This is a genomic window from Corynebacterium sp. 74A (assembly GCF_008930665.1).
Taxonomy (GTDB): Bacteria; Actinomycetota; Actinomycetes; order Mycobacteriales; family Mycobacteriaceae; genus Corynebacterium; species Corynebacterium megadyptis.
Genome location: NZ_PQMG01000007.1, coordinates 55285 through 112955, shown reverse-complemented (window position 1 = coordinate 112955; position 57671 = coordinate 55285). Strand labels below are relative to the sequence as shown.

The window sequence follows — 57671 nt, the reverse complement described above, 5'->3', positions numbered from 1 at the left end:
GTGCTGGTCTTTGCTATCGGCTTCCTCTACGTGCCGCAGCTTTCCCGCGTGGTGCGCGCCAATGTGCTCGCTGAGTTCGGCGAGGACTATGTCTCCGCCGCCAAGGTGATGGGCTCTGGGGTACCGCATATCCTGTTCAAGCACGTGGCCCGCAATACCATCGCCCCCATCGCAGTGTTCGCCACCGTGCTCGTGGCCGATGCCATCGTCTTCGAGGCCTCGCTGTCCTTCATCAACGCCGGCGTGAATCCGCCCGAGCCCTCCTGGGGCAATATCCTGGCCGATGGCAAGCAGGTGCTGCTCAACGGCGCGTGGTGGCCCACCTTCTTCCCCGGCCTGATGATTCTGCTCACCGTGCTGGCACTCAATATCCTCTCTGAGGGGCTTACCGACGCCATGGCCTCCCCGCGGATCAAGCCCACCGCCGCTACGACGGACGAGGGCGAGACCGTGCAGAGCCGCGACACCTTGGGTGTGGTCTCCGCTGAAGAGGCCCGCGCCTCGCTGCAGACCTCGCTGGCTACCCTCCGCGAGGCCGAGTCCAAGGAAAACCGTCGCCTCGACTACACCTTGGGCAAGGAGCCGCTGATCGAGGTCAAGAACCTCTCCATCGCCTTCCCCGCCGCGCACGGCGATGTGAATATTGTGGATAACATCAGCTTCACCGTCGCTCCAGGCCAAACCATGGGTCTGGTGGGCGAGTCCGGCTGCGGTAAATCCATCGTGTCCATGGCGATCATGGGGCTGCTTCCGGATACCGCCCGCATCACCGGCGAGATCCTCTTCGATGGCAAGAACGTTCTGGAGCTCTCGCCCGAGGAGCACAATGCCCTACGTGGCCACGATATGGCCATGATCTACCAGGATGCACTCAGCTCGCTGAACCCCTCCATGCTGATTAAGTCTCAGCTGCATCAGCTGATTCGCCGCGGTGGCAAGCGCTCCGCGGAGGAATTGCTGGAGCTGGTGGGGCTCGATCCGGAGCGCACCCTCAAGTCCTATCCTCATGAGCTCTCGGGTGGTCAGCGCCAGCGAGTGCTGATCGCCATGGCCCTGACGCGCAACCCACGACTACTCATCGCGGATGAGCCCACCACGGCCCTGGACGTCACCGTTCAGCACCAAGTGGTGGACCTGCTCAATGAGCTGCGCGACAAGCTCGGCTTCTCCATGATCTTTGTCAGCCATGACCTCGCGCTGGTGGCCAAGCTGGCCCACAAGATCACCGTGATGTACGCCGGCCAGGTGGTGGAGCATGGCAATACCCGCGAACTGCTGGCCGATCCGCGACACGAGTACACCCGTGGCCTGCTCGGGGCCGTGCTGTCCATCGAATCCGGTGCTGACCGGCTCTATCAGGTGCCCGGTACCGTGCCCAGCCCGCGCGAGTTCGTGGAGGGTGATCGCTTTGCCCCTCGCTCCTCCTATCCGGAGATCGGCTTGAACGAAAAGCCCGTGCTGCGCCCAGTGGATGGTTCCCCCAGCCACTCCTACGCTGCCACCGACCAGCTACTGAATAGCTTGAAGGGAGCCTAGATCACGATGGCTAAGAAGAACGCTGCAGCTGCCACAGCGCCGCTGATTCAGCTCAAGGACATCAACGTTATTCACAAAACCCGCACGGGTAAGCTCTTCCGCCCCGATAAGGTGCACGCCAATAAGGACGTGAATCTGAGCATTCGCCGCGGCGAGGTCGTGGGAATCGTGGGCGAGTCTGGCTGTGGTAAATCCACTCTCGCCAGGGTGATGGTGGGGCTGCAAAAGCCCACCTCCGGGGAGGTGTTCTTCAGGGGGCAACCGATGAAGAACTCCGCCAAGATGCGCAAGGAGCTTGGCCGCTCAGTATCGGTGGTGTTCCAAGACCCAGCGACAGCCCTCAACCCGCGTATGAGCGTGCGCGATCAGCTGCTGGACCCGCTGCGTGTGCACAAGATTGGCTCCGAGAACGCCCGCCTCAAGCGAGTGAAGAAGCTATTGGATCTCGTGGGCCTGCCACAATCTGCTCTCGAGGTGCTGCCGCGCCAGATCTCCGGCGGACAGCGCCAGCGCGTGGCGATCGCCCGCGCCCTGGCCCTCGAACCCGATCTGATCATCGCCGATGAGCCTACCTCCGCGCTCGACGTCTCGGTGCGCGCTCAGGTGCTCAACCTGCTCACTGATCTACGCAATGAGCTGGGCCTTGGCCTGGTGTTTATCTCTCACGACATCAACACTGTCCGATATGTCTCGGACCGTATGTGCGTGATGTACAAGGGCGAGATCATTGAGGAGCAGCCCACCGACGATCTTTTCGCCTCCCCGAAGCAGGACTACACACGGACTCTGCTCGCCGCAACCCCTTCGCTACTGTAATTTTGTAGCGTCTAGAAAGGTAATAATGACTGCTATGTCGCGAATTTCCCACGGCATTATTCCGCCGCTGTTGACTCCGCTGAGTGCAACGGGCGACATTGATATTCCGGCGCTGAAAAAGCTGATCGATCGGCTCATCGAGGCGGGCGTAGACGCCATCTTCGCTCTCGGTTCCTCCGGTGAGGTGGCTTTTCTTAACGACGCCGACCGCACTCAGGTGCTCCGCACGACCGTTGAATACGTTGCCGGTCGAGTCCCCGTGTATGCCGGCTGTATTGATACCCAAACGAATCGCGTGATCGAGCACGTGCGCCAAGCCGAGTCCTGCGGCGTGGACGCCGTGGTGGTCACCGCCCCCTTCTATGCCATCACCGGCCCAGAGGAGATCACCCAGCACTTCCGTTTAGTGGCGCAGTCCACCGAGCTGCCGGTGATCGCCTATGACATCCCCGTGTGCGTGCACACCAAGCTCGCCCCGGAGCTGCTCGTGGCCCTCGGAAAGGAAGGCGTGCTTGCGGGAGTGAAGGATTCCTCCGGCGACGATGTGTCCTTCCGCCGCCTCGTGCAGCTCAACGAGGCCGCCGGCCACCCGCTGGTGGTGCTTACCGGCCACGAGGCAGTGGTGGATGGTGCCTTCGCGGCGGGGGCCGATGGCTGCGTACCGGGGCTGGGAAACGTGGATCCCGCCGGCTATGTGCGGATGTGGCAGGCCTATCAGGCCGGCGATTTCCCCACGGTGATCGCCGAGCAGAACCGCTTGGCCGCGCTCTTCGAGATCGTATTCCAGCCGGTGGGCAAGGTGGGCCCCGCTGCAGGTGTGGGAGCATTTAAGACGGCCCTCGAGCTGATGGGCGTGTTTTCCTCCAACCTCATGTCCTCGCCCTTGCCACAGATCACGGATACCCCCTCGCGCGAGGCGATCCGCTCGATCGTGGAACGCGCCGGTCTGCTCTAGCAGCACACCGCTTATCGACGCACACCCTCCCGTTGCTCACGCTCGGGAGGGTGTGTGCAGGGTAGGCGGGGCCGACCTAGAATAATGAGCCATGTCCCAGCCAACCCGCACGTCATCCACCACCGGCCGGGTTCTCCGCCGGCTCCGCGTCCCCAGCAGTCTCTCGGGCCGCGTTAAACGCGCCATCACCCAGGGCACTCACCGCCTGAACGATTCGTGGCTGAGTATCGTTCAATCGGCGCTCGGCGCCGGCCTAGCATTCTTTATCGCGCTGCACATCACCCACCACAACGTTCCCTTCTTCGCCCCTATGGCGGCGGTGATCGTCACTGGTATCTCTGGGGTGGGACGTATGCGTCGTGCCATCGAGCTGATGGTGGGCGTGGTCATTGGCGTCGGTATCGGTGATCTTCTCATTGTGCAAGTGGGTTCGGGCCCCGTGCAGATCGCGGCCGCGGTAGTCATCACCCAAGCGGTGGCCCGCTTCATGGATAAATCACCGCTGGTCTCTAACCAGGCGGCGATTGGTGCGGTACTGGTGGCCACCCTTCTCCCACCGGGCGATGCCGGCGGCTTCGACCGCATGATTGACGCGGTGATCGGCGGGCTGGTCGCCATCCTTATGATGGCGTTGATCCCGGCCTCCCCGCTCAAAGCGGGCCGGAGGGAAATCGCCAAAGTGCTCGGTATCGCCTCCGATGTTCTGGCCGATGTGGCAGCCGCCCTGCGCAGCAATGATGCCCGCGCCATCGCGGAAGCGTTGGACGAGGTGCGAGGCACTCAGGGATATATCAACTCCATGATCGCCGCCGCCAAGGAAGGCAAGGCCTCGGTAGAGGTATCGCCCTTCCTCTGGGGCGACGCCTCGCGCCGCGTCAATACTCTGCTGAGCACCCTGGAGCAGGTAGATAACGCGGTGCGCACCACCCGCGTGCTGGCGCGCCGGGCCCAAGTGCTCATTGAAGATGGTGATACGGTCAGCGATGAGCAGCTTGCCCTCATTGATGAGCTCTCGGACATCACCCTGCAACTCTCCGAGCTTTTCGACCGCGGCGAGAAAAACGTTCGGTCCCAGCAAATCCCACAGGTGGTACGACGGCTCCGCCGCCTCGGTGCTCGCATGGGCCTCGCCGTGGCCGAGGGGCGCGTGCTCTCGGCTCACATGATGCTTGGGCAGTCCCGCTCGCTAGTGGTTGATTTGCTGCAAGTCTGCGGCCTGTCGCGTGATTCGGCACAGGCAGTACTCAAGCCCACCTCCGATACCCCGCATGTGCCGCCCGAGCTCTGGGAAGACTAGGGCACACGAGTACCCGCGAGCAGCTTCTACCTGGCGGCCACACTAGAGACGAATAATCTGCGCATCACGTAAATGCCGATAGAACGTAACAGCCTCCACCGGCTTCGGGCGGGCCACCCCATCAATACTCACCCGCAGCTGCGGCCCACCGGCCTGCACGGCGCGACCCGTGAGTAGAGAGGAAGCATCGCGTTCACCGGCAGTGCTGCGGCGGAACCACCAGCGCCCGCGTGCCGGAGCGAGGGAAGTACTCAGCCGCACCGCCGCGATCCCCGGCGCATCCACCATGGGAACCACGCGGGCACCAAAAAGCCCGCGCCGGGCGGGGGAGTGGTCCTCGTTATGGTGCAGGCGAGCATCATCGACGATGATCTCGCCCACGAGCTGCAGATCCTCGGGGTCGCTGATCGTCGCATGCCCAGCTATCACGCTGCCTTTATCGTCGCGGATGAGGCAGCTCGGCCGCGGCGAGCCATAGCGCGCCAGCCGCCAGGCGGCCGTCGGCTCGGTGGGAATCCCGAAATTTCGGGCGGCCACCGAGTCCGGATCCGTGGGCACAAAACCGATCTCAGCCCAGAGCGCGTCGATCTTCATCAACCGGCTGAGCACAGCTGACAGGGCGGCATCGCTGCCTACCACGATGATCCGCCACGGCTCCGCTGGCTGCTGCGGGGCAGGTTGGGGCTGGCCAAGGTGCTCCACATCGGGGCGCGCCTGGATCTCGGCCAGGCTCGGGGTGGGATCCTCAGGCAGAACATCCCGCGCCCGCGCGCCGAGAAACATCAGGTCACGCCGTTGCGGCAGCGCCGGAAGCTGCATGAGCTCGCCGGCGTCGAGGGGGCAGGAGTGAGCACCACAATTGAGCACAAGGGTGGACATGACTGCCATAGTATCTGGCTACACTGGGGGACTATGATTTTGGTGTGGTACCGCGATGACCTGCGCACAATCGATCACGCTCCGCTCGAATGGGCAAGAGAGCAGGACGAGGACATCTGCGCGGTGTACGTCTGGGAAACCCCGCCACCGGGGCTACGGCCACTGGGGGAGGCAAGCCGCTGGTGGCTGGCCTATTCGCTGCAGGCTCATCGCCGCCGCCTCGCCGATCTCGGCATCCCTCTCCATATTGTGTCTGGCGATCCCTCGCAGCGCATACCGCAACTCGCGGCGGAGTGCGGTGCACACACGGTTGTATGGCAGCGCCGCTACGTGCCGCAACTCGCGGAGCGCGATGCGGCCATACAATCCGATCTCTCCACTACCTATGGCGTGCGCAGCTTTCCCGGCTATCTTCTCTCTGAGCCGTGGGAGGTAAAGAATAATAAGGGCACAGCCTATGCGGTGTATTCCCCCTATGCCCGTAAAGCGGGCGAGATGCTCGATGAACAGTTCGGTGTAGATCAGGTGCAGCCGCCGACGCCGCAGGAACCGTCGTGGCAGCTCGATGAGGATATTCGCGCTCTCGGACTGGTCAGTGAGATCGACTGGGCGGCAGAGTTTCGGGAGCAGTGGCAGCCCGGCGAGGTGGGCGCGTGGGCGGCGCTGCGCCGCTTCGAGCAGCGCTGTGCATCCTACGGCGACTATGCAGAAAAGCGCGACTACCCGGCCGTGCCCGCCACGTCCAGGCTCTCACCCCACCTGCGGTTTGGTGAGATCAGTCCAGCGATTCTGTGGCGGAGCATTTCTGATTCCACGTTCCGTTCCGAACTCTTGTGGCGGGACTTTGCTTGGACCCGGCTGTGGGAGCATCCGGATCTCGCTACTACTAATGTGCGGCGACAATTCGATTCCTTCCCGTGGGCGTGGAACGGCAGCGCCACCGCCTTCCCGCTGACCCCGCCTCACGAGGAGTATGCGGACGAGCTCACTCAGTGGCAGCGCGGCACCACCGGCGTGCCCCTTGTAGACGCCGGCATGCGCGAGCTCTGGGCCACCGGCACAATGCATAATCGCGTGCGGATGGTGGTGGGATCGTGGCTTACAAAAAACTTGGGTATTCACTGGCGTCATGGCGAGGAGTGGTTCTGGAATAGCCTTGTCGACGCAGACTATGCCGCCAACCCCTTCAATTGGCAGTGGGTAGCAGGCTGCGGGGATGACGCTGCCCCGTACTTCCGTATTTTCAACCCCCTCACTCAGGAAAAGAAGTTCGATGCCGACCACCGCTATATCCAACGCTGGATTCCCGAATGGGGAACACCGCTGTATCCCGAGCCACATGTGGACGTGAAGGAGTCACGCGCCCGCGCCCTTGCCGCCTTCAAAGACACCACACACCGCTGAGATAGAGGTGATGTAGACTGATTCCGGCTCTTCAGAGGGCTAGGACACTCCATACCTCTCAATAGACATAAAGGGAAGTGACTCACCATGGCGGTTGTGGTCATCGTCGGCGCCCAATGGGGCGATGAAGGCAAGGGAAAAGCCACCGATATCCTCGGCGGACAAGTAGATTATGTGGTCAAGCCCAATGGCGGAAATAACGCTGGACACACCGTGGTGGTGGGCGGTGACAAGTACGAGCTCAAGTTGCTTCCGGCGGGCGTACTGTCAGAGAACGCCACCCCTGTGCTGGGTAACGGTGTGGTCATCAACCTTGAGGCGCTTTTCGACGAGATTGATGGCCTTGAGGCGCGCGGCGCCAATGCCTCACGGCTGCGCATCTCCGCGAACGCCCACGTCGTGGCTCCCTACCACCAGATCATTGACCGCGTGGGAGAGCGCTTCCTCGGTAAACGTGCCATTGGTACGACTGGCCGTGGCATTGGCCCCACCTATGCGGACAAGGTCTCCCGCGTGGGCGTGCGAGTACAGGACATCTTCGATGAGTCCATCCTGCGTCAGAAGGTGGAGTCGGCCCTCGACCAGAAGAATCAAATCCTGGTGAAGATGTACAACCGTAAAGCCGTGGATCCTGAAGAGGTTGTGCAGTACTTCCTCTCCTATGCCGAACGCTTGAAGCCCATGGTGATCGAGTCCGAATTGGAACTCAACCGTGCCATCGACGAAGGCAAGCATGTGCTCATGGAGGGCGGCCAAGCCACCATGCTGGACGTGGATCACGGCACCTACCCCTTCGTTACTTCATCGAACCCTTCAGCGGGCGGCGCCTGCGTAGGATCCGGAATTGGCCCCACCAAGGTCACGTCCTCTCTGGGCATCATCAAGGCCTACACCACGCGCGTGGGCGCCGGACCGTTCCCCACCGAGCTTTTTGATAAATGGGGCGAATTCCTACAGACCACAGGTGGAGAAGTGGGAGTAAATACTGGCCGGAAACGGCGCTGCGGTTGGTATGACTCCGTGGTGGCTCGCTACGCCTCCCGCGTGAATGGCTTCACTGATCTCTTCCTCACCAAACTCGATGTGCTTACGGGCATAGGAGAGATCCCCATTTGCGTTGCCTATGACGTAGACGGCACGCGCTTCGACGAGATGCCGATGACGCAATCTGACTTCCATCACGCCACGCCTATTTACGAGACCATGCCGGCGTGGGAGGAAGATATCACCGGCTGCCGTAGCTTTGAGGATCTCCCTCCCAAGGCTCAAGACTATGTGCACCGACTGGAGGAGCTGTCCGGCTGCCGTATTTCCTATATCGGTGTGGGCCCTGGGCGCGACCAAACCATCACGCGCCATCATGTGATAGAGCAAGCATAAAATTAGCCTAAGCAGCCTCCTCCCGTCCCCAAACGGGGGGAGGCTTTGTGCTGCCTAAAGTGGGACGGGGGAGTGGATCTTATATGCTCCGAAAGCTCCTATGGCTGAAAAGATGCAGGTGATAGTCCTATGTGTAGTGTTTTGTTAGCAGGCTCTTAAGAAACTTGTCAGCAACATGAAACGAAACCGCGCGCCTGCACGATCTACCCAGTAGATACGCCGTCGCTATACCTTAAAGAAAGATAAATTTTCTATCTTGTGGCTTCGTCTTGGGTGCTATAGCATGAGTGCCAACGCTGATTATTACAGCTACGAACTGCAGGAACTCTTAGTTCACCCAAGGATGTTTCATTCTTGGTGCTTTTTCGTGTTAATCCTCTAGCTTTCCGAGGTCAATAAATTGAATCCTTCACAACCCTCCAGGCAGCGGCTCATGAGCGCCATGGCGGTACTCATGGTGCTCATGCTTGTGGTCGGCGTAGTTACGTATGGTGCCGGTACTGCAGCTTATGCTGAGGATATTGAAGATACCTCCATAGCAACGGCCTCGGAGACCGAGAGTGACAACTCTGATTCGGCTCAAGAAACAAAGCCCAGTAGCTCACCTGCGCCCGCTCCTTCCGTGACTAAGGCACCCTCCACTACCTCCCAAGCTCCTCAAACTAAGCCCAAGGAGACGCGAGTAGAAGAGGGATCCACAAGCGACGAGGAAACTGTAGAGACCACGTCGAAAGAAACGGACGCCGTCGAGGATGAAGCTGACTCTGAGGATGAGCCCGTTGATATGCCACCCCTGAGGACCCTGAACCGCAAGCCGCGTGCGGCAGGTGATCCCTATCAGAAGCTGTGTGGCCAGAGAGTCGGCATTCTTGTCGATGTCTCCGGTTCGACACGCGACCATGTGAGCGAATATCAGGAGGCACTTAGAGCTGTGCGAGACAATCTCGCAGGTACCGGCACGGAAGTGGGTGTGCGTCCCTTCGCTACCAAATCACCCGCCATATCTGGAAGAGGGTTCGCGCCGCGGGAGCTGAATGACGCTGGTGTAGCCGAATTCAATTCGTTTATCGATAACCTCGGCAGTGAATGGCCCCTGCAAGAGGTTGACAGTGCCTCAAACTACGATCTAGCCCTTAAGAGTGCCCTCGGTACGGGCTATGACCAAATCATTCTCATTGGTGATGGGGCCATCGAAAGCGGTAGTGATGCTGGCAAACGGGCAGGAGTCTACAGCCATCGCGTCTATGACTCCTTTACCTATGCTGACCAGCTGCGCGCTCAGGGTACCCGCCTCGTGGCTCTGAAAATGGGTAACGCCGTCACCGACGGAAACGCCGTATACTGGTCTGAAAGCCCTTATAAACTAGACACCTACTTCCGAGATGCGGAAAATCCCCCGCCTGGCTTTGAACGTGGCACTCGTGGCGCGGTGAAAAGCAGAAAGAAGATCAGCTCGTAGCGGTCGAGTGGAGCAAGGTTCAAGGCCAAGTTGGGAGCCGAACTGGTTTTGGTGATGCCCATCGCGCACCTCTTTATGTCACGTGGGTATTTAAGAGTACGACCAAATATCTAGAGCGCTTGACTGACCGTGTGGTGGAGAGTGATTATCGCGAGTTGACTGAGGATCTAGACGAACTCACCTCCGGTTGTGTCGGAACCATCAACGTGCACAAGAAGATCGTTGATGCCAATGGCAAGGTTGATAATCAAGCCGATACCGGCGGTTTCACCTTCCGTGCGGACCGTGCCCTTGTTAACGACAGGGAACAGCACAACGTGCAGCAGTCTACCGGTAATGACGGTATGACCGAGTTCAAATACCCAGTCGCCAAAAACGGAACGGCCACCATCACGATCCAAGAGATCCTGGATGAGGGCTCTTCCTATAAGCTGCGCCCCCAAGATGTCTCCGGTAACAAGAAAGCTGTTGCTACCTGCAAAGTGATCAACGCCGGCGCCAACGTCCCCGTCAGCTATGGCAGTGGCTCTGGCCGCGTGGTGACGTCCGACGTGTCCAACAATAGCTTTAGCATTAGCGGGCTGAAGGAAAAGGATATCGTCGACTGCACAGTTCATAACACTCTCGGTGACCCTGAGCTGAGTATCGCTAAATCGGCAAGCGCCGAACCTCGAGTGATCACCGGTGACGGCCAAGAATTTAAAGCCGAATACCAAGTAGATGTGAAAAATGACGGCACCGCGGAGGGAACGCCCGACAGCATTCGGGAAGTCCCCGCCGCACCGCAGGGGCTTCGTATCCTTAAGGTAGAGGTGGATCATCCCGACAATGCGGATAACTCCTTGATCAAGAAGCCTATTGAACTCAATAAAGACGGAGCTGCGTGGGTTCTGCCGAAGAGCGCCATGAAGAACGTCCCCGCGAAGCAGACGCGCTCGGCCAAGGTCAATGTGACCTACCGTGTGGACAATGTCAATGACCTGAAGGGCAACTTAGAATGCCCAGCTGGTGGACTGACTAACCGAGTGGAGTTGGACCGCGACCATAACGCCGAAGCCTGCGTTGGTCTCTCCATTCCCAGCGTCGCGATAGGGAAGTTCCTCAACGGTGAAAATGCAGACACCCGCGAAGACGCAGCCACCACGACTGGCGGCGGCGACACAACTATTCGCTACGACATCCGCAATGACGGAACTGCTCCGCTGGAAAAGTTCACCATTGCTGATGCGCAATTGGACCCGGATACAACAACGCCCAACGGAAAAATTGTGCCTGAAGGGCTCGAATGTAATCGCGGCGCACAAGTAGAAAAACAAGAGAATACGGTCCGCATTGTGCCCAACCGGCCTTTGGCTCCGAACGATGTCCTCACCTGTACGTGGACATCCCAGTCACTCGCCGCAGAACCGGGGCAGTATCACGCTAACCGCGCGACAGTGATGGCTAGCTTTAATGTGCCGAAGGGCCAAATGGTAAATGGAGACCCAATTAGTTCGGTCACCGATACCAATGATGCGTGGATGTTCACCCTGCCGATCTTGACGGGAAACATGCCACTTACCGGTGGCAAAGGAGTATGGCTATTGCTTCTTGCAGGCGCAGCTCTCACTCTCGGTGGAAGCCTAGCTCTTCGCCGCACAACCTAGAACGCAGCTACTAATCGCAGTGGCAACACAATTAGCTTGATTAACTAAGGAGTGACAATGGGAATCGACCGCCCTCGGTGCAATAGCGAATGATAAGGGGCACCGCCTTGCCTGTATCCCTACATTCACCTCGTGGCCGTGGGGAACAGCTGGAACCATCCCGTCGGGATTCTTCGGCGGGGCCACCCATCGCCAAAATACTAGGTGTTTACAGCCGGTAGCGCCTAGTACTATCTCCAACTTTCGAAGGAATATTTATGAATAAGTTTGCACGCAGCGCCTTCGCTGTCGCAGCCTCCGGTGTGCTCGTTTTGGGCTCCGCTGGTATCGCCGCCGCACAAGAAGATCCTGCTGACGAGTGTAACGGCGTCATCTGTGACACCATGGAAGCCGCTGAGAACGAGGGCATGAAGCTCCACGTTCACAAGTACGAAAACTCCAACCCCGGCGATGCCGGTAACGGCACTAAGATCGACGACAGTTCCCTCGGCCAGCCGCTCGATGGCGCAACCTTCAAGGTAGAGAAGGTCACCGGCGTTGATCTGACCACCAACGAGGGCCAGAAGAAGGCCGAGAAGATCGCTAAGGGCACCGAAGAGGCCCCAGGTTTCTCCGACGCTGTCAGCAAGACCACTGCTGATGGTCAGGCTGTGTTCGAAATTGCAGAGATCGGCCTCTATCGCGTCACTGAGACCGCTGCACCGGCCGGCTACGAGGCCACCCAAGCCGAGCCCTTCTACGTGGCTATGCCGCTGACCGATCCGGATAACCGTCAGGGCTTCCTGCGCGAGGTACACGTCTACCCGAAGAACAAGAAGCAGGAAGACGTCGTCACCAAGTCCGTGACCGACGCCAACGCTATTAAGGAAGGCGGCATCATCACCTATGATGTCGCTGCCAAGGTTCCTTCCGGTTCCGAGTTCGCCAAGATCACCCTGACCGATAAGTATCCCTCCGCCCGTTTGGAGAATCCTGATGTTAAGCAGGTCTCCGTCGGTGCCGACACCGTACTTAATAAGGATGAGGATTACACTGTCGACACCAACACCCCTGGTGAGGTTGCGATCAACCTGACCAAGGCCGGCATCGCGAAGGTTGTTGCCAAGAAAGGTGACGAGCGCAAGGTGCAGGCACAGATTGACTTCACGGTCAAGGCTAACGGCGATAACGAGACCGCTCCGATCAAGAACAACGCCTCGATCACTACCTCTACCGGTGACGATGATCCGGGCACCGAGGTTGAGATTCCGGAGGAGGATCAGCCGGAGACCTACTTCGGTAACGTGAAGATCAACAAGACCAACACCGATGGTCAGGGTATTTCTGCAACCTTCGACCTCTACACCTGTGATTCCGCTGACGAAATCGTCGAAGAGAATAAGGTCAGCTCGGACATCGAGGTACAGGCTGCAGGCACCACTATCAAGGGCCTGCACGTGAACGACTACGTGAACGGCGAGGCTAAGGAAACCGACCCGACCGGCTACTGCCTCGTGGAGACCGCCGCCGGCGAAGGCTACGAGCTGCTCCCTGAGCCGGTGTACTTCACAGTCGAGAAGGGCCAAGACGAGACCATCGACCTCACCACCGTCAACATCGAGAACGTCGAGTCCAACGCTGGCTTCGACCTTCCGCTCACCGGTGGTCGCGGTGTGACCATGCTGCTGGTTCTCGGTGGCGTGCTGATCGTGGGTGGCGGCGCTTACGCCTTCTACTCCAACCGTCGCCAGAACGCTGCTTCCTAATAGGAGCTAGCCACAAGGGCTGACATCTCTTTCGGGGTCAGAGACTAAACAGACCCCACCTAAACCTAGAAATTCCTAATTTCATAGCCCTGTACCAATAACTAGTTAAGTATTAAGGAGGCGCCGTGACTACTACCGTGAATTCGGACGCGCCGAGGCCGACACAGGCACGTGCGGGGTCGCTCCGGCGCCGCCTCGTTCCTCTGATCATTATCCTTCTTGGGCTGGCAATCCTCAGCTACCCAGTGGTGGCCACGTATCTGGCGAACTCACAGCAGAGCTCAGCAGCACAGGCCTACTCTCGGTCGATTGTGGATAACACCACCCAAGAAGAACGGGACGACGCCATTCGTCGAGCACACGAGTGGAACGAGCAACACGCAAACGGCCCAGTGCTCGATCCGTGGCTCGCGCGAGTCGACAAGTCGAATTCTCAATACCAAGAGTATTTGAAGCAGCTCGACCTCGCCGATGTCATGGGGCGTATCGTCATCCCGAAGATTGAATCCGACCTCCCGATCTACCACGGAACCGATGAGGAAACACTCAATCGTGGTATCGGGCACCTCTATGGCAGTTCCCTCCCCGTAGGCGGAGAATCCACGCACACCGTACTCACCGGTCACACCGGCCTTTCCCACGCAACACTGTGGGATAACCTCACCGACGTGGAAAAGGGCGACGGTATTTATCTCAGCGTCTCCGGCCAGAAAATGAAGTATGTGGTGAGCGATATTAACGTCGTTCTTCCAGACGAAACCGATCTCCTCAAGCCAGAAATTGGCGCCGATAAGATCACCCTCATCACCTGCACACCCTACGGAGTGAACTCCCATAGGTTGCTGGTAACCGGTCAACGGGCACCGTTGGACGATGAAGAAGCCAGCCAAACATTGGACAAGACCTACACACCGTGGCAATGGTGGATGTCGCTGGTCGTGGCAATCATCGTGGCCGTGCTCATCGCAATGTTTGTGTGGATCATGAAACAGCGCCGGCGCGCCGCCGGACAAGGAGAGTAAGAGTATGCCCACCACTGCTCAACACCGCCTGCACAGTATCTGCGGCTGGATCATCGGAGCACTGCTTCTCGTAGTCATGTGCGCACCACAAGCGTGGGCCGCCGACACACCGCGACCCTCCTCTGTCGATCCCTACGCCCGTGGCGAACTCACCATCCACAAGGCGCTCGGCGATCCGCTCACCCAATTCGGCGATCCCACCAACCCCGATGCGGACCTCAGCAGGGAACCGATCCCAGGCCTGCAATTCCAAATCCAACGGGTCATGGATATAGACGAGGTGGATATAGACCTCACGACGAACGCCGGTTGGTACAAACTCAGAAAAAGCAACATTGCTGATTACTTCGAAGGCAGCGGGAGAGACGTAAGCTTGGGCCAAGCTTACACCGCAGTCACCGATGACAACGGTGCGGCACATTTCAGCGAACTGCCCATCGGCGCCTACCTCGTCCAGGAATTGCCGAGCGCTGCACAAAAGAATTCCCTCTCTTTGGTGAGCCCCTTTATCGTCACCATCCCGATGACGAATCCCGACAACCGCAGCGAATGGACCTATAGCGTCGAAGTTAACGCCAAGGACCAGCGCATCATGGCGAATAAGGATGTCTCCGCAACGTGTATCGAAGCTGGAGACACCATCACCTATGGCATTTCCTCCACCACTCCGGCTCCCGATCACAATGGTGTGATCCACCGCTTCGAGATCGCCGACCCGATCTCCCCAGAACTGGAGTTCATCAAGCTGAAGTCGAAGATAAGCATTCAGCAGCCCGGCCCGGATGGTAAGAACATCACCTTACATGCCGATGAAGACTTCTCGGTCGTGCTCACCGGCGGTGTGGTGGTCATGAAACTCCAGGACAAGGGTCTGGAGAAGCTCGCCAAGCTCCGCAGCGGCAATCCTGAAACCACTGTCTCATGGACCTTCGAAGCTACAGGCCCCGCCGAGGCCACGGGCCAGAAGATTCACAACCGCGGGCACGTCCTCGTCGAGGGATATCCGCAGTTCGATCCCCTCACCACTCCGGGTGTCCCCACGAACCGCGTCACCACCCAAGTCGGGAACTGCACGCCCACCACCTCGGATGTACAGACCCCAGTCACCGATCCTGAGATGCCCGGTGACACTGACGAGCCCACTACCCAGGCGACCGGTAAGCCTGGCACGGATTCCCCCGGTAGTAGCGGCGGCGGATCCTCCCAAAGCAGCGGCGGCAGCTCCGGCCCGCTCGCCAGCACGGGTGCTAGCGTGATCGGCCTCGTGATCGTTGGTGCACTCCTCGTGGCCATCGGTACCTGGCTCAGCACCCGCCGAGGACGCTCTGAATAAGAGCGAATAAACGGATACTCGCACCGCGGCCGCTTCCCCTCACAGGAAGCGGCCGCAGTCTTATGTTCAGCGTTCCTCCCGTAGCGGCGAGAGCCGAACCCCACCCGAGGGGCGGTGTTTAGGCATCATCGGTAATAGGGGTGACGGCCTTGGCGGCGCGGCGTGCATGAGTGCGCGCCTCCTCCACCGTTTCCGCGGTGGCCAGCGCCACCCCGAGGCGACGCCCAGGATAGCTATCCGCTTTACCAAAAAGACGAAGATCCACCTCCGGGATACTCATGGCCTCAGAAATGCCGGTATAGCGCACGGCATGGCCATCCTCAGCACCATTAATCACCGCGGCAGCACCAGGCGAGGTGAGCGTGACATCGACGAAAAAGCCCATCACGGCCCGAGCATGCAATTCGAACTCCGAGAAACGCTGCGTAGCCATGGTGACCATTCCGGTATCGTGCGGCCGCGGCGCAACCTCCGAGAAGTACACATCGTCGCCTTTAACAAAGAGCTCGACACCAAATACCCCGCGCCCCGACAGCGCATTGGTAATGCGGGCGGCGATAGAGCGCGCGAGATCACGGGTGGATTCCGACATCGGGGCCGGCTGCCAACTCTCGAGGAAATCACCGCTCGATTCGGCGTTATCGCTCGCGCGTCCAGCACTCATGCCGCCTAATTCTGCGACTTCTCCCAACCGGGTATGGCCAATGGGTTCACAGAACCACGTGGCCTCAGAATCCGAGTAGGGGTCCTTAGAGCGCACGGTGAGGATCGTCACCTCGTAGTCGAAATCCACGAATTCCTCGGCGATCACCTGCGCTGGGCCACCATCGATGGCATCCAGCGCGTTCGCCCACGCCTGCTCCACATCCGCCATGTCCCGCACCAGAGTCTGGCCGCGGGCGGCAGTGCCCTGATTGGGCTTCACCACACAGGGCAGTCCTACGTTGAGTACCGCCTGTTTCAACTCTTCAAGAGAAGTAGCAAAGGCGAAACGACAGGTAGGCACCCCCAGCTCATAGGCGGCGAGCTGTTTGAGTGTTTCCCGCGAATTCGTCATCTTCGTGGCGTGAGTAGACGGCACCACGGTCGAGAGACCCTCGGCCTCAATACGCTCGAGAGTGGTGGAATCCACCTGCTCGGTTTCGGGCACGAGATAATCGGGGCGCACCCTATTCACGAGCTCGTAGAGCGCCTCGCCATCGCGCACATCGAGCACATAGGCGGCGTGGGCCACTTGGTGGGCGGGGGCGTTTTCATAGCGGTCCACGGCGTGTACTTCTACCCCGAGCCTTTGGAAGGCGATGGCCACCTCCTTGCACAGTTCGCCGGCTCCGAGCAGCATCACTTTCGTGGCGGTATCGGAAAGGGCGGTACCGATCCAGTCCTGGGAATACACGCAGTGCCTCTTTTCCACACGGGTCGTAGGAATTAATGAGCTCTATTCTAGTGGGCGGTGAAGCAATAGGAAGAAGGCACCGACACATAACGTAGGCAGAAATTGGTCGGCGCGGTAGAGTTTAAACATGGCTTATCACGCAGATTCAGCGGATCTACCCGAGAAAGAAATCCTCACCTGGGACGGTTTCGGCCGCGCTTCCCGCGAGCTCGCCCAGACGGTTGTCAATGACGGTTTCACACCAGACATCATTGTGGCCGTCGCCCGCGGCGGCCTCGTGCCGGCTGGAGCGCTGTCCTATTCCATGGGCGTCAAGCTGTCTGACGCCATCAACGTGGAATTCTATACCGATGTGCACGAGACCTTGCCGGATCCGGTGCTGCTTGAGCCGCTGCTGGATATCGAGGCGATTAGCGATAAGAAGCTGCTCGTCGTCGACGATGTCGCCGATTCCGGCCGTACTCTTTCCTTGGTGCTCAAGCTTTTGGCCACCCACGGCGCCGATGTGCGCTCCGCGGTGCTCTACGCCAAGCCGACCAGCGAAGTAGATCCCACCTACGTGTGGAAACGCACAGCCGAGTGGATCGTGTTCCCCTGGTCCGCGGAACCGCCGGTGGAAGCCGAATAAACGGCCGCGTCACTCCTGTCCCGATTGCGCCCTGCACCCTTAACACTGCGGTGCGGGGCGCGCTGCGTTGCGCATAAGAAAACCCCGCATCCTCCAGTGGGGGATGGCGGGGCTTCGTGCGTGCCGAGTAGTCTCTGGCGCGTCTTAGCGGCGGCCTAGGCCGGCGAGGGACAACAGCTTCGCTACGGCGTATACCAGCGCGGCCGTCAATCCGATACAGCCGCCGGCGGAGAGCTGGAACATCACAGCTACCGCCAGACCACTCAAGCCCATGACTATGCCCATCACTGGCGCAAAGAGCAGCAAGGTACTGGGCCGGGTGGCGAATATGGCTACCGTGGCAGCGGGTGCGGCCAGCAAGGCGATGGACAAAATGGTGCCCACTGCCGGAATCAGCGCCACCAAGGTGAGCACGATGAGAGCGCTGATCAGCGCTTGGGTGAGGCTGCGTCGATGCGCCACTCCAAAACCGGCTGGGTCGAAAGCAAAGAACACCAGCCGCCGCCATCCTCCAGCGAGCACGAGGAGAACGCTGGCGAGCAGGATCAGCGCGAGAGTCACATCGGTGCGGGTCACGGTGAGCACGCTGCCCACGAGGAAGCTCTCCACCTTGATCGGTAGCGGCGCGAAGAGCTTATTGAGGAAATAACCCAAGGCGAAGCCGGTGGTGAGCACGATGCCCGCCGCAGATTGGGAGGTGCCCACCCGGGAGAGCGAAAACAGGGCACCAATGGGCCAGCACATCACCAGCGCGCCGATAAAGAGCGCGAGTGACAGCTGAGATTGGTTCAAGCCTAGGGCGGCACCGATAATCACGCCCACGACCGCGCCAGGAAAGGTGGCGTGGGTGATGGCCTCTGCAAAAAAGATTTGCTTATTCAATAGGGCAAGGCTGCCGACCAGACCAGCGAGCGCACCTACGAAAATGAGCTCCAGAATGGGAAGCGTGAGAATGTCGAGCATGAGTGGCTCACCTCCTTGTCACGGTGCGGCTGCGACGATCCTGCAGCAAACGAATGAGCAGAAACACAAAGTACATAGCCACCACAGACAGTGCCACGACTGCCTGAGGCGAGATCGGTCCTAGCGGAACCAGGCTCAATCCAATGATGCCGGAGACCACCGAGATGCCGATAGCGAGGGGAATCATGTGCTGGACGCGGCGCACCACCAGCCGCGCTGCGGCACCGGGAACGATGATGAAGCCGATCACCAGCAGCACGCCGATGGCGGCGGCGGAAGCCACCACCACAGCGGCGATGGCGACGTTGATCGTGAGGTCCACGATCCACAGATTCACCCCAGCGGCCTGGGCGCCATCGCGGTCAAAGGCGGTAAACACCTGGGTGGACCAGGTGGCAATCAGCAACGCGAGTGCCAGGGAGAATACCGCGAGCGCCGTGGTGAGGCGGTCATCGGTGATCTCGAGGAGGCGACCAAACATCAACGCCTCTAGCTGCCCAGAGCGATCTCCCTTGTAGAGGGAGATGATCACGCCGAGCGAAAAGAACCCAGTGAGCACAATGGCCACCCCAGATTCGCCGACGCGGGCGCGGGAGACAAGGGTGAGCACAATGGCCACCACCACCGCCACGGCCGAGGCGGTGGGCATGATCATATCGATTCCGCCGAACACCGCTCCGGCCACCACTCCGGGGAAGATGGCGTGCACGCTGGCCTCGGCATTGAACTCGAGGCTGCGCAGGTTCACAATAACGCCCAGCACGCCACTCACTACGCCGAGGGCGAGCAACAAAATGAGGGGCCGAAACATGAAAGGGGCCATGCCCACTTGGTGAGCTAGCTCAGTCCACATAGGCCGCAACCACCTCATTCACCGGTCCGAACTGCGGGGGATTCAACAGCGCCAGAACGTTATCGCACGCCCCCTCCGCCAGTTCATAGTCGTGGGTGGAGGCGATCAGGGCCGTGCCCGTGCTCTTGAGCTCGTTGAGTAGCGTCAATAGGATCTCGCGATTAGCCGTATCAAGGCCATTGAAGGGCTCATCGAGTAGCACCAGATCGGGTTGGGTCACGATGGCGCGTGCGAGAAGCACGCGCTGTTGCTGGCCTCCCGAGAGGCTGCCGAAGTGGGAGCCGGCGCGGTCGCCGAGGCCCACCTTCTCTAGGGCAGCGTGCACCCGGCGCTTATGCTTGCCCAGCGGCTGGAAAAAACGCAGCTGGGCGAGCACTCCCATGGCCACTACGTCGAAAGCAGTGACGGGGAAGGTGCGGTCAATATCAGCCGTCTGCGGCACATAGGAGATGCGGGGGGCCTGGACCTCCAGCTCGCCGGAGCACAGTCGGGCAGTGCCGATGATGCCGCGCAGTACCGTGGTTTTACCGCAGCCATTGGGGCCGATGAGGGCCAAGCCCTCGCCGGTGTTGACATGGGCGGTGACAGAATCGACAACGGTGGGGCCGCCATAGCTGAAGGAGGCGTCGCGGAGCGACACTATCATTGCAGCTGCTCCGGCAGATCGGCGACCTGGCCATCCCATGCAGTCACCAAGGTGTTCACGTTGTGCTTGATGGAGCCAATGTAGGTCTCGCCATCAGTGCCGGCCGGGCCGAGCGAATCGCCATAGAGGGCGTCATCGCCCACCACGGCCTTCACTCCGGCGGCCTTGGCGACGGCCTCGATGGACTTGGAGTTATTGGAGTTCTCCGCGAACAGCACGGTAGCGCCAGACTCCTTCACCGTCTCTGCGGCTTCGTTGATGTGGCTGGCGGTGGCGTCCTGCTGATCGGAGAAGTCGCTCAGTGCGGCGCCAATGAAGTCCACGCCGTACTCCTTAGAGAAGTAGCCGAAGGCATCGTGGCTGGTGAACAGCACTGGGTTATTCACGCTGCTGATGGACTCGCGGGTCCACTGATCCAGCAGCTCGAGCTTGGCGTTGTAGTCCTCCACCTTCTGGTGGATTTCGTCCTTCAGCTCAGTGTTGCCGCGCTCATCGGCTTCCTTTTCCAGAGCGTAGCCGATGTTTTCCACCTGAACCTTGGCGTTCTTCGGAGAGGTCCACACGTGTGGATCGTAGGTGAACTCTGCCACCTCGCCGGGCTCCGGGGCGAAGGGCCACGGGGCGACGTCCACTTGAGCGATGCCGCGGTCGATGTCATAGCGGCCGCTCTTAGACTTCTCCAGCTCCGACTTCTTATCGGTGGGTGCTTCATCCACATCGCTGGCCGTGAGCACGCCGGTGGTGACCAGCATGGTGCCAGAGAACTCACTGGAATCGATGGCCGAATCGAGGAAGTGCTCGAGATCAACACCGTTGACCATGACAAGATCAGCCTCGGAGGTCTTGACGAGCTGCTCGTGGGTCATCTCCAACTGATGCGCGGTGGCATTCGGTGCCAGCAGGCAGGTGAGATCCACCTGTGCAAGATCGAGCTGTTTCACATAGTCACAAATTTGGGTGGTGGAGGCCACCACCTTGATGTCGTCATCTGAAGATGCGGAGTCGGAACTGCAGGCGGCCAGGCCGCTGCCAAGCACGGCTGTGGAGGCCACAGCTGCGAGTACGCGCCTAGAGTAGATGTTCATTGTTGTCCCATCGAGTGGAAGAAATCAGTCAAATTCGCGCCGATGCCGCCCTGAGTGACAACAAGGCGGATCTATCATCGACCTTTAAAGTTTTGCATATTGATAGCCTAAGTTCAATGCACTGAATATCTAGCTGCCGGTGTGTTTGCTCACGTACACACAAACCCCCGTCCCTCCGGACGGAGGAACGGGGGAACGATGCGGTGCGCGTATTAGGACTCGAGCGGCTGCGGCTCGATCTTCCATACCTCTTCTGCGTAGTCGCGGATGGTGCGGTCAGAGGAGAAACGGCCGGAGGAGGTGATGTTGATCCATGCCTTCTCGGACCACGCCTGCTGATCGGCATAGTCTGCGGCTATGCGGTCGCGGGTGGCGCGGTAGTCGGCGAAATCGCCCAGCAGGTAATAGACGTCCGCCGGCTCCCAGTTGTTGGAGTTCAACAGCGACCAGTGGAGATCGTGGAACCAGCCGGAGCCGGAATCGTCCAGAGTACCGTCGACAAGCGCATCGAGCACCCGCTTCAGCCCGGGCACAGTTTCATACTCATGCCGCGGGTCATAGCTCTTGCGCAGCTCGGGAAGCTCCTCTTCCTTTGCGCCAAAGATATAGGCATTGTCATCGCCCACCGAGTCGAGGATCTCCACATTGGCGCCATCCAGGGTACCCAAGGTGAGCGCGCCGTTCATCATGAACTTCATATTGGAGGTACCCGAGGCCTCCTTACCGGCGGTGGAGATCTGCTCGGACACATCGGCGGCGGGAATGATCTTCTCAGCGGGGGAGACGTTGTAGTTCTCCACGAACACCACCTTGATGGTGTCATTCACCGCGGGATCATTGTTCACCATACGGCCCACCTCGTTGATGAGCTTGATGATGGCCTTGGCGCGCACATAGCCCGGGGCGGCCTTCGCACCGAAGATGAAGACGCGCTTCGGCACCTCCAGCTCCGGGTTGTCCTTGATGCGGAAGTACAGATCCAGCACATAGAAGATATTGAGCAGCTGGCGCTTGTACTCGTGGAGGCGCTTGATCTGCACATCGAAGATGGCGTCCGGGTCGATCTCCACGCCGCTGCGGTTGCGGATCCACTCCGCAAAGTCCACCTTGTTGGCGTGCTTGATCTCACTCAGGCGCTGGTAGATCTCCGGGGTGCCCTTCTCGCGATAGTCGGCGAGAACATCCAGCTGTCGCACCCACTCATCCGAGCCGGTGACCTCAGTGAGCAGCTGCGCCAAGCGCGGGTTGCACTGGTTGAGCCAGCGGCGCGGGGTGACACCATTGGTCTTATTGTTGAACTTCTCCGGCCAGATGTCGTGCCACTCGCCCAAGGTTTCGCGCTTGATGATCTCGGTGTGCAATGCGGCCACGCCGTTGATGGAGTAGGCGGCATAGCAGGCGATCCACGCCATGTGCACCGAGTTATTGGAGACCGGCGCCATGTAGTCGATGGTCTCCTGGGACAGGCCGCGCTCGGCCATGTCGATGCGGAAGCGGCGATCGATCTCGCGCACGATCTCCATGATGCGCGGGAAGAGACGATCGAAGATCGAGCACTCCCACGTCTCCAGGGCTTCGGCCAGCACCGTGTGGTTGGTGTAGGCGAAAGTCTCGGACACGATATCCCAGGCCTTCTCCCAGCCCATGCCGTGCACGTCCATGAGCAGGCGCATGAGCTCCGGGATGCCGAGCACCGGGTGGGTGTCATTGAGCTGCACCGAGTTGTACTTAGCGAAGGTGGAAAGATCGCCGTGTTGGGCCAGGTGGTTCTCCACAATCTCCTGCAGGGAGGCGGAGACAAAGAAGTACTGTTGGCGCACGCGCAGCACCTTGCCCTCGAAGGTGGTGTCGTTGGGGTAGAGCACGCGCGAGATGTCCATCACGGCTTCGCGGCCCACGATGGCGTCGGTGAAGCGCTGGGAGTTGAAGGCATCGTAGTCGAACTCCTGCATCGGCTCGGCCTTCCACAGCCGCAGGGTGCCCACATTGTCGGTGCCATAGCCGGTGATCGGCATGTCATAGGGCACGGCGCGAACCTGCATGTCGTTATAACTAATGATGCGCTGTTCGTGGATGCGGCGAATGATGAAGGGGTAGCGCTCCTCCATCCAGGAATCCGGGTGCTCGGTCTGGAAACCATTATCGAACTCCTGCTTGAACAGGCCATAGCGGTAGAGAATGCCATAGCCCACCACCGGCAGGTCTTGGGTGGCGCAGGAATCCAAGAAGCACGCGGCAAGACGCCCCAGGCCGCCATTGCCTAGTGCGGCGTCCGGCTCCTCTTCCAGCACCTCAGAGAGGTTCAAGCCATAGTTCTTGGCGGTGGCGGCGGCCTCATCGAACAACCCCAGGTTAAGCAGGTTATTCAGCAGGGCGCGGCCCATGAGGAACTCGGCAGACAGATAGTGCTGCCGGCGGCCCTTCTTATACAGCTCGGTGGTGGCCGCCCAGTTCTCAGCCAGGGCGTCCATTACCGTGGCGGACAGCCCCTGCCAGAACTCCATGGTGGTGGAGTCCGTGGGGGTGCGGCCAGATACCGAGCGGATATGCCCGCCGGCTGCCTCGTGGAATGTCTGCGTCATCTCTATAAACCTTCTCTCACACTATGGGTAAATCAACGCAGACCACCTTAGCTGAGAGCCAGCTACTTGTAGAGTTGTCGCGAGCCGCAGGCCCATGGATATTACCCAGCTCACAACCTGTGACGTCGTGGAGATACACAGCAGCGCCCGCCACCACCTACGCAAGGGGCGGCAACGGGCGCGATGTGAGCTGTGGCTGATGCCTAGATCTCGTATTCCGGGTGGGCATGGCGCACCATGTCATCCCACTCCACAATCTTCTTGCGTTCGCGGCCCTCGGCTTCACCGGCGGCGCGCTCGGCGGCATCCAGGTTATGCCAGCCCGCCCAGGTGGTATAGGGCACCTTGCGTTCCTCGAGCAGCTCAATAATGGCATTCTCGCCCGGGTGGGCGGGGGCCTCGAGGGTGCCGGCCTCATAGTCCTTAAGCAGCATAGCGGTGGTTTCCTTGGCATCGGACTTGGTATTGCCGATCAGTCCCACGGGGCCGCGCTTGATCCAGCCGGTGGTGTACAGCTTCGGCAGGGGCTCGCCGGTCTCGGAGTCCAGTACGTGGCCGCCATCGTTGGGGATCACCGCGCGCTGGGAGTCGAAGGGTACATCCTTCACCTCATCGGACCGATAGCCGATGGCGTGGTACACGGCCTGGGCCGGCCACACGGTGTACTCGCCGGTGCCGGTGACCCCACCATTGCCGTCGAGCTGCATGCGCTCGGTCTTCAGGCCGCTCACGTGCCCATCCTCGCCGAGGATTTCCACGGGGGACTCGAAGAAGTGGATGTAGAGCTTGTGCGGCGCATCTTGGGGATCACGGATGGCGTATTGCTCCAAGGTGGAGCACACGAGATCCTGCGACTTGGAGGTGCGGCGGGCCTCGATGGAGGCTTCGTCGTAGTCAATATCCTCCGGGTTCACCACAACCTCGATGGTGGGGGAGTGGTCCAGCTCCTTCAGTTCCAGCGGGGTGAACTTGGCCTGGGCGGGGCCGCGACGGCCAAAGATGTGCACCTCGCGGGCCTGGTTGGCCTTGAGGTTGTCATAGACATTGTCCGGAATCTCGGTTACGTGCAGCTCATCGCCGGTCTTTGCCAAGATGCGGGCGATATCGAGGGCCACGTTGCCCACGCCGATCACGGCCACCTGCTCGGCGTCGAGGTTCCAATTGCGCTCGAAGTCCGGGTTACCGTCATAAAAGCCCACGAACTCGCCGGCGCCATAGGCCTCGGGCAGGTCCGCGCCGGGCACCTCGAGGGCGCGGTCGCCGGTAGCGCCGGTGGAGAAGATGATGGCGTCATAGAAATCGCGGAGCTCATCGACGGTGACGGTGCTGCCCACCTCGATATTGCCGAGCAGGCGCAGCTGCGGCTTATCCAGCACGCGGTGCAGCGATTGGACGATGCCCTTAATGCGCGGATGATCCGGGGCCACGCCATAGCGGATCAGGCCGAAGGGGGCGGGCATCCGCTCGAAGAGGTCGATGGAGACCTCGTGACCGGACTTCATGAGTAGGTCAGAGGCGTAAATGCCGGCGGGGCCGGCGCCAACTACGGCGACGCGAATCGGGCGAGACATCGTATCCTTCACTTGTGCTGGTTGGGGGCGTTATCTGCGGCGTCGCCGGCGCAGAGAAAGGGGGCGGCGGCGACGCTAATCCGCATTTACCTTACGCTGGGCAAACACAAACTGCCAGTGGCCTGCGTCGTGGCGTGTCAGGCAAGCCTCACTCCGCCATGGTGTGTGTTTCGCCACAAATATAGTGTGGGTAGGTGCGTGCACTCGCCTGATATGTCCAGCGCGCACCGGTATTGTGTGTCCCAGTAAGGTTTAGCAGCCTAATCGATAGATGTACTACGTTGCCGCTAGACTTATGCGGTGAATCACATACAACGAATCACAAGCGATGTGCCAGAAGGAAAGGCTCGATTATGACCGCCGTACTGTTGAGTGCCCTTGGTGTCAATCTCGCCACCTATGATCCCACTCTTCTCGCCCAGCATCTCAACCTTAAGCCCCAATCGCTTATCGAGGGCGCCCCGCAGCTGTCCACCGTGCTCGGTAGCAGCTATCCCGAGGACGCCCTGTTGTGCGGCACCGGCGATCTCGATTTTGATGCCCGCGCTGCCGCCGGCCTCGGCCTGCCATTGCTCGTGCTCGCCGACGCCCCCGCCGCCACCATCGAGCTGGCCACCAAAAAAGCAGCCGACCATCACGCGCCCGCTGCCGCAGTGTTCGCGTCGGGCGAGGAGGCCTCTATTAATAAGGAGGAGTTAGTTGCTACGGAGCCGGTGATGAGCCCCGAGCTCTTCGAGCACTCCCTGCTGCAGCAGGCCCGCGCCATCGGTGCGCGGATCGTGCTGCCCGAGGGCGATGATGATCGCGTGTTGCAGGCCGCCGCGCAGCTGCTCGCCGCCGAGGTGTGCGAGCTGACCATTCTGGGCGATCCGGAGGATATTTCTTCCCGCGCCGCCGCGGCAGGGCTGGATCTCTCCCGCGCCGAGCTGGTGAATCCGCTCACCACCCCCCGCGCCGAGGACTATGCCGCCGAGTTTGCTCAGCTGCGCGCCAAGAAGGGCGTGACTATCGAGCAGGCCCGCGAGCAGATGAGGGACGTCTCCTATTTCGCCACCATGATGGTGCACTGCGGCGACGCCGATGGCATGGTCTCGGGCGCGGCTCACACCACCGCCGAGACGATTCGTCCCGCCCTGCAGATCATTAAAACCACCCCGGATGCCTCCGTGGTCTCCTCCGTGTTCTTCATGGTGCTGCCCGGCCGGATCTGGGCCGTGGGCGATTGCGCGGTGAACCTGAACCCCACCGCCGAGCAGCTGGGCGAGATCGCCGCGATTTCCGCGCGCACCGCCCGCCAATTCGGCCTCGACCCCAAGGTGGCCGTGCTGTCCTATTCCACCGGCTCCTCCGGTGCCGGCCCCGATGTGGATCGCGCCGTGGCTGCCGTGGAGGCCGCCCGGGGCATCGACCCAGAGTTATCCATCGACGGCCCGCTGCAGTTCGACGCCGCCATCACCGCCTCCGTCGCAGCCAAGAAGGCCCCGGAGTCCCCGGTGGCCGGCGCGGCGAATGTGTTGATCTTCCCCGATCTTGAGGCGGGCAATATCAGCTACAAGGCTATTCAGCGCACCGCTGGCGCCCTGGCCGTGGGCCCGGTGCTCCAGGGGCTGAACGCACCCGTCAATGATCTTTCCCGCGGCGCGACGGTGCCCGATATCGTCAATACCGTGGCCATTACCGCCATCCAGACCGGAGGACACCGCTAACTATGAGCTACTCTCTCGTTCTTAACTCTGGCTCCTCCTCCATCAAATTCCAGCTGGTGGATCCCGCCTCCCACGCCCAAGATGAGCCTTTTGCCTCTGGGCTGGTGGAGCAGATCGGGGAGGACTCCGGCCGCGTCACCCTCAAACACCTGGGGGACAAGCATGTGGTGGAGGCGCCGATTCCCGATCACTCGGTGGGGCTGAAGCTGGCCTTCGACCTCATGCGCGAGCATGGCTGCGGCATTGAGGATGTGGACATCTCCGCAGTGGGCCACCGCGTGGTGCACGGCGGGCTGGTGTTCTCCCAGCCGGTGATCCTCACCGATGAGGTCATCAGCATGGTCCGCGATCTCATCCCGCTCGCCCCGCTGCATAACCCGGCGAATATCGACGGCATCGAGGTGGCGCAGTCGCTGCTGCCGGACATCCCGCACGTGGGCGTGTTCGACACCGGTTTCTTCCATTCGCTGCCGCCCGCAGCCGCCCTCTACGCCATCAACAACGAGGTAGCTGGCGAGTATGGGGTGCGCCGCTATGGCTTCCATGGCACCAGTCACGAATATGTGTCGCAGCATGTGCCGGCGTTGCTCGATAAACCCGCCGATATGGTCAATCAGATCACCCTGCACCTGGGCAATGGTGCCTCCTGTGCGGCTATTCGCGGCGGGCTGGCCATCGACACCTCCATGGGGCTGACCCCGCTGGCCGGTCTGGTGATGGGTACCCGCTCGGGTGATATTGATCCCGGCATCGTCTTCCACTTGGCCCGCCAGGCGAATATGAGCATCGATGAGATCGATGAGCTGCTCAACCGCAAGTCCGGTGTGAAGGGCATCGCCGGGGTGAATGATTTCCGCGTGCTGCGCGAGCGCATCGAAGAAGGCGATGATGACGCCTGGCTGGCCTACAATATCTACATCCACCAGCTGCGCCGCTATATCGGCTCCTACATGGTGGCCTTGGGCCGCGTGGACGCCATTACCTTCACTGCCGGTGTGGGAGAAAACGACAAATTCGTCCGTGCCGATGCGCTAGAGAACCTCGAGTGGTTTGGCATCAAGATCGATCCCGAGCGCAATGAGCTGCCGAATGACGGCCCGCGTGAGATCTCTGCCGATGATTCTCAGGTGAAGGTTTTTGTGGTTCCCACTAACGAGGAACTCGCCATCGCCCGCTACGCAGATCAATTGGCGCAGAACAGCTAGCACCAAAAAGCACTGTGGCGGTACCGAAAGGGTACCGCCACAGTCGTGTATTTAGCTGTGTTCTTGGGTGTGTAGCTTGAATAGGCCATTGGCCCAGAACATGCAGGAGAGGGCGAGCATGATGCCCAGTACTCCCCCCATGTTGAAGAGGCCAGTGACCACGATAAACCACACGGAGCAGACCACCGCCAGCAGCGCAGAGAATCTCACTGTCAGGCACATTGCTCGGAGGAAGCGCGTGGTCGACCACCCAGTGATGGACAGATACAGGGAGTACACAATGAGTGCGGTGACGCTCAAGCCCGCGAGAAGAAAACACACGGAATAGGGCAGACCGCCGTTGTGGACCTTGCTGGCTGTATCCAGCTCTTCTTTTACCGTGATGGCCGCAGAAATACCAAGCAGGGCGCAGGCCAGGGCGAAAAAGGAACCTGAGATGAGTGGCCCTTCACGTAGCATCGGCTGAACGTTCTCCTTGTGGTTCTTGGAGGATAGCGAGTATCCCAAACGGTTGAGTATCCGAATCGCCCTGTGGCGCGTGGTTTCCGGAGGTTGCTTTCGGTAGTGAGCTAAGTCAAACATTACCTGTGGGGGATGCGAGAGAATCCGGCGTGGCCTGTTGGTTTTCCCCTCTATGGGGTGGTGCGGCTGTGCCTATCCACGGGCCGCCTCGTGGCCTCTACAGCCAAGTGGTGGGGCGCACTTTATTGGCCATGTCGATGAGCTCATAGCGATGCAGGGTGTGGTGGGCGCTGCGGGCCAGGCCACGGAGCCAGCGAGCAAGGCCGTAGCGCAGACCGGTTTGGGTGAAGGGGTCGTCGAAAAGCTCATTGGGCGAGCATGCCTCACTGAGGTCATTGCTACGCAGCCAGTAGAGCCCGGCGGCCGTGACTGCAGCCTGGAGCTGTAGGTAGCGGGGCTCGTTGGTGGGGATCTGTTCCAAGCGGCGGGCGGCGCGGCGGATGGCGGACTCGGTGGATTCCCCAGAAATGAGCATCATGATGGTGCTCAGCTGCGCCATACGCTGATGCCGTGAGGCCTGCGGTACCCGATCGAGCGCCGCCACCGCCAAGTTGGTCTGGCCCTCGGCATAGAGCTGCCGGGCCAGGCCGAAGGCCGAACTCACCGTAGTGGGGTTGGTGGCCCACACCAGTTGATAGAGCTGAATAGTGTGAAAGCGCAGCTTCGCCGGCACGCTCGTGACATAGTTCCAGTCATCGCTAATGGAGCTCATCTGCTCCGGTGTCACCTCCGCCGCATCGGGGCCGAGGAGCGCGGCCTTCAGCGCGGTGTCGCTGAGCAGGGCGACATGGTCGTGGGAGCTTTCCTGCAGCAGCATGTCATTGACCGCCGCCAGCGCCAGCTTCGGCGCCGGCTCCCCGGGCAGGATGTGCAGCACTTGGTTGAAATGCCGTTGCGCGGCCAAGAGATCCCCGGTGAGCATGGTGGTCACCCCAGAAAACCACTGGTGGCGCCAATCGTTGCCGAGTCGTTCTTCCAGCGACTCCAGCCAGGATTTCGCCTCGTCCCGGAAACCCAAGTCCAAAAGGGCGCGCACCACCCCGAGGGGGATCTCGGTGGAGTGTTCATACTCGCTAGACTGCATGGCTTGGTGGAGGGTCTCCAGGGTCTCTGTGGGCTCGGAATAGGAGCTACCCGAGAGCAGCGCCGCCCCAGGATCGGAACGATCAATCAGTGGCACCGGTAGCGCCGAGATCACCTCGTCCGGGGTGATGCGCACCGTGCGGTCCACGCCATCAATGAGCTGATCGGTTTGGAACACCAGATGCTTGGTGCCGAAGGTTGTACGCTGCGGGGAAAAGGCCGAATGGTGCGAGGGGTATTGGATGTCATCGCGAATGGCGAGGATTTCCCGCAGCACACCATAGAGCTGGATTTCCAGCTGGGAGATGTCCGTGAAGCGCTGGGCGGGATCCTCGTGGGTACAGCGCAGCAGCAGCCGGTAGAAGCTCAAGTAGCGGCGCAGCAGCGGTTCCGCGGTGGGGGAGGGGATCCCTGGCTCGTACACGCCCTCGCTCATCGGCAGGGGCAGTGTGAGCGCGGCCAGGGTGCGTCCGATGGTGTAGATGTCCGAGGCCACCGATGGCCCCTCGGTGGCGACCTCGGGGGCCTGAAAACCCTTGGTGCCATAGATATAGCCGAAGGCCCCGATGCCGGAGACCGCGCCGAGATCAATAAGCTTGACTTGGTCCTCGGCGACGATGATGTTATCCGGCTTGAGGTCGTTGTACACCACGCCGCGGGAGTGCAGATAGGCCAGCGCCGGCAGCACTTCGAGGATATAGCCGATGGCCACGTCGATATCGATGGTGCCGCCGGAGCGCTTCGCCCGGTCCCGCAGCGAGGGCCCGCCCACGAACTCCATCACAATGAAGCCGCCATCCACCCGCGGATCGTCGATGAAGTTGAAGATCTTCACAATCGCCGGGTGGGTGATATCCGCCAAGAATTCGCGCTCGGCCTCGGCCACCCCCTGCGAGGGGTGCGAGGTCTCCACCATCATGCCTTTGAGCACCACCCAGCGGCCCGAGACGTTGCTGTCCTCGGCGAGATACACCCAGCCCATGCCGCCGTGGGCGATCACGCCCAGCACGGTGTACTGGTTGGCCACCACATCGCCGGGGCTGAGCGCGGGCGGCTCGGTGCCGTTGGCGATGTCCTCGCTGGGGTCAATGAGGGCCCGTTCGGGATCGTGCAAGGGCACGAAGGGAAGTTGCACCATGCCCTCGGCCACCAGCCGGCCCACACGGGTATGGGTGCGCCGCTCGCGGAAGGTGGACAGCGCCTCGCGGCGGCTGCGCTCGGAGGGGTCGTCCTGCACTTTGGTGGGGGCGGTGGGCTGATTCGGCCCATCGCGCAGCGCCCCGAGGTCCGCGAGCAGCGCCTGAATGGAGCTATCGGAATCGAGCTCCTGCTCCTCCTCGCCATCGTCCGCGAAGGGGTCAAAGGGCACGGCCTCGGTGCCCATGACGGGATAGTCTTCATCGCTCATCAGCGTTCTCCCTCCTCATCCACATAGTGGGGCGTGGGCGGAGACACCGAGGTTTGGTAGGGGCCGAGGGTCTGCGCATACATGTCTTGCCACGTGCCATCGCTGATAATGCGCTCGATCGTGGAATTGACTTGCCGCACCAGCCCCGTGGTGTCGTGGCCTTTCTCGGCCGGCGGGATGCCCACCCCATAGCTTTCCTTATCAATGGGCCGGCCCACGATCTCCGTGGTGGGGTCTTGGGCGGCGATGCCGGCGAGAATCGAATCATCCCCCACCACGGCATCCACCTGGTCCTGTTGCAGGGCCACGAGGCAATCCGCCCAGTTCCGCACGCGCAGAATATCGGCGTTGGGCGCATAGGTGCGGGTGTGCTGCAGTGCCGTGGACTCGTCCACTACGCAGACGCTGCGCCCATGGAGTGAGTCCACCCCCGTGGTACCGGAGCCCTTGTGCACCAGCACCCGAGTTTGGGAGGTGAAATAGGGCGCCGAGAACTCCACCTTCCCCTGGCGTTTGGGGGTGATCGTCATGGTACGGATCACCATGTCCACGGTGCCGCTATCCAGCGCCGAGACCCGATCAGAGGCGTCGATGAAGCGAAAATCTACGGCATCGGGATCGTCGAAGATATCGCGGGCGATCTCCCGCGCGAGGTCTATCTCGAAACCGGAGAGTTCCCCCGTGGCGGGATCGCGGTAGGAGAGCAGGTTCTGGGATTGGTCTACGCCCACGATCAGATAGCCGCGCTGCACAATGTCCGGAACGCGCTCCTCGGGGGTGCGCTTATCGGGGCGCAGGGAGGCAAAGCTCTCGGCTTCGTCTACCTGCACCGGCGGCTGGCTGCCGGCCTTTTCCCACTGGGCGCCGGCGGGAAAGGAGCGCTGTTCATGCGCCAGCTCCTGCACCCACGTGGGGGCGGGGTTGCGCTCGGGTTCCACATCGGAGCACCCGGCGATCCCGGCGCTCAGAACAAGGCCCAGCGCCAGAAGGCGGCGGTGCGGTGCGGGCGGGCGCATCAGAGGAACTCCAAGAGTCGGGGGCGAATACCTATCCACACCAGTACCACAGAGAGCACGGAGCAGATACTCACCATGATGGCGAGCAGGCGGGTGGCGCGCAGGCCATCGGCAATATAGTCGCGCATGGTGGCGCGGGCATCGCTGATGAGCGTGGAGAGGTTTGCATCGAGCTCATCGAAGGCGGTGGCCGCGGAGCGGGGATGATTACCGAGGGTCACATCGAGGGCGGTGTCATAGTTGCCGGAGGACTGGGCGTCGCGCAGCCGCTCGTGATACACCCGCCACTGCTCCACGGACTGCTCGGCTCGGTTGGTGGCCATCTGATCTTGCGCGGAGTCCAGCAGGGGCGAGGAGCGATAGCTGTCGATCGCGTTATCGATGCGGTCCATGCTGGCATAGAACAGAGTGGCATTATCGGCCACGGATTGGCGCCGCACCAACGCCAAGGTTTCTTTGGTGCGGGCCTGCTGCGCGGCGATACGCGCATTGGTTAATTCACTCATCGGCCCGGCCGCTTTATTAAAGCCCTGCTGCCCAGCATTCCACGTGGCCCAATTGGCCGATCCCACCCACAGCAGTGCGGCGAGCATGAGCACGGTGGCAGCGGCAAAACCACGGTTGAGGATGCGGCGGGTGCGGTTATAAAGCCACGCCTGCGCCAGCACCAGCAGCACAAACGCAGCCACCAGCCCAGAGATCGGCACCCATTGGGGGCGGGTGAGGTCCTGCTGCTGCTCGGCCACCGTGGCCGAGGTGAGCTCGTAGAGCCGCGAGGCATTGGGTAGGATCTCGCTGCGCATGAGGCTCGAGGCCTCGGCCAGATAGGCCGTGCCCACTGGGTTACCCATGTTGTAGTTCGCTCGGGCGGTTTCGATCAGCCCGGTGTAGACCGGCAGTTTCTGATTGATAGCGGCCAGCAGGCGCATTTCCTCGCTATTGCTATCGCGTACCTCCCCCATGGTCTGCGCCGCGGCGATACTGGCCTGCGAAATCGCATCATTGTAGCGCTCCCGCACCCGCGGCGAGCCGGCGCGATTCTCCACAAAGCCGGTGGTGGCGGAGGTATCGGCGATGGAGAGCGAGGTATAGAGATTCAGCGCCGAATAACTCATGGGCTCCACATGGTCGAGCAGCTGATTCAGATCGCGCTCTTGATCCTCGGAGGAGCGCGCGATCGACAGCCCCGCCGCCAGCAGCGCCACGCTGAGGATGACGCACATCAGCGTCATAAGCCCAGGCGGGGTGCCCACGAAGCGAATAAAGCGCCGCAGTTGCAGCAGCGGCACATCCACCAATTCGCGGGTGACGTCGGCGAATCGCCGTTCGGCGGGTTCTGGCTGATCGAGCCAGGCATCGCCTTCGCTTGTCGACGTCGCCCTCAACTCCGTGACAGCCTCTGCCACGCTGTCACCCGTGGGGCCGGCTTTCTGGCCCGTACCGGAAAGAGTCATATCCACAAGTCTAGCGAGGATATCTCGCCATACCCAGTACTCGAACTACACTCGCGAACATGGATGGAGACGGAAACGGTTGGAGCCTTGCCCCCGATGGCTCGCGGCGCTGGGGACTCTTTGGCGCGGCGGGGCTTTTTCTCATTGCCTCGCCCCACACCGCGCCCCGGGTATTGCTGCAGCACCGCGCCCAGTGGACGGCCGAGGGCGGAACCTGGGCCCTGCCGGGCGGGGCGCGGGATTCCCACGAAACCGCGGTGGCGGCCGCGTTGCGTGAGGCTCGCGAGGAAACCAGTATCGATACCGCGCAGGTGCAGGTGGTCGACGCCATCACCACGGCGGGGCCGTATGTGTCTGGCTGGAGCTACACCCAGGTGCTGGCCACCTGCCCGCAGCCGCTGCCCACCGCCGGCAATGAGGAATCCGTGGAGCTGCGCTGGGTGCCCTTGGCCGCGCTGGAGTCCTATCCGCTCATGTCGGCTTTCGCGGAGTCGCTTCCCTTGATGCGTTCGGTGATCGCTGCCGGCGGGATGGCGTCGACAAGCTAAGGGCAGCCCTAGCACTGCGGGCGGGGCTGTGCCACACTGTGCTACATGATTGAAGTAACTGGGCTGAGCAAACGCTATGGCTCCACGCTGGCGGTGGATAATCTCACGTTCAGCGTGAAGCCTGGCGTCGTTACCGGATTCCTGGGGCCAAATGGCGCCGGCAAATCCACCACGCTGCGCATGATTCTGGGACTGGATATCCCCAGCTCTGGGCAGGCCACGATCAATGGGCGCACCTACGCCGAGCTAGAGAATCCGCTGCGCACGGTGGGCTCGCTGCTGGATGCGAAGGCGGTGCACCCCAAGCGCAGCGCGGCGAATCACCTGCGCTGGATGGCGGCCTCCAATGGCATCGATACCCGCCGCGTCGACGAGGTACTAGGGCTCGTGGGGCTGAGCGATGTCGCGGGCCGCAAGGCGGGGGGCTTTTCCCTCGGTATGGCACAGCGCCTGGGTCTTGCCGGGGCGCTGCTGGGCGATCCGGAGTATCTCCTGCTCGATGAGCCGGTCAATGGCTTGGATCCGGAAGGTATCCGCTGGGTGCGCACCTTCCTGCGCTCCCTGGCCGAGGAGGGCCGTACCATCCTCGTCAGCTCCCACCTGCTCTCCGAGATGTCCCAGACCGCCGATCACCTGCTGGTGATTGGTCGCGGCCGGCTCGTCTCGGATTCCCCCACCGAGGACTTCATCCGCCAATCCGCGCAGTCGACGGTGCTGGTGCGCACCGACCACCCGCAAGAATTGGCCGCCGCGCTGCAGGAGGAGAATGTCCACGCCGAGCGCTCCCACGACCCCCACGGCCGAGAGATCCTGGTGGTGCAGGAGACCACCACCGATGTGGTGGGCGGGCTGGCCTACTCCATTGGGGTGGCCGTGCACGAACTCACCGAGCAGCGAGGCTCCCTCGAGGATGCCTTCATGCGCAGCACCGGCGACTCCGTGCAATACCAATCCCACACCACCACCGCTGCGCCGCAGCGTCCGGAAGGGGAGATCTAAACCATGTGGAATGCCATTCGTGCAGAGTTCATCAAGCTCACCACCACTAAGTCCTTCTACATCACCTCGCTGCTCTATGTGCTCATCGCCGCCGGTTTGGCCGGTATGTCGGCCTATGGCACACGGCAACTAGCGCAGAATCCCGAATTTGCTGGATCCGAGGTCGAGTTCATCGTCGAGCCCCGCGGCCTGATCTTCACTCTCGATGTCGTTGCCGCCATCGTGATGGTCCAGGCGGTACTCATGGTGACCTCCGAGTACAGCCGCAATCAGTCCACTGCCACCTTCACCGCCATGCCGCGCCGCTGGAGGGTGGCCGCGGCCAAATGCGTGCTCTACGCCGTGGTGGTGGCGATCCTCTCATTCCTCACCCTGATCCTTGTCCTCTACGTGGGCAAAATAATGGGCGGCGAGGCCGCCAGCTCCATGCAGATCTGGGGCGATGACTACGTCCAGCACGCCCTCTGGGCCAAGCCGGTGGCGCTCGTTTTGAGCATCGTTTTTGCCATGGGTTTCGCCTGGTTGTTGCGCAACACCGCCGGCGCCATGTTGGTGGTGCTGGTATGGAGCCTCGGACTCGAGCTCATCCTCGGAAATATGCTGCCGCGGGTGGGTACCTATATCAGCGGCTACGGCCCCTTCAACCATCTCACCGCCTTCCAGACCACCGAGCCCGTCGTCGAGGGCCCAGATTGGGACCCGATTCTCAGCGGCCTCTACTTCGCTGTCTGGGCCGCCGTGATCCTCGTGGCAGGGCTACTGGCGATGAAGAAGCGCGACGCCTAGTTCAGCAGCACATACAGCGCCACCACCGCGCCGGGCAGCGCCAGATAATAGGCCAGCACCGCCGCGGTGCTCAGCGCCGGGTGCGGCTGGGCCACCCCAGCCAGCCAGATGGCGAAACGAATAATGCCGTCCGTGGCCGGCGGGATGAGCATCACCAGCAGCACCCCGACGAGGTTGAAGAGCACATGCACCAAGGCCACCTCGAGGCCCGTGGCCCCAGCCGGCCCCTGTACCGCGAGCGTGGCCATGAGCGTGGTGAGCGTGGTGCCGATATTCGCCCCGAGGGTCAGCGATAGCGCCTCCCGGGTAGTGATGGAGCGCACCGCGGCGAAGGGCACGATTGAGCTGGTCACCGTGGACGAGGAATGAATCAGCGCCGTCAGCGCCGCCCCGGCCGCCACCCCAGTGGCTTGGGAATCGCCCAGGGCCCGCTCCATGAGCGTGCGGGTGGCTTGGGCCATAAGCACATGCAGCTGCCGAGTAGTCAGATAGACAGCGCTGAGCAGCAGCGCCGCCCCCAGCACAAGCACCACCCACGGGGCGGCATGCGCGCCGACAAGCGCCCCGGCAGCACCGCGGGTGCCCACCAATTCCACGAGGGGATCGCTGAGCCGACGCACGAACTCAGCGGTGGGGATTTCCTGGTGGGAGCCCTCGTGGAGGATCTGGGTGCTCAGCCAGTGGCTGCTGCGCTCCAAGGGGTGAAAGAGCAGCTCGAGGGGGAAAAGTACCGCCACACTGGCGCTATTAAAGATGCCCTGCACATTGGCGGTGGCGAAGGCGCTCCGAAACTCCACCGGCGAGCGCACAAAACTCAAGGCCACGATCGCGGAGGTCATCGAGGTGCCAATATTCGCGCCCATGGTTATCGCGATCGCCAAAGGCAAAGGCACCACCCCAGTGGCCACCGCGGCCACGGTCACCGTGGTGATGGTGGTGGAGGATTGCACGACCGCCGTGGCGGCGATACCCAGGCACAGCCCCACCACGGGGTGTGCGGCCGCCGCGACCAGGGTGGCGATGGTGTCGCGGGAGAGCATCGAGGTGGCGTCGCCAAGCAATGCGAGCGCAAAGAGGAGCAGCACCACAGCCCCCGCCACGCCCGACCAGCGCACCGCCATGCCCAAGAGGGAGGGCGCGAGAACATCGGAATCGGAGGTGGTGATCCGCGGATTGCGGGGATGAGTGGTGCCCGGCAGCCGGGTGGGTGAGTCAGCTGCCACCTCGTGAATCCTCCTCCTGCGCTGCCGATTGCTGTGACCTCAACATTAATGGGGGCTGGTGGGAAGCCCTAATTTCCTCCCCCTATGCCAAACCTGAGGTGAGCTTGCAGGCATTATCCAGATACTTGCGCCAGAAACCGCGGGTAGACCACTCCTCGAGCTCAATCTGCGAGGAACTGGCGATGTAGCTATCGGCCAGCTCGCTGAGCCGAGTGGTGAGCGAGCCGCGCGCCACCATCAGCGAGATCTCGTAGTTGAGGTTGAAGCTGCGCATATCCATATTGGACGAGCCCATCACCCCGATGGCATCGCGGTTGGAGGAGGCGGGATCGGCCACCATGAACTTCGAGTGCAGCACATAGGGCTTGGGATAGGTGTGGATGCGCACCCCGGCCTCCAGCAGGGCCTGGTAGTAGCTGGACTGGGCGTGGTGGACGATGAAGTTATCGGCACGCTCGCTGACCAACAGATCCACCTGCACGCCGCGGTAGCAGGCGCTGGTAATGGACTCAAAGAGGGACTCGTCGGGGATGAAATAGGGCGAGCACAGGATCAGCCGCTGCTTAGCGTGGTGGGCGATGGAGTTAAAGAGGCGCAGATTCGGCGAGGTGGGAATACCCGGGCCGGAGGGCACCAGCTGCAAAATATTGATATCCGAGTCCGGTTCCTCCGGCAGCTCCGGGCTGGGTTTTTCCTCTAGCACGTTCAGCGCCTCGCCGGTTTCGAAGTACCAGTCCATGGCGAACACAGCGCGCAGCGAGTTCACCACCGGCCCCTCGAGCTCCACCATGAGATCGATCCAATGGCGATCGGCCTCAATATTGGCGTCCAGTAGATAGCTGGTATCGATGAGGTTTTGCGAGCCCATGAAGGCCACCTCGGAATCCACGATCACCATCTTGCGGTGATTGCGCAGATCCGGGCGACGCCAGCGACCAAACCAGGGCCGCAGCGGGAGCATCACGTGCCACTCCACCCCGATGGAATCCAGCCTCTTGCCCAGCCGCATATAGCCGGGGTACTTCCACGAGCCCACGTGATCAAAGAGCAGCCGCACCTTCACCCCGCGCTGGACGGCGCGTTCGCAGGCGCGGAAGAACGGATCCGTGGTGTCATCCCAGGCAATGATGTAGATCTCGATATGCACATACTCGCTGGCATTATCGATGGCCTCGGCCATGCGGCGCAGGCTGTTGTAATAATCCGGCAGCAGCCCCTTGGTGGTGCCGGTGACGGCGGGGATATTGGTGAGTCGGCGATTGAGCTTGACTATGGATTCCAGCTCCGGGCTGAGCGTGGTGTGCTGCGGATAGTCGGGGGCCTCGGACTGCACGGCCTCAATCGATTGATTGGCCTCCTGCTGCAGCCGGTGACGGCGGCGGTTGATATAGGCCGAGCCCATGAGCAGAAACAGCGGCAGACCCACGATGGGCAGCACCAGAATGATCAGCAGCCACGCTGTCGATGCGGCGGGACGACGCCCTTCCGGCACGATGCCGATGGCCAAGATACGGATGGAGTAGTCGATGATCAGACCCGCCGTCTGCCACCACTCCAAGTGCACGCTAATCACACTCTGCGCCCCCGCTAGTCATAATCCACCACCACAGGCACGTGATCCGAGGCGCCTTTACCGGCGCGCTCCTCGCGATCAACAAAACCGCTGCGGGCGCGGGCCACCAGCGCGGCGGTGGCCACCTGAAAGTCAATGCGCATGCCCTCGTTCTTGGGGAAACGCATGGCCGTATAGTCCCAGTAGCTATAGTCGCCCTCGCTAAAACGGCGGGAGGTTTCTTCCACCCCCTCGCTGCACAGGAACTCGAAGGCGTGGCGCTCTGGTTCGGTGAGATGGGTTTTGCCCGCGAAGAAGGAAGGATCCCACACATCGCTATCGCGGGGAGCGATATTGTAATCGCCCACGAATACCGCCGGGGTGTCCAGGCTGTGGGCATAGGCGCCGAGGGTATAGAGGAAGCGCAGCTTGTAGTCATAGTGCGGGTGGGCGATCTCGCGCCCATTGGGCACATAGAGGCTCCACACCTCCACACCGCCGCAGCTGGCACCGATCGCGCGGGCCTCTACGTCCTGCGGCTGCGCGGGATCATTGTGATAGCCGGGCTGCTGCGGGAAGTGGGTGCGCACATCCGCAATGCCCACGCGGGAGATCAGCGCCACGCCGTTCCACTGATTGAGCCCATAGTGCGCCACCTCGTAGCCGGCCTCGGTGAAGGGATCGGTGGGGAAAGCCTCGTCTTTGACCTTCGTCTCTTGCAGCGCGAGCACGTCCACGTCGTGGCGCTGCAGAAAATCCACGGCACGCTCGATGCGCGTGCGCACGGAGTTGATGTTCCACGTGGCAATTCGCATGCCCACTACAGTAGTCGTTGGAACAACTGGGGGTAATCCGACGTTACAAGGGATAAGAACGGAGATTCGTGCCGTCGACGGCGGCACTTCAATCAAGGAGTGATGCGGTGTTCACGGAGGATGAGTACCTGCGTACTCAGCAGCTGCAGCAGCCGCGGCGGGGCTTTCCTTTCGCGGGGGTGCGCGATGCCATGAGCCCGCCGGTGGCCTATTCCGAGCTGGAGCGCTACCAGGCCTTCGGCCCGGGCCGAAATCGCGGCCGCCGTGATACCTACTGCGCCCCGGCACTGCGGCGTATGGCCGCGCACGCACTCGATGCCGCAGGCGTCACTCTGGCGCTGCTGGCCATGCTTCTTGTCGTGTCCACCGGCAGTGTCAGCACCGTCGCTCTCTTGAGCGTCCTGCTCGGCTGGCCGGCCGCCTATTATCTCTATCAGGTGGCCGGCGATGTCTGCGGCGGCAGCGTGGGCAAGCGGCTACTCGGCCTGCGGGTGGTGGCCCCGGCCGCCCTGCCGGTGAGTATCACCTCTGCTTCTCGACGCAACCTGTGGATCTTGCTCAACTACATCCCCATCGCCGGCCCGGTGGCGGCGCTCGGTGTGGCGGGATGGCTCGGCGCCGATGCCGCCACCGATGCCTTCGGCATGGGCCCGCACGATCGCAGCGCCGAGCTGCGCGTCATCCGCCCCGACTAGCCCCTAGCCTCTAGTCTCCAAGCTCTGTGGCATAGCGGTGGCGGTGATGTTCGATGAAGCCGAGCCGCTCATAGAGCCCGATACCGGCGGTATTGGAGGCGATCACCTGCAAATAGGCGTCTGTGGCCCCATTCTCCGCGCCCCAGTGCAGCACTGCCCGTCCGAGCTGGGTGCCTAGCCCGCGGCGGCGCCACGCATCCTTGACCTCCACGGCGGAATAGCCCAGCCAGCGCCGCCCATCCGGGGATTCGGTGATGGTGGCACGGGTAATCGCCACCGTCTGCTCGCCCACGCGGATCCGGGCGAATCCCATGTGCCCCTCGATTTCTCGCATGAGTAGCTCCAGGGCGTGCACCGGCAGCGCCTGGCCGCGGAAATGATATTGCTCCAGCCAGGCCGCATCGGGCTGCTCCTCCACGCTCACCGTCATGCCCGCGGGGAGTGTCGGTGGAGTGTCGGTGTCGTAGTCGTTGAGCGAGCGGCTCATCACGATAATGTCCGGCCCCAGCTCCCAGCCGGGCGGCTGGCAGAGCCTTTCGGCGTTGCGGGCGATACGCTCCGGCAGGTGCACCCGCACCGGCAGCTCGTGGCGGGCATAAAACTCGCGGATCTCCGCCAGCGGCGGCAGGCTAAACCCGGCCGCCGCGCCCAGCGGGGTGGCGGAATTGGAGCGCTCGGTAATGCCATCGCCGGCGCGCATCAGCCACTGCCCGTCCTCGCTCCAGGCGTGCTCGATGCCCGGGAACGCGAGGGCGGTGGCGTGCTCGATGGCGCGGATATCGGAGTTCATCACCCGGCGCGGGCTGAGCACTTTCAGGATTTTCACCAGGGAAGCGTCGATAAGCACTGTCGGCGCAGAGGACGGCAGCCCGCCTACTGACTGGGGGCGCAGGATCAGCGGCTCTAGGCTCACCACATGCCCGATCACATCCGTCAGATGTCCGGGCGTGTTGGGGATGCGGCGGCGCACAATCACCCGATCGCCCACTGTGGGGGCGCGGCCACTAAAGGGGAAACTCAGCATTAGTTGTCGAAACCGAAGGGGTCGGGGTCGGTGCCGGGCAGCCAGGTGCGGCCCGCCTCCGTCCAGCCATTGCGCTTCACCATCTTCTTCGCGGCACGCTTATTCCGGCCGATGAGCATATCGGTGTAGACATAGCCATCGAGATGGCCCACCTCGTGCTGCAGGAGGCGTGCGAAGAAGCCATAGCCTTCTACCGCGATCTCCTTGCCGTTTTCATCGAGGCCGGTGACCCGCGCCCAATCGGCGCGGCCGGTGGGGAAACCCTCGCCCGGCAGGGAGAGACAGCCCTCATCCTCGGAGCCATCCTCGGCAGGCATGGTCTCCGGGATCTCGGAGGTTTCCAATACCGGGTTGATCACGCAGCCCACCCGAATCCGGCCGCCATCGCGGGCAATATCCGCCGCGGATTTATCGCTGCCCTCAGGGCCATCGATATCAGGGCAGCGGTAGACAAAGAGCCGCTTGTTCACGCCCACCTGATTCGCCGCCAGGCCCACCCCATTGGAGGCCACGAGGGTTTCGTGCATATCGGCAATGAGCTCGGCGAGCTCGCTCACCGGCTCGGTCACGGGCTCGGTGGGGGTGTGCAGGACGGGGTCTCCGTAGATCACAATCGGGCGAATCGTCATGCAATAGAGTGTAGACCCATGAGTCAGTTGAGTGAGCACGACAAAGCGATCCTGGAGTTGGAAAAGAAGCGCTTCGTGCAGTCCGGGCGGAAAGAGGAGGCCATTCGCTCGCTCGGCACCACCCCGGTGCGCTACTACCAGCGCCTGAATGAACTGATCGATCTGCCGCTCGCAGCCGAGCGCGAGCCACTGCTCATCGCCCGCCTGCGGCGGCTGCGGGAGCGGCGATCTTAAAACACTTTCAGCTCTACCAATAGTTCACGTTAAGATGGCAGGCGTGTCTGAGATGAACTACTCCCCCCACGAGTCCACCGAACACGATTCCGTGCTCGACGAGCGAGCCGCCGCCCATGCTGCCGGTTCTTCGCGCGGTTCCGAGGCGCCCATCCGCGGCCTAGCGATGATCCTCATCAGCGTGGCAGTGCTGCTGGCGCTATGGGGAGTCTTCACCCTCATCGATTCCGATGATCCCAATGACACCGTGGTGGCCGATCCCGGCTCCTCCAGCTCCGCAGCGCCATCCCCCGCGCCGAGCAGCTCCGCCGAGCAGGCCCCGCCCGCTCGCCCCGAGGGGGAGAAGCCGGCGGGTGACAAGCCGGCGGGTGACAAGCCGGCCCGCCCAGCAGGGCAGGGTACTGCGGTGGATCCGAAGACCGTGCCGGTGACCACCCTCAATAACTCCACCATCACCGGCCTGGCCGATAGCGTGGCGACGAAGCTGCGCGATACGGGCTGGAATGTGCGCGAGGTGGGCAACTTCGCCGACACCCCGCTGCCGGAAACCACCGTGTTCTTCACCCCGGGTAATGCCGATGAGGAGCGCGCCGCCCGCGCGCTCGCCGAGCAGCTCGGCGTTCAGGCCCAGCCGCGCTCGGAGGCTGTCGCCACCGCCCCGCAGGGCGTCGTCCTCATTCTCACCAAGGACCTCCGCACTCCTTAAAGTCGGCGATCTTTTCACCCTGTGGGCTCGTCCGCCTGCTGGAATCGAGTAGTACTTCACCATGACTCAGCCTTCGACAAGCTCACTGTCTGCCGGCGAGAAGCGCCGTTCTGTCTCCCACCACCAGAGCTTTAAACGCGGCGGCCCCCACACCCTCGGGGTGGAATGGGAGATCGGCCTGATTGATCCCGCTACCCGCGATCTGGTGCCCCGCGCCCATGAGGTGGTGGCCTATATCAACGAGCACTATCCAGAGGTGCACGTGGAGCGGGAGTTTTTGGCCAATACCGTGGAGCTGATTACCGGGGTGGGTTCCACCGTGCCCGAGGTAGTAGAGGAGCTGCGCTACGGGCTGGCCGCCTTGCAGGAGGCTGCCGAGCACCTGGGCGTGAAGCTCTGGTCGGCCGGCTCCCACCCCTTCGCGGACTGGCGGGAACAGCCCGTGTCGGAGAAGGGCCCCTATTCCGAGATCATCGAGCGCACCCAGTACTGGGGGCGGCAGATGCTCATCTGGGGCCTGCACGTGCACGTCTCCGTGGAACACGAGGACAAGGTCTGGCCGCTGATTAACGCGCTCATGACCACCTTCCCGCATCTTCTGGCCCTGTCGGCCTCCTCCCCGGGCTGGAATGGGCTCGACACCGGCTATGCCTCCAATCGGACGATGCTCTATCAGCAGCTGCCCACCGCGGGGCTGCCCTTCGTCTTTGACACCTGGGAGCAGTGGTCGGAGTACATGGAGGATCAAGACACCTCCGGGGTGATTAGCCACACCGGCTCGATGCACCTCGATATCCGCCCTGCCGGCAAGTGGGGCACCATCGAGGTGCGCGCCTGCGATGCCCCCTCCACGATCACCGAGCTCGCTGCCCTCGTGGCGCTCACGCACACCCTGGTGGTCTATTTCGACCGCCAGCTCGATGCGGGCGCGGAGCTGCCGCAGCTGCCGCTCTGGCACAACGCGGAAAACAAGTGGCGGGCCGCCCGCTATGGCATGGATGCGCTGGTGATCACCGGCCGCAACACCGAAGAGGAATGGGTGCGCGACTCGTTGCGCGGAATTATCACCACCCTCCGTCCGCTGGCCGCGGAGCTGGGCTGTGCTGAGGAGTTCGCCGAGCTCGAACGTATGGTGGATCGCCCGGCAGCCTATGCCCGGCAGCGGGCCATCTTTGAGGCCAGCGGCGATTGGAAGGACGTGGTAGACCTCAGCATCGAGGAACTCTACCGCGGTCGCCCCTAGCCTTCTGACTGCTCCGAGCACCCCCGCTGCTCCTTGCGGCGGCGCTGCTCTTCCTTCTGCCGCTGCTGTTCCTTCTCCCGCTCCTTGCGCTGCTTCTCGGCGGGCTCGTCGCTGGTCAGCAGCTCGGCGTCATAGAGCTTTTCCTGCCGTGCGACCCTGCCGAAGCGCTGCGCCACCACCGGCGCGGTGAGCAGGGCGAAGAAGATCACCAGCACCATGGCGGTGATATCGCCGCGCTCTGCGGAGCCGAAATCTTCAATAGCGATCACCCGCAGAATCGCCCCGAGCATCACCAGGATCAACCCGAGGGTTTGGGGTTTGGTGATGGCGTGCAGCCGCTGCATGGTGTCGCGGAAGCGGGCGAGGCCGAGGCTCGCCGAGAGCGAGAGCAGGGCGCCGAAGGTGAGGCACACAAAAGAGGCGATCAACAGGGCGGAGGTCATCGGCGGGCGTCTCGCTTCCGGAATCGGGTGACGGCCACGGTGGAGATGAAGCCGAGCAGCGCCAGCACCATCATGGCGTTCGACACGGTGGTGTCGAGGGTGTAGCAGATATACAGCGCCAAGGCCGCTTGGGACATGGCCACGATCGCATCGAAGCTGAGCAGCCTGTCCAGAGAGTTCGGCCCCACGAGGATCCGCCCCAGCGCGATGAGCGCCGAGACCGAGAGCATGATTGAGGGGATGATGAGCAGGGCGGTGTAGAGATCATTATCCACGAGGGCTCACCCTCTCCTTCTGCGTCCCCGTTGTCTGCATATTGCTCTCGAAGATGGCGATCAGCCGCTTCTCCAGGGCGCGCACGCTCTCCTTGGCGGCCGCGATCGCGGCCGGGGAGCGGCCATCGAGCACGTGATAGACCATGCGGCGATTGGCCACATCGAGATCACAGACCGAGCCACCTGGGGTGAGGTTCAAGATGGTGGCGGCGAGGGCAAAAACGAACTCGTCTTGGACGCGCATGGGCACATAGACAATCGCGGAGCGCGGCGGCTCACTGGGGCGCAGCGCAATCCATGCCACCCGAGCGGAGGAGACCACCAGATCCCCCACGAAGGCCCCGGCCAGCCGGAGGAGCTGCCACCAGGCGATGCGGGACCACGTCATGGGCACGCTCGGTAGCGGCAACAAGACCGTCACAGCTAGGCCGATGCCGAGGCCGGCGAGAATATTGCCGGGGGTGATCTCGCCATAGAGCATCACCCAGATCACGGCCAGCACCACCACGGAGAGCGGCCGGAAGCGGCGTTTGAATCCTTCGATCATCACTGGCCTCCTTGGAGTGCGGGCTGGCGGCCCGGATCATCGTTCTTCATGTCATGGCCGAGCACGGCGCTGCGATAGTTCGCCAGATCCTGGGTGGACTCCGCGGCGCGGGTGGTCACCTCGGACAGCGGCCCGGCGAGCACCGTGATGGCCAGTGAGGCGGCCACCAGCAGGGAGGTGGAGGCCACCATGCCGCTGGGCATCCGGCCCACATCGGAGCGCTCGGTGATCTCGATGGTGTCGGTGCTTTCGATCAGCGTGGTGGGGCGGGCAAAAGCCTGGTTGCCCTCGGGGGCATCGGAGCGGTCGCGCCAGAAGGCCTTGGACCACACCATCGCCATGGTGTAGAGCGTGAGCAGGCTGGTGAGCACTGTGCCACCAATGAGTAGCCACACCAGCGCCCCGGAGCGGGTGGCGCCGGCCTCGATGAGCAGCACCTTGCCCAAGAATCCAGAGAAAGGCGGGATGCCACCCAAGTTGAGGGCGGGGATGAGAAAGAGCGTGGCGAGCACCGGCGAGGTCCAGGCCAACGAGCCGAGCCGCCGCAGCGAGGAGGAACCCGCCTGGCGTTCGATCAGCCCCACCACCAAAAACAGGGCGGTTTGCACCAAAATGTGGTGCACGGCGTAGAAGATCGCCCCGCTCAAGCCCTCTGCGGTGCCGAGGGCGATGCCGAAGATCATGAAGCCGATGTGGCTGACCAGAGTGAAGGAGAGCAAACGCTTGATGTCGTTTTGGGCCATCGCGCCGAGGATGCCGAAGAGCATGGTGAGCAGCGCCGCCCACATCAGCAGGGTATCGAGGCTGCCATCGGGAAACACCACGGAGCGCATCCGAATGATGGAGTACACGCCCACCTTGGTCAGCAGCCCCGCGAACACCGCAGTCACCAAGGCCGGGGCGGTGGGGTAGGAGTCCGGCAGCCAGGAGTAGAGGGGAAAGACTGCGGCTTTGACTCCGAAGGCCACGAGCAGTACCGCGAAAATGGCGGTGCGCACCCCAGAGGGCACCTCCTCCATGCGGATGGAGATATGCGCCAGGTTTAGGGTGCCCACGGCGGCATAGGTGAGGGCGATGCCGATGAGGAAGATCACCGAGGAGAGCATGTTCACCATCACATAGGCGATACCGGCGCGGATACGTTCCCGCGCCGCGCCGAGGGTGAGCAGCACATAGGAGGCCACGAGGAGTACCTCGAAGCCCACATAGAGATTGAAGAGATCCCCGGCGAGGAAGGCGATATTCACGCCCATGCTCAACAGCAGATAGGCGGGCAGGAACACGCTCACCGGATCTTTCTCCGAGCCATCGCGCATGCCCTGGGCGACGGCAAACCACATCACCGCCAGCAGCACCAGCGAGGAGACGGTGAGCATCAGGGTGGAGATGCGATCGGCCACGAGGGTGATACCGATGGGTGCATCCCAGCCGCCGATTTGCAGGCTCTGCACCCCGGCCTGGTCCACGTAGACCACCATGAGGGTGCACAGCGCCAGTAACAGAATAAAGGTGCCCATGGCCACCACGTGCTGCACCCGCCGGCTGGAGAGCAGGTGGATGAGCGCGGTGGCGATCACCGGTAGCAGAATCGGGCCTGGGATTAGATAAGGAAACAGCGGCGCGAGGGTATCCATCACTGCTCGTCTCCTTCTTTTTTGCCTTGGCCGTGCACCGGCGCCTCGAAGCTGGAGGGGCCGAAGAGATCGCCGCGCTCCGTCGGCTCGCCGGTGAGCGGATCATCGGAGGCGTCGTGGTCCGGCGCGGCCGAGGCGGCCAGCGGCCGGGTGGCCACGGCGGTGTCCTCGGTGTCATCCTCCACTAGGTCGGCGGTGCCATAGCGATACTGCCGGTAGGCGAGGCCGAGAATGAAGGCGGTCATCGCCATGGAAATCACGATGGCGGTGAGGATCATCCCTTGGGCGAGGGGATCGGAGTCGGCGTCGTCAAGCGCCGAGCTGCGCCCCATAATCGGCGGCGCTCCCGCGGGGCCGCCGGCGAGCAAAATCAGCAGATTCACGCCATTGCCCATGAGAATCAGGCCCATGAGCATTTTGGTCATGGCGCGTTCGAGCAGCAGGAAGGTGCCCGCCGCCACCAACACCCCAGCGGCGAGGACGAGTGAGAGATTAACTACCATGGCGCGCCATCTCCTTCCTAGCGGTCTCCTTCTTCACGGCCTTGCGGCGGCGGCTGCGCTCATCGCGATCCAGCTGCCCGCCCAGCGATTGCAGAATGTAGAGCACCAGCCCCACCACGATGAGATACACCCCGAGATCAAAGATCAGCGGGCTCACCAGGTGCATCTCGCCGATCAGCGGCACATGCAGATCCAGCACATAGCTGCGCAGCGGGGCATCGCCGAGCAGCAGCGGGGCCACGGCGCTTATCGACGCCAACCCCAAGCCACTACCGATGATCTTGCCCGGATCCACCGGCATGGTCTGCTCCAGCTCCTCCGGGCCGCCGGCCAGGTAGCGCAAGGCAAAGGCCAGCCCCGCCACCAGGCCGCCGGCGAAACCGCCGCCCGGGGCATTATGCCCAGCGAAGAAAAAGAACACGCTGAGCACAATCATCGCCGGGAAACTCAGCCGGGTCGCCGCCTCAACCACCAGGGCGCGGTTACGTTCGCGCTCATGCGCGCCGGGGGCGGACAGCCACTGCCCGCCGAAGGTGCTCTCGTGGAGCACCGGCCGCCGCGAGACGCGGGAAAAGCTGCGGGTGCGATAGACCAGCGAGGCCACGCCGGTAGCCACAATCACGATCACGGAGATCTCGCCCAGAGTATCCCAGGCGCGAATATCCACCAGCAGCACGTTCACCGCATTGGCGCCGTGGGCGATGTCCTTGGCTAGGGCGGGGATCGCCTCGGAAATCGGGGCCACGCTGCGGGCGTTCATGGCGAAGACCCCCACGACCACGGTAGTCATGCCCACCGCGGCGGCCAGCCACGCCCGGCCGCGCAGATACCCGGTGCGGGTGCGCGCCGAGGTTTCGGCCGGCAGCTTCCGCAGCACCAGCATGAACACCACCATGGAGACGGTTTCTACGAGCAGCTGGGTGAGCGCGAGGTCCGGGGCGCCATAGGTGGCGAAGATCAGCGCCAGCCCATAGCCGGTCACCCCCAGCAGCACCACCGCGGAGAGGCGGTTATCCATCCGGGTGGTGGCGATGGCCACCACAATGATGATCAGCGCCAGCACTCCCTGCACCGGGGTGTCCCAGAGCGTCATGCGGACATTGGTGCGCTCGCCCAGCAGGATTGCCACCATGGGCAGCACGCAGAAGGTCAAAAGAATCACGGCCTCGTTGATGGGCAGCGAGCCGCGCTGCGTATTCGCGGTGATGCGCAGCGACAGCCGCCGCAGCGTATCCAGGGTGGAATCATAGGCGGCATCCGCCGAGCCCAGCGCGGGCTTGTCGAAGTGGAAGCGCTCGAGGGTTTTGCGCTGCCAGTGCATGATCGCACCGGCGGCGATAATCACCGCGGTGAGCAGCAGCGGGATGCCGAAACCATGCCACAGCGCCAGCTCGCCGGAGGGGGCGACGGCGCGCATCTCGGCGTCATCGTAGACGGTGCCCGCGTGAATGCTGATCGCCTGATCCAGTAGCTCTGGGCGCAGCCCGAAAAACAGTCCCGCCAGGGCCAGCACCAGGGGCGGGGCCCATTGGGTGAAGCTCAGCGTATCCATGGTGGCCACCGCTGGGGAGATGCCGCCGCCGCTGGGATGATCGGGGCGTTTGCGAAAGAAGGCGGCGTGGAAGAAGTACAGGGTATAGGCCACGGTGAGCACCGAGCCCACCACCAGTCCCAGCAGGGTGGTCTGGCCGGGTAGCCCCACCAAGAGTGGCTCGTGCAGCAGGGTCTCGAACACCGCCTCTTTGGCCACGAAGCCGAAGAAAGGCGGGAGGCCGGCCATGGAGGCCCCAGCGAGGGCGGCGATCAGCGCCAGCCCGGGCTTCTTCCGTCCCAGCCCAGAGAGCTTATTTTTATTGCGGGTGCCAGTGCAGTGGTCGATGGCGCCCACCACCATGAACAGAGTGGCCTTGAACATCGAGTGCGCCAGCATCAGCGCCAGGCCGGCGATGAGCGCTGCTTTCGCGCCCACGCCCATCACGGTGATGATGAAGCCCAGCTGGGAGACGGTGCCATAGGCCAGAATAAGTTTCAGGTCCTTTTGTCGTAGCGCCATCCAGCCGCCGAGCAGCATGGTGAAAATGCCGAGCGGCAGCACAATCAAGTGCCAGGCGGTAATGCCATTGAGCGTGGGCGAGAGCCGCGCCACCAGGTAGATGCCGGCCTTCACCATCGCCGCCGAGTGCAGATAGGCCGATACTGGGGTGGGGGCGGCCATGGCACCGGGCAGCCAGAAATGGGCGGGGGCGATCGCGGATTTACTGAGCGCCCCAGCGAGAACGAGGGCCACGGCGGCGCCCATCCACGCCGCATCCGGCCCGATACCGTGACTAACCAGACCAGAGAGCGTCCATTGCCCCGAGCGGGTGCCGAAGACCACGATGCCCACCAGCATCGCCAGCCCGCCGAGGGAGGTGACCATCAGCGCCTGCCCGGCAGAGCGGCGGGAGGAGGCGCGCTCGCCGTAGTAGCCCACCAAAAGGAAGGACAGCACGGAGGTGATCTCCCAGAACACGTACATGAGCAGCAGGTTGTCGGAGATCACCAGCCCGTACATGGCCATACAAAAGGCCACCATGCAGCCGCCGAAGGTGGCGAGCCGGCGCGGGTTGGCGTTGAAATAGCCCCAGCAATAGAGCAGCACGAGGGCGCCGACGCCCAAGATGATGAGCGCAAAGAGCGCGGAGAGGCTATCGAGGCGGAAATCGAGGTCTAGGTGCGCGCCGCTCATCCACGGAATCTCGGCGGTGCGGGTGGTGGGTTCCGGGGTGGTGAAGAAGGTGGTGAGCACCCACCAGAACCCGGCGGCGGGAACCAGTGCGACCACGCCAAAGGCCGGCCGCCCCAGCACCCGCAGGAGCGCGGGCGTGAGCAGCGACGCGGCAATTAAGCTAAGGAGCAGAAGAAGCACACATCCACCTCATCTAGTAGAGGAAGCAACGTGTCTCATTCTAAACGAGAGCGTCACCGGCCCTGATCCGCGCCTTTTTAGCCGTGCAGGCGGCCAGCAGCCGTGCTCAGCGCGGCAGCGATGGAGGCGTCCCGGGTGGGGCCGAATCCCATGGCCCAGGCGCGCTTGTTGTTCTCGCAGGTGTAGATGAAGGTGACGGTGGCTTCGAAGATTTCGAACTGGTGGTAACTGAGGATCTCGACGCGGCGGCCCATATCGGCCAGTAGGTTGGTCACAGCGGAGCAGGCGCCGGAGGCGATGATCTCACGGGTGGAGTCGATGCGGGCACCGGAGCTGGTGTCCGTGATGTGGGCGGTGTAGCGATAGCGGCCGCCGCGCAGGTTCTCACTATCTAGGTGAGTGATGCGCATATCGCCCAGCGGGGCGTAGGTGGCGGCGAAGGTGCGCCATTCCATGCCGCGAGCCTCCTCGCGCAGACCGCGCGGCAGGCGGTGGCCGAAACGGGCGCGGAAGGGGTCCTCAGCAAAAGTGCGGGAGGTGGTGCGCTCTGCAGGGATCGGGGTGTGAGTGCTCGCCGGGGTAGGACGGCGGTGGTACTCGATGATGGTGGAGCGCTGAGACTGGGGAGCGTAGGTGGTGGGCATGATGCCGGATCACATTCCTTTACAACGGAGCGAAAAACAACGGTGTGAAGGACTGAAAATTTCATCGCCTACGATGAGGCGGTTCTGGGGGGGGGCTAACGACTACTGCCTTGTGCGGAGGTTTCAGTCCTCGCTGTGCGCTCCTCCGCCAAGGTGCGTAGCCTTCAGTACTCGTACGCCCTTGAGTCCGGCGGCTCGAAGGGCCACGCTCTCACGGGGTGCGCGTGCGTTCGCGGCTAGGGCGCGAAGGCTGTGTGCTTGGCGGATGATCATGTGGGGCATAGTAAGCCGTGTCACATGACGGTGGCAAATGTTAGTCAGACGTAGAATGGGATGGGGGTACCCACAGGGTGGGATGGCGTGGTCGCGTCTCGGTCCCTGTGGCCCCTCGTCCGGCCGCGCTTTAGCGGCCGTAGTTCTGCAGGAAGAGCGTCTCTGCAACGGCGATGGAGAGGATCTCCTCCGGATCGACCGACTCATTGGGGGAGTGAATGGTGCAGGAGGGCTCCTCCACGCCGAAGAGGGCGATCTCGGCCTCGGGGAACTTCTCCTGCAGCTTCGAGGTGAGCGGAATTGAGCCGCCGGAGCCAATCACCACGGTCTCCTTGCCCTCATAGGCTGCAGAGAGGGCCTCGCCAAGCACGCTGAGCGTGGTGCTTTCCGGGGCGGTGGAGAAGGGCGAATTCACGTCAAAGACGCTGATGTCCACGTGCGCGCCCCAGGGGGTGTGGTTGATCAGGTGCTGCTTCAATGCCTCGGCAACCTCCGCGGAGTCCAGTCCGGCCGGCACACGCAGGTTCAGCTGCGCCTCGGCGGTAGCGGGCACGGCATTAACGGCCTCGCTCACCGGGGTGGAGGTGAAACCGATGATGCTCACGGCGGGACGCGCCCAGAGCATATCTGCGGGGCTATCCTCCTCGGTGCCCATGATGTGGGTGCCCTCGAGCATGCCGGCGTCGGTGCGGAAGGTCTCGCGGTCATAGTCCATGCCCTGCCACTTCGCGGTGCAGTCCACGCCCTCGATCACGGTGCGGCCATGCTCATCGCGGAGCGAGTCCAGCATGCGCATGAGCGCGGCCACCGCATCCGGTGCGGCGCCGCCGAAGGAGCCGGAGTGCACGGCCGTGGCGAGGGTGTCGACCTTCACGTTCAGCAGTGCCCCGCCGCGCAGCGAGGTGGTGAGGGTGGGCACGCCCACGCCGGCGTTACCGGAGTCCGCGATGAGAATAGCATCGGCGGCGAAAAGCTCGGGGCGTTCGTCGATAAGCGCATCAAGGCCGGCGCCACCGCGCTCCTCGGATCCTTCAATAACCACCTTGATATTGCAGGACAGTCCGCCGATCTCTGCGAGGGTGCGCAGCACGGCGAGGTGCATTACCAGATTGCCCTTACAGTCCGCGGCGCCGCGGGCGTACCAGCGGCCATCGCGCTCGGTGAGGGTGAACGCATCCGAGGTCCAGGAGCTCGGGTCGCCGGCGGGCACCACATCATAATGGGAATAGAGCAGCACCGTGGGCGCGGAATCATCGATCACCTTGGTGCCGATGAAGGTGCGCGTGCCGTCGATGGTGTCATAGGCGGTCACGTCCAGCCCGTGCTCGCACAGGGCGTCCAGCACCCAGTCGCCAGCGGCGGTGTGCTCCTCCTTGAGCTCCTCCACGCTGTGCACAGAGTTAAAGGAGCAGAGCTCGGACAGATCGGAAAAAATACGGCTTTTTTGCTTCTCGACGCTTGCTCGCGCCGCAGTAGGTGTAGTCATGGTGACCAGCGTACGCGGCACCCCGGTGCTCTTGCACTCAATAGGGTAGAGTGCTAGAACAGGTCTTAGCACTTGGACATTTCGAGTGCCAGCCTAGAACAAAGAGACAACGATAAACGCGGGTGAAGTTGGCATAATCAACACTCACCAACTGCAGCCGTCGCGGGCGCCCGCCGATATCGACGCTTGAGTGTCGTCCCTTAACTTGTATATAAGGAGCACTAAAACAACATGGCAAAGATCATCGCTTTTGATGAGGAAGCACGCCGTGGCCTAGAAAAGGGCCTGAACACCTTGGCTGACGCCGTGAAGGTGACCCTCGGCCCCAAGGGCCGCAACGTGGTTCTGGAGAAGAGCTGGGGTGCGCCGACCATTACCAATGACGGCGTGTCCATCGCGCGCGAGATCGAGCTCGAAGAGCCTTATGAGAAGATCGGCGCCGAGCTGGTCAAGGAAGTTGCGAAGAAGACTGACGATGTCGCCGGTGACGGTACCACCACCGCTACCGTGCTGGCCCAGGCTCTCGTCTCCGAGGGTCTGCGTAACGTCGCCGCTGGTTCCAACCCCATGGGCATCAAGCGCGGTATCGAGAGCGCCGTGAAGGCCGTGACCGAAAAGCTGCTCGAGGGTGCTAAGGAAGTAGAAACCCAAGAGCAGATCGCCGCGACCGCCGGCATCTCCGCTGCGGACCCCGCTATTGGCGCCAAGATCGCCGAGGCTATGTACGCCGTCGGCGGCGGCAAGCTGAACAAGGAATCCGTCATCACCGTCGAGGAGTCCAACACCTTCGGTGTGGATCTCGACGTCACCGAGGGTATGCGCTTTGATAAGGGCTACATCTCCGGCTACTTCGCTACCGACATGGAGCGCCAGGAAGCCGTCCTCGAGGATCCCTACATCCTGCTGGTCTCCGGCAAGATCTCCAATATCAAGGATCTGCTGCCGCTGCTGGAGAAGGTCATGCAGTCCGGCAAGCCGCTGCTCATCATCTCCGAGGATGTCGAGGGCGAGGCCCTGTCCACCCTCGTGGTGAACAAGATCCGCGGCACCTTCAAGTCCGTCGCCGTGAAGGCCCCGGGCTTCGGCGATCGCCGCAAGGCCATGCTGCAGGATATGGCTATCCTCACCGGCGGCCAGGTCATCTCCGAGGAGGTCGGCCTCTCCCTCGAGACCGCCGACATCCCGCTGCTGGGTACCGCCCGCAAGGTTGTGGTGACCAAGGACGAGACCACCATCGTTGAGGGTGCCGGTTCCGCCGAGCAGATCGAGGGTCGCGTCAACCAGATTCGCGCCGAGATCGAGAACTCCGACTCCGAGTACGACCGCGAGAAGCTGCAGGAGCGCCTGGCCAAGCTGGCCGGTGGCGTGGCAGTGATCAAGGTCGGCGCCGCCACCGAGGTGGAGCTCAAGGAGCGCAAGCACCGCATCGAGGATGCCGTGCGCAACGCCAAGGCTGCCGTGGAAGAGGGCATCGTTGCCGGCGGTGGCGTGGCCCTGCTGCAGGCCGCCCACGTGCTGGACTCCGACCTGGACCTCAGCGGCGACGAGGCCATCGGCGTGAAGATCGTGCGCGCCGCACTCTCCGCTCCGCTGAAGCAGATCGCCGAGAACGCCGGCCTAGAGCCGGGCGTGGTGGCCGATAAGGTCTCCAACCTGCCCGTCGGCGAGGGCCTGAACGCCGCTACCGGCGAGTACCAGAACCTCATGGAGGCCGGCATCAATGACCCGGTGAAGGTCACCCGCTCTGCGCTGCAGAACGCTGCCTCCATCGCGGCTCTGTTCCTCACCACCGAGGCCGTCGTGGCCGACAAGCCGCAGCCCGCTGGCTCCGGTATGCCGGACGCCGACGCCATGGGTGGCATGGGCGGCATGATGTAAGCATCACCGCTCACACGCACTAACAAGCCTCAGATCCCGCACGGGTCTGGGGCTTGTGTGCTGTGCGCTAGCATCGGCAATCATGAACGCACCACGCATGAGGGTATCCATCGTGTCCGCGGGAGCAGTGGGCACAGCCATCGGGGAGAAGCTCGCCGCCGTCGGCCACCGCGTCGATTACACGGCCGCCCCCGCCACGGCGGCGGAGAACGCCCAGCTGCTGGTGCTCGACGTTGCCGATAGCGACCTAGAGGCGGCGGTGGCCGAGCTCCTGCCACACGTGCAGCCGCGGCAGATCGTGCTGCACACCGCCGCCAGCCACGGGGTAGGGGTGCTGCAGCCGCTGGCCGAGCGCGGCGCGCTGACCATCGCCGCTCATCCCGCCATGATCCTCACCGATACCACCGCCGCTGCGGCGCGCCTCGATGGCTGCGGCTGGGGTGTGAGTACGCGCGATGAGCTCGCCGCTACCGTCGCGGAACTCCTCATCACCGAGATGAATGGCCATGCCATCGCCATCGCCGAGCAGCAGCGGGAACTCTACGCCGCCGCCATGACCCACGGCTCCCACCATGCGGCGGCGATCGCTGCCCAGACCGCCGAGCTTCTCGAGCAGTGCATGGACGTCCCCACGACTCAGGGCGCACAGCTGCTCAGCGAGCCGCTCATGCAGCACAGCATGAGCCTCGCGCTCAAGGGAGCATTCGTGCCCGCCGCCCCTGCGGATGCCGCCACCGTAGAGCGCCAGTTGGCTGCCATCGGCGCTGGTCCAGCCCGTGACAGCTATGTGGCCTTAACCCGAGCGCTCGCGGCGCAGAGCGCTCCGGCAGCGGTGTGGGAGGTACTCGAGGCGGCGTCGACAAGCGAAGAAAAGGATTTCCGCTTTTGTCCAACGCAGCCGCGATCTCGGGACTAGACTGATTGGTATGGCTGACAAGAAAAAGAAGGATGAAGAGCTGCCCGTCATCGACCTTGCGGCAACCGAGGGTTATTACGTTGATGACTCGGATGAGGATGATCCGGTACTCGTTAAGCCCGATGGCAGCCCGGTGGATACGTGGTTTGAGAACTATCCCTATGACGACCGGATGAGCCGTGATGAGTACGAGCACGTCAAGCGCGCTCTCCAGATCGAGCTCTTGAAGTGGCAGAACTGGACTAAGGACACCGGCCAGGCGCACATCATTCTTTTCGAAGGCCGCGACGCCGCTGGTAAGGGCGGCACGATTAAGCGTTTTAATGAGCACCTCAACCCTCGCGGTGCTCGGACTGTGGCCTTAGAGAAGCCCTCGCCGCGCGAGTCCACCTCCTGGTATTTCCAGCGTTATATCGAGCACTTCCCGTGCGCCGGCGAGATCGTATTCTTCGACCGCTCCTGGTACAACCGCTCCGGTGTGGAGCGCGTGATGGGCTTCTGCACCGAGGCGCAGCACGCCGAGTTCCTCCGCGAGGTGCCCATGCTGGAGAACATGATCATGGGCTCCGGTATTTCCCTGACCAAGCTGTGGTTCTCCGTGACCCAGAAGGAGCAGCGCACCCGCTTCGCGATTCGCCAGGTCGATCCCGTGCGCCAGTGGAAGCTCTCGCCGATGGACCTCGCATCTTTGGATAAGTGGGATGATTACACCCGCGCCAAGGAGGAGCAATTCCGTTACACGGACACCGATGAGTCGCCGTGGATCACCATTAAGTCCAATGACAAAAAGCGCGCCCGCATCAACGCCATGCGCTATGTGCTGAGCAAGTTCGAATACACCGGCAAGGATCACGAGCTGGTGGGCGAGCCCGATCCGCTGATCGTGCGTCGCGGCCGCGATCAGATCGGGGACTAACCCCTATTCACGACACCAGGCGCCACCTGTCGGTGGCGCCTGTGGCGTTTCTCGAGTGTTTCTCGAGGGCCGGCTCAGCGGGTCTGTGGTTCGATCGGATTGCCCTGCCAGCGGGAATGGGGCGGCACCTGATCGCCGCGCATCACCAGCGAGGCTGGGCCCACGGTGGTGCCTTCGCCGATCGTGCTGGCGGGCAGCGCCACGGAGTGCGCCCCCAAGGTGGCCCCGTCGCCAATGCTGACGGTATCGAGGCTCATCACCCGGTCTTGGAAGAGGTGGGTCTGCACCACGGTGCCCGGCCCCACAGTGGCCCCGGCCCCCACATGGCAGAGATCCGCCTCGGGGAACCAATAGGACTCGATCCACGCGCCGCGGCCAATATCCGCCCCGAGGCTGCGCAGGCACAGCGAGAGCGTTCCCGTGCCGAGAGCGTGGGTGAGAATCCACGGCGCCGCCACTGTTTCCACGAAGGCGTCTTGCAGCTCATTGAGCCACACAAAGCGGCTCCACAAGGGATGGTCCTCGGCGCGGATGGCGCGCACGCACAGCCATTTCATCGCCGCGGTCACCGCCATGGCCACCGCCCCGGCGGCCATGAGTAGCAGCCCGCCGCAGAGAACGAGCACCACCGCAGCGCCCGGGCCCAGCGCGAGCAGCAGGGCCTGCAGCGCCGCCGCCACTGCCACCGCGAGTGTCGCCGAGGTCATTGGGGCTAATAGCCGCAGGGTTTCCACGACACCGCGGCGCGCTTTGAGCGAGGTGGGTGGATCATAGGTCACGGTCGTGCCCCCGCCGGCGCAGGCCTCGACGCGGCGCATGCGCTCGGGCGGGGAGCCCCACCAATTGGATCCTGCCTTCGGCTTCTTCGGCGTGGAGGACAGCACCGCCACCAGGGAGTTCTTGCTTAGCTTCCGTCCGGGTCCAGTCACACTGGAGTTGCCGAGGAAGCTTCTCTTGCCCACTTTGCAGCGATCCACATACAGCCAGCCGCGGCCGAGTTCATAGCTGGCGATGGAGGTGTCATCGGCGAGAAAGGCGCCATCGCGCACCTCGGTGAGGGCGGGGATCATCACGGCGGTGGATACCTCGGCATCAGTGCCGATGCGGGCGCCGAGACTGCGCAGCCACACGGGGGTGAGCTGCGCGGCATAGAGCGGAAAGAGATAGTGGCGGGCATCGTCCATGAGTCGGTGGATGGTCCACG

Annotated in this window: 50 protein-coding genes (2 of these 50 only partly in view); 24 read left to right on the top strand and 26 right to left on the bottom strand. The window is 62.5% G+C overall.

The genetic code is table 11. The features are described from left to right. The 4 genes from GBB11_RS10240 to GBB11_RS10225 form a co-directional block, all read left to right on the top strand. Nucleotides 1–1536 carry the 3' portion of a dipeptide/oligopeptide/nickel ABC transporter permease/ATP-binding protein gene (locus GBB11_RS10240; protein ID WP_151549947.1) on the top strand. Its footprint begins 450 nt before the window's first position, so the window shows 1536 of its 1986 coding nt (coding positions 451–1986); its start codon lies beyond the left edge, outside the window; the stop codon is at nt 1534–1536. 6 nt (nt 1537–1542) lie between these two features. After that, on the top strand, nt 1543–2352 hold the full coding sequence (locus GBB11_RS10235; RefSeq protein ID WP_151549948.1) for an ABC transporter ATP-binding protein: 810 nt from the start codon (nt 1543–1545) through the stop codon (nt 2350–2352). Nucleotides 2353–2386: 34 nt separating this feature from the next. Further along, nucleotides 2387–3307, top strand: coding sequence for a dihydrodipicolinate synthase family protein (locus GBB11_RS10230; protein ID WP_151549949.1), 921 nt, complete (start codon nt 2387–2389; stop codon nt 3305–3307). Nucleotides 3308–3398: 91 nt separating this feature from the next. Beyond that, nucleotides 3399–4604 (top strand): aromatic acid exporter family protein, encoded by a 1206-nt coding sequence (locus GBB11_RS10225; RefSeq protein WP_151549950.1) that lies wholly within the window; start codon nt 3399–3401, stop codon nt 4602–4604. Between the two features lie 42 nt (nt 4605–4646). Here GBB11_RS10225 and GBB11_RS10220 read toward each other — a convergent pair whose 3' ends face one another. Continuing rightward, nucleotides 4647–5483, bottom strand: a complete 837-nt coding sequence (locus GBB11_RS10220) for a hypothetical protein (protein WP_192796378.1) — start codon at nt 5481–5483, stop codon at nt 4647–4649. Between the two features lie 33 nt (nt 5484–5516). Between GBB11_RS10220 and GBB11_RS10215 the strand changes: the two genes are divergently transcribed. From GBB11_RS10215 to GBB11_RS10185, 7 genes are all read left to right on the top strand, one after another. After that, the gene (locus tag GBB11_RS10215; RefSeq protein ID WP_151549951.1) at nt 5517–6887 is read left to right on the top strand and encodes a deoxyribodipyrimidine photo-lyase; all 1371 of its coding nucleotides are present in this window, start codon (nt 5517–5519) and stop codon (nt 6885–6887) included. An 87-nt stretch (nt 6888–6974) separates the two neighbouring features. After that, nucleotides 6975–8267, top strand: coding sequence for an adenylosuccinate synthase (locus GBB11_RS10210; protein WP_151549952.1), 1293 nt, complete (start codon nt 6975–6977; stop codon nt 8265–8267). A gap of 433 nt (nt 8268–8700) precedes the next feature. Next, entirely contained in the window at nt 8701–9726 is a 1026-nt protein-coding gene (locus GBB11_RS10205) for a hypothetical protein (RefSeq protein ID WP_151582286.1), read from the top strand. 131 nt (nt 9727–9857) lie between these two features. Beyond that, a complete protein-coding gene (locus GBB11_RS10200; RefSeq protein ID WP_151582284.1) occupies nt 9858–11372 on the top strand; it encodes a hypothetical protein in 1515 nt (504 codons plus the stop codon). Nucleotides 11373–11629: 257 nt separating this feature from the next. Continuing rightward, the gene (locus GBB11_RS10195) at nt 11630–13117 is read left to right on the top strand and encodes a SpaH/EbpB family LPXTG-anchored major pilin (RefSeq protein WP_151549954.1); all 1488 of its coding nucleotides are present in this window, start codon (nt 11630–11632) and stop codon (nt 13115–13117) included. Between the two features lie 125 nt (nt 13118–13242). Then, complete coding sequence (locus tag GBB11_RS10190; RefSeq protein ID WP_151549955.1) at nt 13243–14139, top strand: class C sortase; 897 nt, start codon at nt 13243–13245, stop codon at nt 14137–14139. A gap of 4 nt (nt 14140–14143) precedes the next feature. Then, nucleotides 14144–15472: a SpaH/EbpB family LPXTG-anchored major pilin gene (locus GBB11_RS10185; protein WP_151549956.1), complete on the top strand. Its 1329-nt coding sequence runs from the start codon at nt 14144–14146 to the stop codon at nt 15470–15472. A 118-nt stretch (nt 15473–15590) separates the two neighbouring features. Here the strand turns inward: GBB11_RS10185 and GBB11_RS10180 are convergent, their stop codons facing one another. Then, entirely contained in the window at nt 15591–16868 is a 1278-nt protein-coding gene (locus tag GBB11_RS10180; RefSeq protein ID WP_151549957.1) for a phosphoribosylglycinamide formyltransferase 2, read from the bottom strand. Between the two features lie 127 nt (nt 16869–16995). On the opposite strand from GBB11_RS10180, the gene GBB11_RS10175 reads away from it, so the two are divergent. Next, nucleotides 16996–17496 (top strand): phosphoribosyltransferase, encoded by a 501-nt coding sequence (locus GBB11_RS10175; RefSeq protein ID WP_151530152.1) that lies wholly within the window; start codon nt 16996–16998, stop codon nt 17494–17496. Nucleotides 17497–17640: 144 nt separating this feature from the next. Here GBB11_RS10175 and GBB11_RS10170 read toward each other — a convergent pair whose 3' ends face one another. From GBB11_RS10170 to GBB11_RS10145, 6 genes are all read right to left on the bottom strand, one after another. Beyond that, nucleotides 17641–18459, bottom strand: a complete 819-nt coding sequence (locus GBB11_RS10170) for a metal ABC transporter permease (protein WP_151549958.1) — start codon at nt 18457–18459, stop codon at nt 17641–17643. Between the two features lie 7 nt (nt 18460–18466). Further along, nucleotides 18467–19312: a metal ABC transporter permease gene (locus GBB11_RS10165; RefSeq protein ID WP_151549959.1), complete on the bottom strand. Its 846-nt coding sequence runs from the start codon at nt 19310–19312 to the stop codon at nt 18467–18469. Then, a complete protein-coding gene (locus GBB11_RS10160; protein ID WP_151549960.1) occupies nt 19302–19958 on the bottom strand; it encodes a metal ABC transporter ATP-binding protein in 657 nt (218 codons plus the stop codon). The genes GBB11_RS10165 and GBB11_RS10160 overlap by 11 nt, the downstream gene beginning before the upstream one ends. After that, nucleotides 19955–21043: a metal ABC transporter substrate-binding protein gene (locus GBB11_RS10155; RefSeq protein ID WP_151549961.1), complete on the bottom strand. Its 1089-nt coding sequence runs from the start codon at nt 21041–21043 to the stop codon at nt 19955–19957. The genes GBB11_RS10160 and GBB11_RS10155 overlap by 4 nt, the downstream gene beginning before the upstream one ends. A 212-nt stretch (nt 21044–21255) precedes the next feature. Continuing rightward, on the bottom strand, nt 21256–23625 hold the full coding sequence (locus tag GBB11_RS10150; protein WP_151549962.1) for a glycogen/starch/alpha-glucan phosphorylase: 2370 nt from the start codon (nt 23623–23625) through the stop codon (nt 21256–21258). Between the two features lie 203 nt (nt 23626–23828). Continuing rightward, a complete protein-coding gene (locus GBB11_RS10145) occupies nt 23829–25196 on the bottom strand; it encodes an FAD-dependent oxidoreductase (RefSeq protein WP_151549963.1) in 1368 nt (455 codons plus the stop codon). A gap of 353 nt (nt 25197–25549) precedes the next feature. On the opposite strand from GBB11_RS10145, the gene pta reads away from it, so the two are divergent. Together pta and GBB11_RS10135 are read left to right on the top strand one after the other, a co-directional pair. Continuing rightward, nucleotides 25550–26902, top strand: coding sequence for a phosphate acetyltransferase (pta, locus tag GBB11_RS10140; protein ID WP_151549964.1), 1353 nt, complete (start codon nt 25550–25552; stop codon nt 26900–26902). A gap of 2 nt (nt 26903–26904) precedes the next feature. Then, entirely contained in the window at nt 26905–28107 is a 1203-nt protein-coding gene (locus tag GBB11_RS10135; RefSeq protein WP_151549965.1) for an acetate kinase, read from the top strand. A 51-nt stretch (nt 28108–28158) separates the two neighbouring features. Here the strand turns inward: GBB11_RS10135 and GBB11_RS10130 are convergent, their stop codons facing one another. The 4 genes from GBB11_RS10130 to GBB11_RS10115 all read right to left on the bottom strand — a co-directional run bounded on the left by GBB11_RS10130 (nt 28159) and on the right by GBB11_RS10115 (nt 33590). Beyond that, entirely contained in the window at nt 28159–28614 is a 456-nt protein-coding gene (locus tag GBB11_RS10130) for a hypothetical protein (RefSeq protein ID WP_151549966.1), read from the bottom strand. A gap of 172 nt (nt 28615–28786) precedes the next feature. After that, nucleotides 28787–31120 (bottom strand): serine/threonine protein kinase, encoded by a 2334-nt coding sequence (locus tag GBB11_RS10125; RefSeq protein WP_151549967.1) that lies wholly within the window; start codon nt 31118–31120, stop codon nt 28787–28789. After that, entirely contained in the window at nt 31120–32136 is a 1017-nt protein-coding gene (locus GBB11_RS10120) for a glutamate ABC transporter substrate-binding protein (protein WP_151549968.1), read from the bottom strand. The genes GBB11_RS10125 and GBB11_RS10120 overlap by 1 nt, the downstream gene beginning before the upstream one ends. Continuing rightward, nucleotides 32136–33590, bottom strand: a complete 1455-nt coding sequence (locus GBB11_RS10115; RefSeq protein ID WP_151549969.1) for a hypothetical protein — start codon at nt 33588–33590, stop codon at nt 32136–32138. Before GBB11_RS10115 ends, GBB11_RS10120 begins: the two co-directional genes overlap by 1 nt. Before the next feature lie 59 nt (nt 33591–33649). Here GBB11_RS10115 and GBB11_RS10110 point away from each other — a divergent pair, with 59 nt between their 5' ends. From GBB11_RS10110 to GBB11_RS10100, 3 genes are read left to right on the top strand one after another with little or no spacing between them, the layout of a single operon-like run. After that, on the top strand, nt 33650–34138 hold the full coding sequence (locus GBB11_RS10110; protein WP_151549970.1) for an NUDIX hydrolase: 489 nt from the start codon (nt 33650–33652) through the stop codon (nt 34136–34138). A 45-nt stretch (nt 34139–34183) separates the two neighbouring features. Beyond that, entirely contained in the window at nt 34184–35137 is a 954-nt protein-coding gene (locus tag GBB11_RS10105; RefSeq protein ID WP_151549971.1) for an ABC transporter ATP-binding protein, read from the top strand. 3 nt (nt 35138–35140) lie between these two features. Next, complete coding sequence (locus GBB11_RS10100; RefSeq protein WP_151549972.1) at nt 35141–35923, top strand: ABC transporter permease subunit; 783 nt, start codon at nt 35141–35143, stop codon at nt 35921–35923. Here the strand turns inward: GBB11_RS10100 and GBB11_RS10095 are convergent. From GBB11_RS10095 to GBB11_RS10085, 3 genes are all read right to left on the bottom strand, one after another. Continuing rightward, complete coding sequence (locus GBB11_RS10095) at nt 35920–37146, bottom strand: Na/Pi symporter (protein WP_151549973.1); 1227 nt, start codon at nt 37144–37146, stop codon at nt 35920–35922. The genes GBB11_RS10100 and GBB11_RS10095 overlap by 4 nt on opposite strands. 82 nt (nt 37147–37228) lie before the next feature. Then, complete coding sequence (gene cls / locus GBB11_RS10090; RefSeq protein WP_151549974.1) at nt 37229–38719, bottom strand: cardiolipin synthase; 1491 nt, start codon at nt 38717–38719, stop codon at nt 37229–37231. A gap of 14 nt (nt 38720–38733) precedes the next feature. Next, nucleotides 38734–39513: an exodeoxyribonuclease III gene (locus tag GBB11_RS10085; protein WP_151549975.1), complete on the bottom strand. Its 780-nt coding sequence runs from the start codon at nt 39511–39513 to the stop codon at nt 38734–38736. A 107-nt stretch (nt 39514–39620) separates the two neighbouring features. Here GBB11_RS10085 and GBB11_RS10080 point away from each other — a divergent pair, with 107 nt between their 5' ends. Continuing rightward, nucleotides 39621–40208, top strand: coding sequence for an RDD family protein (locus GBB11_RS10080; protein ID WP_151549976.1), 588 nt, complete (start codon nt 39621–39623; stop codon nt 40206–40208). 10 nt (nt 40209–40218) lie between these two features. Here the strand turns inward: GBB11_RS10080 and GBB11_RS10075 are convergent, their stop codons facing one another. Further along, complete coding sequence (locus GBB11_RS10075; RefSeq protein ID WP_151549977.1) at nt 40219–41232, bottom strand: GNAT family N-acetyltransferase; 1014 nt, start codon at nt 41230–41232, stop codon at nt 40219–40221. After that, the gene (locus GBB11_RS10070; RefSeq protein WP_151549978.1) at nt 41232–41861 is read right to left on the bottom strand and encodes a peptide deformylase; all 630 of its coding nucleotides are present in this window, start codon (nt 41859–41861) and stop codon (nt 41232–41234) included. Before GBB11_RS10070 ends, GBB11_RS10075 begins: the two co-directional genes overlap by 1 nt. Before the next feature lie 18 nt (nt 41862–41879). On the opposite strand from GBB11_RS10070, the gene GBB11_RS10065 reads away from it, so the two are divergent. The 3 genes from GBB11_RS10065 (at nt 41880) to GBB11_RS10055 (ending at nt 44044) form a co-directional block, all read left to right on the top strand. Next, on the top strand, nt 41880–42095 hold the full coding sequence (locus GBB11_RS10065; protein ID WP_151549979.1) for a DUF3263 domain-containing protein: 216 nt from the start codon (nt 41880–41882) through the stop codon (nt 42093–42095). Nucleotides 42096–42147: 52 nt separating this feature from the next. Beyond that, complete coding sequence (locus GBB11_RS10060; RefSeq protein WP_225979260.1) at nt 42148–42801, top strand: LytR C-terminal domain-containing protein; 654 nt, start codon at nt 42148–42150, stop codon at nt 42799–42801. A gap of 61 nt (nt 42802–42862) precedes the next feature. Beyond that, nucleotides 42863–44044: a glutamate--cysteine ligase gene (locus GBB11_RS10055; RefSeq protein WP_151549981.1), complete on the top strand. Its 1182-nt coding sequence runs from the start codon at nt 42863–42865 to the stop codon at nt 44042–44044. Here GBB11_RS10055 and GBB11_RS10050 read toward each other — a convergent pair. From GBB11_RS10050 to GBB11_RS10015, 8 genes are all read right to left on the bottom strand, one after another. After that, on the bottom strand, nt 44041–44487 hold the full coding sequence (locus GBB11_RS10050) for a monovalent cation/H(+) antiporter subunit G (RefSeq protein ID WP_151549982.1): 447 nt from the start codon (nt 44485–44487) through the stop codon (nt 44041–44043). The two genes, GBB11_RS10055 and GBB11_RS10050, sit on opposite strands and share 4 nt — an antisense overlap. Continuing rightward, a complete protein-coding gene (locus GBB11_RS10045; RefSeq protein ID WP_151530177.1) occupies nt 44484–44762 on the bottom strand; it encodes a monovalent cation/H+ antiporter complex subunit F in 279 nt (92 codons plus the stop codon). The genes GBB11_RS10050 and GBB11_RS10045 overlap by 4 nt, the downstream gene beginning before the upstream one ends. Further along, complete coding sequence (locus tag GBB11_RS10040; protein ID WP_151549983.1) at nt 44755–45309, bottom strand: Na+/H+ antiporter subunit E; 555 nt, start codon at nt 45307–45309, stop codon at nt 44755–44757. Before GBB11_RS10040 ends, GBB11_RS10045 begins: the two co-directional genes overlap by 8 nt. Next, entirely contained in the window at nt 45309–46943 is a 1635-nt protein-coding gene (locus tag GBB11_RS10035) for a Na+/H+ antiporter subunit D (RefSeq protein ID WP_151549984.1), read from the bottom strand. Before GBB11_RS10035 ends, GBB11_RS10040 begins: the two co-directional genes overlap by 1 nt. Beyond that, nucleotides 46943–47446 carry a Na(+)/H(+) antiporter subunit C gene (locus GBB11_RS10030; RefSeq protein WP_151530180.1) on the bottom strand — a complete coding sequence of 168 codons (504 nt, stop codon included), beginning with the start codon at nt 47444–47446 and terminating at the stop codon, nt 46943–46945. Before GBB11_RS10030 ends, GBB11_RS10035 begins: the two co-directional genes overlap by 1 nt. Continuing rightward, nucleotides 47436–50354, bottom strand: a complete 2919-nt coding sequence (locus GBB11_RS10025) for a Na+/H+ antiporter subunit A (protein ID WP_151549985.1) — start codon at nt 50352–50354, stop codon at nt 47436–47438. The genes GBB11_RS10030 and GBB11_RS10025 overlap by 11 nt, the downstream gene beginning before the upstream one ends. 77 nt (nt 50355–50431) lie before the next feature. Further along, nucleotides 50432–50998: an acetyl-CoA acetyltransferase gene (locus tag GBB11_RS10020; RefSeq protein WP_151549986.1), complete on the bottom strand. Its 567-nt coding sequence runs from the start codon at nt 50996–50998 to the stop codon at nt 50432–50434. Between the two features lie 403 nt (nt 50999–51401). Then, nucleotides 51402–52757 (bottom strand): dipeptidase, encoded by a 1356-nt coding sequence (locus tag GBB11_RS10015; protein ID WP_151549987.1) that lies wholly within the window; start codon nt 52755–52757, stop codon nt 51402–51404. 231 nt (nt 52758–52988) lie between these two features. Between GBB11_RS10015 and groL the strand changes: the two genes are divergently transcribed. The 3 genes from groL to ppk2 all read left to right on the top strand — a co-directional run bounded on the left by groL (nt 52989) and on the right by ppk2 (nt 56467). After that, a complete protein-coding gene (gene groL, locus GBB11_RS10010; RefSeq protein ID WP_151549988.1) occupies nt 52989–54635 on the top strand; it encodes a chaperonin GroEL in 1647 nt (548 codons plus the stop codon). Nucleotides 54636–54717: 82 nt separating this feature from the next. After that, nucleotides 54718–55551: a DUF2520 domain-containing protein gene (locus tag GBB11_RS10005; protein WP_151549989.1), complete on the top strand. Its 834-nt coding sequence runs from the start codon at nt 54718–54720 to the stop codon at nt 55549–55551. Nucleotides 55552–55561: 10 nt separating this feature from the next. Next, nucleotides 55562–56467 carry a polyphosphate kinase 2 gene (ppk2, locus tag GBB11_RS10000; RefSeq protein ID WP_151530189.1) on the top strand — a complete coding sequence of 302 codons (906 nt, stop codon included), beginning with the start codon at nt 55562–55564 and terminating at the stop codon, nt 56465–56467. Between the two features lie 74 nt (nt 56468–56541). Here ppk2 and GBB11_RS09995 read toward each other — a convergent pair whose 3' ends face one another. After that, a protein-coding gene (locus GBB11_RS09995) for a Pls/PosA family non-ribosomal peptide synthetase (protein WP_151549990.1) crosses the window boundary here: on the bottom strand, nt 56542–57671 show its end. 2758 nt of this gene lie beyond the right edge of the window; the window shows 1130 of its 3888 coding nt (coding positions 2759–3888); the start codon falls outside the window, past its right edge — the gene reads right to left on this strand; it ends in the stop codon at nt 56542–56544.

Bases quoted from the DNA above. Each gene is read 5' to 3' on its own strand.
- GBB11_RS10005 (WP_151549989.1), top strand. From the start codon at position 54,718: ATGAACGCACCACGCATGAGGGTATCCATCGTGTCCGCGGGAGCAGTG.
- GBB11_RS10175 (WP_151530152.1), top strand. From the start codon at position 16,996: ATGGCTTATCACGCAGATTCAGCGGATCTACCCGAGAAAGAAATCCTC.
- GBB11_RS10055 (WP_151549981.1), top strand. From the start codon at position 42,863: ATGACTCAGCCTTCGACAAGCTCACTGTCTGCCGGCGAGAAGCGCCGT.
- ppk2 (WP_151530189.1), top strand. From the start codon at position 55,562: ATGGCTGACAAGAAAAAGAAGGATGAAGAGCTGCCCGTCATCGACCTT.
- GBB11_RS10120 (WP_151549968.1), bottom strand. From the start codon at position 32,136: ATGCGCCCGCCCGCACCGCACCGCCGCCTTCTGGCGCTGGGCCTTGTT.
- GBB11_RS10220 (WP_192796378.1), bottom strand. From the start codon at position 5,483: ATGTCCACCCTTGTGCTCAATTGTGGTGCTCACTCCTGCCCCCTCGAC.
- GBB11_RS10085 (WP_151549975.1), bottom strand. From the start codon at position 39,513: ATGCGAATTGCCACGTGGAACATCAACTCCGTGCGCACGCGCATCGAG.
- GBB11_RS10070 (WP_151549978.1), bottom strand. From the start codon at position 41,861: ATGACGATTCGCCCGATTGTGATCTACGGAGACCCCGTCCTGCACACC.
- GBB11_RS10115 (WP_151549969.1), bottom strand. From the start codon at position 33,590: ATGACTCTTTCCGGTACGGGCCAGAAAGCCGGCCCCACGGGTGACAGC.
- GBB11_RS10075 (WP_151549977.1), bottom strand. From the start codon at position 41,232: ATGCTGAGTTTCCCCTTTAGTGGCCGCGCCCCCACAGTGGGCGATCGG.
- groL (WP_151549988.1), top strand. From the start codon at position 52,989: ATGGCAAAGATCATCGCTTTTGATGAGGAAGCACGCCGTGGCCTAGAA.
- GBB11_RS10155 (WP_151549961.1), bottom strand. From the start codon at position 21,043: ATGAACATCTACTCTAGGCGCGTACTCGCAGCTGTGGCCTCCACAGCC.
- GBB11_RS10185 (WP_151549956.1), top strand. From the start codon at position 14,144: ATGCCCACCACTGCTCAACACCGCCTGCACAGTATCTGCGGCTGGATC.
- GBB11_RS10050 (WP_151549982.1), bottom strand. From the start codon at position 44,487: ATGACCTCCGCCCTGTTGATCGCCTCTTTTGTGTGCCTCACCTTCGGC.
- GBB11_RS10145 (WP_151549963.1), bottom strand. From the start codon at position 25,196: ATGTCTCGCCCGATTCGCGTCGCCGTAGTTGGCGCCGGCCCCGCCGGC.
- GBB11_RS10170 (WP_151549958.1), bottom strand. From the start codon at position 18,459: ATGCTCGACATTCTCACGCTTCCCATTCTGGAGCTCATTTTCGTAGGT.
- GBB11_RS10160 (WP_151549960.1), bottom strand. From the start codon at position 19,958: ATGATAGTGTCGCTCCGCGACGCCTCCTTCAGCTATGGCGGCCCCACC.
- GBB11_RS10215 (WP_151549951.1), top strand. From the start codon at position 5,517: ATGATTTTGGTGTGGTACCGCGATGACCTGCGCACAATCGATCACGCT.
- GBB11_RS10100 (WP_151549972.1), top strand. From the start codon at position 35,141: ATGTGGAATGCCATTCGTGCAGAGTTCATCAAGCTCACCACCACTAAG.
- GBB11_RS10165 (WP_151549959.1), bottom strand. From the start codon at position 19,312: ATGTGGACTGAGCTAGCTCACCAAGTGGGCATGGCCCCTTTCATGTTT.
- GBB11_RS10230 (WP_151549949.1), top strand. From the start codon at position 2,387: ATGTCGCGAATTTCCCACGGCATTATTCCGCCGCTGTTGACTCCGCTG.
- GBB11_RS10105 (WP_151549971.1), top strand. From the start codon at position 34,184: ATGATTGAAGTAACTGGGCTGAGCAAACGCTATGGCTCCACGCTGGCG.
- GBB11_RS10040 (WP_151549983.1), bottom strand. From the start codon at position 45,309: ATGATCGAAGGATTCAAACGCCGCTTCCGGCCGCTCTCCGTGGTGGTG.
- GBB11_RS10015 (WP_151549987.1), bottom strand. From the start codon at position 52,757: ATGACTACACCTACTGCGGCGCGAGCAAGCGTCGAGAAGCAAAAAAGC.
- GBB11_RS10020 (WP_151549986.1), bottom strand. From the start codon at position 50,998: ATGCCCACCACCTACGCTCCCCAGTCTCAGCGCTCCACCATCATCGAG.
- GBB11_RS10150 (WP_151549962.1), bottom strand. From the start codon at position 23,625: ATGACGCAGACATTCCACGAGGCAGCCGGCGGGCATATCCGCTCGGTA.
- GBB11_RS10125 (WP_151549967.1), bottom strand. From the start codon at position 31,120: ATGAGCGATGAAGACTATCCCGTCATGGGCACCGAGGCCGTGCCCTTT.
- GBB11_RS10210 (WP_151549952.1), top strand. From the start codon at position 6,975: ATGGCGGTTGTGGTCATCGTCGGCGCCCAATGGGGCGATGAAGGCAAG.
- GBB11_RS10205 (WP_151582286.1), top strand. From the start codon at position 8,701: ATGAGCGCCATGGCGGTACTCATGGTGCTCATGCTTGTGGTCGGCGTA.
- GBB11_RS10030 (WP_151530180.1), bottom strand. From the start codon at position 47,446: ATGGTAGTTAATCTCTCACTCGTCCTCGCCGCTGGGGTGTTGGTGGCG.
- GBB11_RS10060 (WP_225979260.1), top strand. From the start codon at position 42,148: ATGAACTACTCCCCCCACGAGTCCACCGAACACGATTCCGTGCTCGAC.
- pta (WP_151549964.1), top strand. From the start codon at position 25,550: ATGACCGCCGTACTGTTGAGTGCCCTTGGTGTCAATCTCGCCACCTAT.
- GBB11_RS10235 (WP_151549948.1), top strand. From the start codon at position 1,543: ATGGCTAAGAAGAACGCTGCAGCTGCCACAGCGCCGCTGATTCAGCTC.
- GBB11_RS10110 (WP_151549970.1), top strand. From the start codon at position 33,650: ATGGATGGAGACGGAAACGGTTGGAGCCTTGCCCCCGATGGCTCGCGG.
- GBB11_RS10035 (WP_151549984.1), bottom strand. From the start codon at position 46,943: ATGGATACCCTCGCGCCGCTGTTTCCTTATCTAATCCCAGGCCCGATT.
- GBB11_RS10195 (WP_151549954.1), top strand. From the start codon at position 11,630: ATGAATAAGTTTGCACGCAGCGCCTTCGCTGTCGCAGCCTCCGGTGTG.
- GBB11_RS10225 (WP_151549950.1), top strand. From the start codon at position 3,399: ATGTCCCAGCCAACCCGCACGTCATCCACCACCGGCCGGGTTCTCCGC.
- GBB11_RS10065 (WP_151549979.1), top strand. From the start codon at position 41,880: ATGAGTCAGTTGAGTGAGCACGACAAAGCGATCCTGGAGTTGGAAAAG.
- GBB11_RS10135 (WP_151549965.1), top strand. From the start codon at position 26,905: ATGAGCTACTCTCTCGTTCTTAACTCTGGCTCCTCCTCCATCAAATTC.